The organism is Aeribacillus sp. FSL K6-1305 (assembly GCF_038050115.1).
GTDB lineage: Bacteria > Bacillota > Bacilli > Bacillales > Aeribacillaceae > Aeribacillus > Aeribacillus composti.
Map to the genome: position 1 here is coordinate 832501 of NZ_JBBOQV010000002.1, position 57671 is coordinate 890171.

Sequence of the window (57671 nt, forward strand, 5' to 3'; positions counted from 1 at the left end):
AATGCCGGTATGAGTAGCGAAAGAGGGGTGAGAATCCCCTCCGCCGAAAGCCTAAGGTTTCCTGAGGAAGGCTCGTCCGCTCAGGGTTAGTCGGGACCTAAGCCGAGGCCGAAAGGCGTAGGTGATGGACAACAGGTTGATATTCCTGTACCACCTCCTCACCGTTTGAGCAATGGGGGGACGCAGGAGGATAGGGCAAGCGCGCGGCTGGATGTGCGCGTCCAAGCAGTTAGGGCTGGCAAGCAGGCAAATCCGCTTGCCGTGTGCTTGAGCTGTGATGGCGAGGGAAAGGAAGTACCGAAGTTCCCGATTCCACACTGCCAAGAAAAGCCTCTAGCGAGGTGAGAGGTGCCCGTACCGCAAACCGACACAGGTAGGCGAGGAGAGAATCCTAAGGTGAGCGAGAGAACTCTCGTTAAGGAACTCGGCAAAATGACCCCGTAACTTCGGGAGAAGGGGTGCTCATCAAGGTGATAAGCCATGATGAGCCGCAGTGAAAAGGCCCAGGCGACTGTTTAGCAAAAACACAGGTCTCTGCGAAACCGTAAGGTGAAGTATAGGGGCTGACGCCTGCCCGGTGCTGGAAGGTTAAGGGGAGCGCTTAAGCTGTAGCTGAAGGTGCGAACCGAAGCCCCAGTAAACGGCGGCCGTAACTATAACGGTCCTAAGGTAGCGAAATTCCTTGTCGGGTAAGTTCCGACCCGCACGAAAGGCGTAACGATCTGGGCACTGTCTCAACGAGAGACTCGGTGAAATTATAGTACCTGTGAAGATGCAGGTTACCCGCGACAGGACGGAAAGACCCCGTGGAGCTTTACTGCAGCCTGATATTGAATGTGGGTACAGCTTGTACAGGATAGGTAGGAGCCAGAGACGCGTGAGCGCCAGCTTGCGCTGAGGCGACGGTGGGATACTACCCTGGCTGTACTGACATTCTAACCCGCGCCCCTGATCGGGGCGGGAGACAGTGTCAGGTGGGCAGTTTGACTGGGGCGGTCGCCTCCTAAAAGGTAACGGAGGCGCCCAAAGGTTCCCTCAGAATGGTTGGAAATCATTCGGAGAGTGCAAAGGCAGAAGGGAGCTTGACTGCGAGACCTACAAGTCGAGCAGGGACGAAAGTCGGGCTTAGTGATCCGGTGGTTCCGCATGGAAGGGCCATCGCTCAACGGATAAAAGCTACCCCGGGGATAACAGGCTGATCTCCCCCAAGAGTCCACATCGACGGGGAGGTTTGGCACCTCGATGTCGGCTCATCGCATCCTGGGGCTGTAGTCGGTCCCAAGGGTTGGGCTGTTCGCCCATTAAAGCGGTACGCGAGCTGGGTTCAGAACGTCGTGAGACAGTTCGGTCCCTATCCGTCGCGGGCGCAGGAAATTTGAGAGGAGCTGTCCTTAGTACGAGAGGACCGGGATGGACGCACCGCTGGTGTACCAGTTGTCCCGCCAGGGGCACCGCTGGGTAGCTATGTGCGGAAGGGATAAGCGCTGAAAGCATCTAAGCGTGAAGCCCCCCTCAAGATGAGATTTCCCATCGCGAAAAGCGAGTAAGATCCCTTGAAGATGACGAGGTAGATAGGTCCGAGGTGGAAGCGTGGTGACACGTGGAGCTGACGGATACTAATCGATCGAGGACTTAACCAAGAAAGAGCATCTATTCGTGAAAGAAACGTTATCTAGTTTTGAAAGAATGACATTCCGATGTCATTTGACAACAGGAAGGAAAACAGAAAAGGCTGCTTGGTGGCAATGGCGAAGAGGTCACACCCGTTCCCATCCCGAACACGGAAGTTAAGCTCTTCAGCGCCGATGGTAGTGAGGGTTTGTCCCTTGTGAGAGTAGGACGCTGCCAGGCTGCCTTTAAATTCTTTTTGAAAGCTGGGCTTATTGTAGAGAACCATACAAGAGTACATTCTTTTGAAATCATTTTGATATACTGATTGAGCTGTATGTGAACCAAAATATGGTTTATTAAAATATTCCGCAGTAGCTCAGTGGTAGAGCATTCGGCTGTTAACCGAACGGTCGCAGGTTCGAATCCTGCCTGCGGAGCCATGCTTCCATAGCTCAGTTGGTAGAGCACTTCCATGGTAAGGAAGAGGTCACCGGTTCGAGCCCGGTTGGAAGCTTTTCAAAAGCAAATCTTTTCTTGATTTCTATCTATGCCATGTGCTAAAATGTCGAATGTCGGTTGTCATTAAGTTATGAAAATGAAATGGCCCGTTGGTCAAGTGGTTAAGACACCGCCCTTTCACGGCGGTAACACGGGTTCGAATCCCGTACGGGTCACCATGGAGGATTAGCTCAGCTGGGAGAGCACTTGCCTTACAAGCAAGGGGTCGGCGGTTCGATCCCGTCATCCTCCACCATGTACTAAACAAGCTTTTCTTAAGCAAGTTTAATGAGGCTGGCATAACAATTTAAACAAAGGTAAAAACTGAGTGTGATTTAAAGTATTTATTGCGCCGGTGTAGCTCAATTGGTAGAGCAACTGACTTGTAATCAGTAGGTTGGGGGTTCGATTCCTCTCGCCGGCATTTTTTACAATCGGAGGGGTAGCGAAGTGGCTAAACGCGGCGGACTGTAAATCCGCTCCCTTAGGGTTCGGCGGTTCGAATCCGTCCCCCTCCACCATGCCGAAGAATGTTATGAAACATTGAAATCACATTAAACAACAAATTGTTGTATAAAGTGATTTTTTTATTGGTACAATATAATTAGTCAAGAGATGAATGGTGATATTGGGCTATAGCCAAGCGGTAAGGCAACGGACTTTGACTCCGTGATGCGCTGGTTCGAATCCAGCTAGCCCAGCCATTTATTATAAAAAGACAGTTCATGTCTGTTCTTTTTTTTGTAAAAATATTAGATAGAAAGTAAGATTTAACTAGATTTTACAAAGGGCGAAGCCTCGTCGAATAGGCGACGAGTTGTCCCGACGCATCTAACATCCTCGAAAAATCAGGAAGAGGAAGGGACATCTGACAAATGAAAAATGGATTAGAAGAAAAAAATTTTATGAGCCATTAGCTCAGTCGGTAGAGCAACGAGCAAGGCTTCATCGAATAGGCGACGAGTTGTCCCGACGTATCTAACATCCTCGAAAAGACCGGAAAAGGAAGGGACATCTGACAAATTTTAAAATGGATTAGAAGAAAAAAATTTTATGAGCCATTAGCTCAGTCGGTAGAGCATCTGACTTTTAATCAGAGGGTCGGAGGTTCGAATCCTCCATGGCTCACCATTTGTGCGGAAGTAGTTCAGTGGTAGAACACCACCTTGCCAAGGTGGGGGTCGCGGGTTCGAGTCCCGTCTTCCGCTTTTAAATTCAATAGGGAAAATTTTATAAAATGAGATGAACTTAATTCCTGACAAGAAATTGTCAGGATTTTTTATTTGAAATGTTACTAATTCTTCGATTATATCTAATCCTCGCTTTTGAATCTCAAAATAATGATATGTAGGAGCATTCTCCTTTTTAGTCCCATAACAGCCTTTTAAATTTGGATATACCATTGAAGGCGAATTGTATTTTTCCTTTTAGTATTGGTAATGCGGTTGTTCCGAAATGGAACCATGACCTAAATGATTTTTTGGTTGATTTTAAAAATTAGTCTCTTTTCCAGAAGATTGTTGCTGTAGAGGATGATTTGTGTAAAACATTTTGCATACAATGACTGCCCAGCAAAGGTTTTTACGGGTGTTGTGACGAAGTATATCGACAAACTTCTGTCTTGTTTCATTTTTTGAAATAGCACAGATCCGGATGAGGACGAATAAATTTCGACACCATTTATAAATTCAAACGGCTTAAAGGAGTTGTGATTCGATGCCTTTTATCAACGTAAAGCTGGCTAAAGGAAGAACCGCAGAACAGAAACAGCAGTTTACTGAGGCAATAACAAAAGCAGCAGCGCAAATACTAAACGTGAAAGAAGAATGGGTTACAGTAGTTTTCGATGAATATGAAAGAGATAATTGGGCTTCCGGTGGAACACTTCACTCGATAAAATTTGGGGAAGGTTTCGGGAAAATGGGAGCTGAATGAATATCCATCATCCTGTAATTCAAAGATAAAAAATGACCTCCCCAATTGGAAAAGGGGAGGTGAAGTTTTTTTATTTGCTAAAGTCGGTCAATATTTTCATCTTGGAGAAGCCCAGCTTTCATCGCATAATGTTCCATCACTTGTTGAAGCCACTCCTCTTCCTCCTGTGTAAATGGAGATGGCAATTTATTTTCAATAGTTTTAATTTCAGCTTCATCTAAATTCCCGATAGCACTAATTAATTCTTTTCCGATAAATTCTAATATTGTTTTCATATATTTTTCGACTAACGCTTCTACCTCAGGATCATCGACAGGTCTTCCTGCCAATCTTTTTGTTTCTTGGGATAATTGGATGTATTCTTTGTCAAGGGAGATCATTACCTCTTCAGGCTGATCAAAAAGCTTTTCAGCTACTTCTTTTGACGTATAATGTTCTAACCATTTGCGCTGTTCTTTTTCTGTTTGTATGCTCTGAATAAGACTCATTAAAACATTGCTATCCACTTCTTTTTCTTCTTCTAAAATCGTGAGAATTCGTTTAATGGCTTTGAGCACTTCTTCAATATGTTCCTTTCGTTCTTCAAGCGCTTCTTTTTGGAACTGTAAAGTTTCCTTTAAGTTTAAATCGAAGTTGGTTTCATTAATTAACTCTTTGATTTGTTCTAAACTGTATCCTAAAAATTTAAGACTGACTATTTTTTGAAGTGTCAATACATCATGAGCAGAGTATAATCGGTGTCCAGAACGAGGATTTTTTTTCGGTTTGAGCAGTCCAATTTGATCATAATAATGCAATGTTCGGATTGTTGTTCCCGTCTTTTTAGAAAATTCGCCAATCGTAAAGTAAGACTCTTCCTTCACTTTAACATCGCCCCCAAAACACTTATCTTTATAAACCTATTGTGATCATAATACCTAACGCGGCGTGAGGTGCAACCCCTCTGAAAAAATTTGTAATGTCATTTTTCATTATGACAAGTTGGACGTTTCTTTATAAAAAGCCCAGAAATGGGAATAAGAAAGGTTTTTGCTACAAAAGGAAAAAATTTTTCTTGCAGATGAAAACATAAGTTCCTAAAATTTGCTAGAATAGATTTATAAAAAAATGAAACCTTTGGGGAACGAATTCGTATCATGATGTACCCGCAACTGCGGAGGTAGAAAAATGGAAGAATTTATAAATAAAAAGATCAAACAAATTAAAAAAGGCGACCAAAATGCATTTGCAGAAGTTGTTGAATTATATAAAGATAAAATTTTTCAACTTTGTTATCGAATGCTGGGAAACGTCCATGAAGCTGAGGACATAGCACAGGAAGCATTTATAAGAGTGTATATGAACATCCATTCATTTGATATGAACAAAAAATTTTCTACATGGATTTATCGGATTGCAACCAATTTATCGATTGATCGTATTCGGAAAAAGAAGCCGGACTATTATTTAGATGCAGAAGTTGCGGGGACTGATGGCTTAACAATGTACTCCCAAGTATCATCTGATATTGCAATGCCTGAAAAAGAAGTTGAAGCAATTGAACTGCAAGAAACGATTCAAAAAGAAATTTTAAAACTGCCGGATAAATATCGATCAGTCATCGTATTGAGATATATTGAGGAGCTATCCTTGCAAGAAATCGCAGAGATATTGGAACTTCCAGTCGGAACAGTTAAAACAAGAATACACCGGGGACGGGAGGCTTTACGCAAACAATTAAGGCATTTGTGATTGGGGTGAGTAAGATGAAATGTCCTAAGCATGTAGTGGAGATGATCCATAAGTATTTGGACGGGGATTTGCATGAGGATGAAGGCCGTGAGTTAAAAAAACACTTGCAATCTTGTGAGGATTGTAAAGCACATTATCAAGAATTGGAAAAAGCTGTAGCGTTTGTCAAGAGTATCTCACATGTTGAAGCACCGACAGATTTTACGCAAAAGGTGTTAGAAAAATTGCCGAAAGAAAAGCGTACGGTCTCAACTAGACGCTGGTTCCGAAATCATCCTTTCTTTTCAGCCGCTGCACTATTTGTTATTCTAATGACTGGAAGTTTATTTGCTTCTTATGAAGAAAGCCAATTCAGCGTAACAAAGTATGATAATTTGGTTGTTGACAACCGTACTGTTATTGTGCCTGAAGGAGAAACGGTGAAAGGTGATATTACTGTTAAAAACGGTGATATTAAAATAGAAGGAAAAGTTGAAGGAAATGTAACGGTGATTAACGGAGACCAATATTTGGCTTCTGCCGGTCAAGTTACCGGAGAGGTTGAGGAAATAAACGAATTGTTTGAGTGGCTGTGGTATGAAGTAAAATCGACTCTGTCAGAGGTTTTTAAACAATAGGCCATCTTTAGTAGGATGGTCTATTTTTATGTTTAAGTGCATTTAGGAAAAGTTATGATATAATAAAGTGGAATTTTGATTAGAGAGATTTTCAAACCTAGAAGTTTGATTAGAATAGATCAATCGCGATTTGATGAACTATTGGAGGAAAACAATATGACCTTAGGGGATTTTTCTCTTTTGCATTACCTCATAGATGTCATTGATATTCTCCTCGTTTGGTTCGTTATCTATAAATTGATTATGGTGATTCGTGGAACGAAAGCTGTTCAGCTTTTAAAAGGAATTATCGTAATCATTATCGTTAGAGTGTTAAGCCAATATTTAGGCTTGAATACTTTGCAATGGTTAATGGACCAAGTGTTGATTTGGGGTTTTTTGGCTATCATCATTATTTTCCAGCCGGAGTTTCGCAGAGCCCTTGAGCAATTAGGAAGGGGGCGTCTATTTGCAAGGGCAGCTAGCCAGGAAGATGATGGGCAAACAAACATGACCGAAGCAATAGCAAAAGCTGTTGAGTATATGGCGAAAAGGAGAATCGGTGCTCTCATTTCGATTGAACGAAAAATAGGAATGGAGGATTATGTTGAGACCGGTATACCGCTAAATGCCCATATTTCTGCTGAACTATTAATTAATATTTTTATCCCCAATACCCCTTTACATGATGGTGCAGTTATTATACAAAAAGATCAAGTGTCCGCTGCTGCCTGTTATTTGCCGCTTTCCGAAAGCCCATTTATATCGAAGGAGCTGGGCACACGCCATCGTGCTGCAGTGGGAATTAGTGAAGTAACCGATAGTATAACTATCATTGTTTCTGAAGAAACAGGCGGTATATCGATTGCCAAGGATGGTGAGCTGCATAGACATTTAACTCCAGAAACGTTAAAGGAGATGCTCTTGGCTGAGTTTAACCGTACGAAAGCTGCTTCCTCTAGCCGCTGGCAATGGAGGGTGAAAAAGAATGGATAAATTAATGAATAGCAACTGGTTTATGCGCATCATTGCATTGTTGCTAGCGCTCATGCTATATGCTTCAGTGAATATAGAATCGCCTGCTTCGAATAATGAAGAAAAATACAATATATTTCAGTCGCCATCCACAACCGAAACAGCTACAATTACAGATGTGCCCGTAAACGTATACTATGACGACCGTGCATTTGTTGTCACCGGTATTCCCCAAACCGTCACCGTTACGATTGAAGGGCCCAAAAGTATTGTCACTACGACAAAACAAGTCAAGGACTTTGAAATTTTTGCAGATTTAACGGATTTATCAGTTGGCACGCACAGTGTCCGTTTGAAACATAAAAACTTGTCTGACCAATTGGAGGTTGACATTGATCCGGCTGTCATTACAGTAGGTATTCATGAAAAGGTATCTGAAAATTTTCCGGTTGAAGTGGATGTTATTAATAAAAACAAAATGAAGGAAGGCTACATTGCGGAGCGTCCGATTGTTAAACCGGACAGTGTAAAAATTACAGGCGCAAAAGAGCATATTGATGCTGTAGCTGTTGTGAAAGCAACAGTAAGTTTGGAAGGTGCTGATGGAACAGTTGTACAGAAGTCAAAAGTGGCAGTATACGATGCAAATGGGAACATCCTGCCTGTTACAATCGAACCGTCAGCGGTTACCGTAACAGTGCCGGTAGAAAGCCCAACGAAATCGAAATCTGTACCCTTAAAAATCAAAACAACAGGAAAGCTTTCTGATGGACTGAGCATATCATCGATTCAATCGATCCCTAGCCAAGTGACAATTTATGGTCCAAAGGATGTGCTAGAGCAAATAGAGTCTATTGATGATGTATCTGTCGACTTAAGCAAAATCAAAGAAAATGCGACAGTTGAAGCTGATGTTCCGGCTCCGGATGGAGTGACAAACGTTGTCCCGAATAAAGTTCAAATTAAAATAGATATTGAAAAACGAGAAGAAAAGACGTTTAAACAGGTGCCGATCAAAGTCATCGGTTTAGGAAACAATCAGGAAATTGAATTTATTGATCCGGATACAGGAAAGCTGGATGTTGTTTTGCGAGGAAAAGACAGTGTTTTGAAAAACGTAAAAGAATCTGATATCGAATTGTATGTGAATGTTGCAGGGTTAGATGAAGGAGAACATGAAGTAAATGTGGAGGCCAAAAACCGTTACAACCTCTCGACAGTTTTATCGAGTGAAAAAGTGAAGATTCGCTTATCCAATAAAGAAAACTCGTTGGAAGAAGCAGATAATGAAAGAAGAAATCAAATAGAAGAAAATAACGATTCAGTTGAACCATCTGAACAGAAAAAGTCTGCTGAAGAAGCTTCAAATTAAGTGATATTTTTTAAAAGGAGCGATGATTCATGGGAAAATATTTCGGTACAGACGGAGTAAGAGGAGTTGCCAACAGTGAACTCACTCCTGAATTGGCGTTTAAAATAGGACGCTTTGGCGGGTACGTGTTAACAAAAGATAAAAATAGACCAAAAGTGTTGATTGGCCGGGATACCCGCATTTCAGGTCATATGCTTGAGGGTGCTTTAGTTGCCGGGCTTCTTTCCATTGGCGCCGAGGTAATGAGGCTTGGAGTCATTAGCACACCAGGTGTTGCTTATTTGACAAAGGCATTAGGAGCCGAAGCAGGCATCATGATCTCCGCTTCGCATAATCCTGTTCAAGATAACGGAATAAAATTTTTTGGCCCTGATGGTTTTAAGCTTTCCGATGAACAAGAAGAAGAAATTGAAGCGCTGCTCGATCAAGAAGAAGATAACCTTCCTAGACCGACCGGCTCTGATCTGGGGCAAGTGAGTGATTATTTTGAAGGCGTACAAAAATACTTGCAATATTTAAAACAGACGGTTGACGAAGAGTTCACTGGTTTACATATCGCTTTGGACTGTGCGCACGGAGCCACATCATCACTAGCTACACATCTTTTTGCCGACTTGGATGCAGATGTTTCGACAATCGGTGCATCTCCAAATGGTCTGAATATTAACGATGGGGTTGGGTCTACTCATCCAGAAACGTTAGCGGAATTTGTGAAAGAAAAAGAAGCAGATATAGGTTTAGCGTTTGACGGTGATGGGGACCGTTTGATTGCCATTGATGAGAACGGAAAAATTGTTGATGGGGATCAAATTATGTTTATTTGCGCCAAATATTTAAAAGAGCAGGGAATGCTGAACGGGGACACTGTTGTATCGACAGTTATGAGCAACCTAGGCTTTTATAAAGCTTTGGAGGCAAATGGACTAAAAAGCGTTCAAACCGCTGTCGGCGATCGCTATGTTGTCGAAGCGATGAAGAAAAACAACTACAATTTAGGTGGAGAGCAATCCGGACATATTATTTTTCTTGACTACAATACGACGGGCGACGGTCTTTTAACAGCGATTCAGCTTGTCAACATAATGAAGACAAAAGGCAAAAAGCTCTCTGAACTTGCGAGTGAAATGAAAAAATTCCCGCAGCTTTTGATCAATGTAAAGGTGCAGGACAAGCAGGCTGTCATGGAAAATGAAAAAGTAAAAGCTGTTATAGAAGAAGTAGAAAAAGAAATGAACGGAAATGGAAGAATTCTCGTACGTCCTTCCGGAACAGAACCGCTCGTTCGTGTAATGGCCGAAGCGCCGACGGAAGATGAATGCCAGCGGTACGTGAAAAAAATTGTGGAAGTTATCAAAGCGGAAATGGGCGTTGAATGATGAAGAGACGGGGCTGTCCGGTAAGTCTCTAAAATAAATAAGTGGAGAAAAACAATGCGTTTTTCTCCACTTGCTTGTGCGCCCGGCATGGGTGTAATCTATAGGGTGAAAGTCCCGAGCTGCGAAGGCAGAAGTAGCAGTTAGCTTAACGCAAGGGTGTCCGTGGTGACGCGGAATCTGAAGGAAGCGAGCGGCAAACTTCCGGTCTGAGGAACACGAACTTCATATGAGGCTAGGTATCACTGGGTGAGTTTGCAAGACAAAACAAAGCCCTTTCTGCCGAAGGTGATACAGAGTAAATGAAGCAGATGGATGGAAGGAAAGATTACACTCTTACCCGGGGAGGTCTGGCTGGCACGCCAAGTAACCTTGGTAACCTATCTAGTGATAGATAGCTGAACAGTCAGAAGTCAGCAGAGGTCATAGTATTAGTTGGTCTAGAACAACTAAGAAGGACCGAACAATTAAGAGAGAATAGCCCTTGGCATTCAGTGAGTCATGATGAACACAGAAAACGTAGTACCTCACTTGAGGGAGGAAGCGGTGAATCCCGTGGGAGATCTCTTGGAGGGTGGAGTGACCACTGGCATAAAGAGAACAGCTATTCACGGAAGTTATAAAGACTTGCGTCAATTATCTTAATTGAACCGCCGTATACGGAACCGTACGTACGGTGGTGTGAGAGGACGGGAGTTAATCGCTCCCTCCTACTCGATTTATTTTTCGATTTTTATCTGAAAGTAGCTGGCGGATGCCGGCTACTTTCAGGAGGTTGTGGGGAGGCAAGCTCCCTTTCTTTATTGAATATTCATTGTATCGAGAAAACGCTTGAAATCATATAATACAATATGGAAAGACAGAAATGAATTGACGAACTGCTTTTCCATATTGTAATATATAAATTGTTTTAGCACATTCTAGAATAGAAAGGTGGGCAGTTAGAAAATTTTTTATTGTAAAGCGCCTGGACTAAGCAGGAGCGGACATCTGCTTAGTTGACGAGGAGGAGGTTTATCGAAGTTTCGGCGGATGCCTCCCGGTTGCCTTCCCGTACAGCCGTAAAGTCACGTCTTAAAACAAAGAGGCGACTCTTTGCACAAAAAGACTGTGACATAACGGGATACATTTTACAAAACATGTGTGAGGGGACAGAGAAGCTTTGATGGCTGGAAAGAGATCTGTCCCCAGTTGTTCAGGCTTCTTTTGTCCCCTTTAAATGGGGAGGAAACTAAGACTATGTGCGGAATTGTAGGATATATCGGACAACAAGACTGCAAGGAAATTTTATTGCGCGGTTTGGAAAAATTAGAATACAGAGGCTACGACTCTGCAGGTATTGCAGTATTAAACGGAGAAGGAACATATGTATTTAAAGAAAAAGGACGCATTGCGGAGCTTCGTGAAGGTGTGGACGCAAATGTTTCAGCTTCCATCGGAATTGGCCACACACGGTGGGCTACTCATGGAGCGCCTAGCAAAGAAAATGCGCATCCTCACCAAAGTGCATCCAAACGCTTTACACTTGTGCATAACGGTGTCATTGAAAACTATTTGCAAGTAAAGCGTGAGTATTTACAAAATGTTGAATTAAAAAGTGAAACGGATACGGAAGTTATTGTTCAAACAATTGAACAATTTGTCAACAAAGGTTTAAGTGTCGAAGAAGCATTTCGCCAAACATTATCCTTGTTGAAGGGATCTTATGCGATCGCTCTATTAGATGAAAATAACCGAGACGTGATCTATGTTGCGAAAAACAAAAGCCCTCTTCTTGTGGGACTTGGCGGAGACTTTAATGTTGTTGCTTCAGACGCCATGGCAATGCTGCAAGTAACAAATCAATTTGTCGAATTAATGGATAAAGAAATCGTTATTGTCACTCGTGATCAAGTGACAATCAAAAATTTAAACGGGGACGTAATAGAACGCGCTCCATATACTGCTGAACTTGATGCAAGCGACATTGAAAAAGGAACATACCCTCACTACATGTTGAAAGAAATTGATGAACAACCGCTTGTTATACGTAAAATTATTCAAAAATATCAAGACGAACACGATCAATTAAAAATTGATCAAGAAATTGTTCAAGCTGTTCATGAAGCGGACCGCATTTATATTATAGCGTGCGGAACGAGCTATCACGCAGGGCTTGTAGGAAAGCAATTAATCGAAAAATGGGCAAAAGTACCGACAGAAGTGCACGTTGCCAGTGAATTTTCATACAATATGCCGCTTTTATCAAATAATCCGCTGTTTATTTTCATTTCACAAAGCGGAGAAACGGCAGACAGCCGTGCGGTGCTTGTTCAAGTGAAGGAGCTTGGACATAAAGCATTAACTATAACGAATGTTCCGGGTTCAACTCTTTCCCGTGAGGCGGACTATACGCTGCTACTTCATGCCGGACCTGAAATTGCGGTTGCGTCTACAAAAGCATATACAGCACAAATTGCGGTTCTTGCCATTTTAGCAGCTGTTGCAGCTGAAACAAAAGGAATCAAGCTTGATTTTAACCTATTGCAAGAACTTGCCATTATTTCGAATGCAATGGAAACACTATGCGGCCAAAAGGATGAAATGGAACAAATTGCCCGAGACTATCTTTTGACAGCTCGAAACTGCTTCTTTATCGGCCGTGCCGTTGACTATTACGTCTGCTTAGAAGGCGCGCTCAAATTAAAAGAAATTTCCTACATTCAAGCGGAAGGATTTGCCGGCGGCGAGTTAAAGCATGGAACCATTGCGTTAATTGAGAACGGAACACCGGTCATTGCTTTATCAACCCAAGAGCATGTAAACTTAAGCATTCGCGGAAATGTAAAAGAAGTTGTTGCCCGCGGTGCATATCCATGCGTTATTTCCATGAAAGGACTTGAAGAAGATGATGACCGTTTCATCTTGCCAAAAGTTCATGAAGATCTAACTCCGCTTGTTGCCGTCATTCCAATGCAGCTCATTGCATACTACGCTGCCCTTCACCGCGGCTGCGACGTCGACAAACCACGCAACCTAGCCAAAAGCGTAACAGTCGAATAAAGCAATTGGGCAGTGGATATGTGGCTTTGAATAAAGTCATACCGTTTATAAAAAATTGCACAGTTTTAGGGGCTGTCCAAAAAGTCAGGGTAACTGACTTTTTGGAGCCCCTCATTTTTCACTTTTAAAAAAAATGCACAAAAAAATCGTCCTTTCTAGTAAAATGAAGTTACCACACAACATTACAGAAAGGACGATTTTTTATGAGCAATCAAATGATTACTCGTGAAAATTATAACACACAAATGACACTTCCTCTAGATGGAAAAGAAGAAAAAACTCCTGCCAAAAGAAATTTAGCCCCTACTTTCAAACCATATGACAACCGTCAAGTTCAAATGATTTATGATATTGAATCTCTTATACCCGAACATCACGTGGCACGTGTCGTGGACGAAATGGTGGAGGCGATACCAGATAAACAATTGTTTTCTCATTATAAAGGCGGCGGCAGAAGTTCCTATCATCCCAAAATGATGCTGAAAATCATTCTGTATGCTTATTCTCAAAAGGTTTATTCCTGCCGAGGAATCGAAAAACTCGTTAAAGAAAATATTCCTGCCATGTGGCTTTCAGCGATGCAACAACCAGATTTTCGCACCATTAATGAGTTCCGAGGGGAACGGATGAAAGCTTTCATGGATGAGCTCTTTGAAGTCATGATTCTCAAATTGATAAAAGAACATTACATCACGATGGAAAACTACTTTTTGGATGGCACTAAGATCGAAGCCAATGCCAATAAGTATTCTTTTGTGTGGAAAAAATCCACTTTGAAATTCGAAGAGAAATTAAAAGAAAAAATCCAAGAAACACTAAAGCACATTCATGAATTAACCCAATTAGAAGCCGGAACAGGGCAAAAGGAAAGCGATCAACATACAGAGATCACCGAACAAAACCTGGAGGAAACCGCAAAAGAAATAGAAGAAAAAGTTGAAACGCTAACGGAAGAAATCGAAAAGGAGACCGATACATCCATTCGGAAAGAGAAGCGAAAAAAACGCAGTCAATTAAAGAAATCGGTGAAACAAATTCGGGAAGATTTCCTGCCCCGAATGGCAAGATACAAAGAACAAAAGGAAATGTTCGGTGACCGTAACAGCTACTCGAAAACAGACAAAGACGCAACCTTCATGCGCATGAAAGAAGACCATATGAAAAACGGTCAGCTCAAGCCCGGATACAACGTGCAAATGGGGACAGAGAATCAGTTTATCTTGTTTTATACTATTCATCAACGACCGACCGATACACGTTGCTTTATCCCACATATGGAGAAGCTAGCCTCCAGTTCATTACCGATGCCCCAAACAGTTATTGCGGATGCAGGCTATGGTAGTGAAGAAAACTATGTATATGCAGTTGGTGATGAGAAAGAGCCCCGTTTTGAGTTTCTAATTCCTTATGGGAGCTATGTAAAAGAACAAACACGTACATACAAAAAAGACATTAAAAATGCCAAAAACTGGACCTATTGTGAAGAGGATGATTGTTTTATTTGCCCGAATGGAAGGAGAGTAACGTTTAAAAAATACCAAAACAAAAAGAATCCATCTGGCTATGAACAAAGCTTCAAAATATACGAATGTGAAGATTGTACCGATTGCCCATTGAAAGCGAAATGCACAAAAGCGAAAGGCAACCGACAAGTTCACTGGAATCCCATCTTCGAAGAAATGAAAGCAAAGGCCAAAACAGCCCTTGAATGTGAAGAGAAAGCCGCTATCTACGCTCGACGCAAAGTCGAGGCAGAAAGTGTGTTCGGTCACATCAAGGGCAATCGGTCGTTCCGCAGATTTTCTTTGCGGGGCCTCGACAAGGTACATGTTGAGTTTGGGATTGTGGCATTAGCCCACAACATACTGAAAGTAGCCGGCATCCGCCATCTACTTTCAGATAAAAATCGAAAAAATATAAAAGCAAGTGGAGAGAAACGAATTGTTTTTCTCCACTTGCTTCATTTTAGGGACTTATCGGACAGCCCCGTGTTTTTATGTCCAAAAGAAGAACATCTAAAGCTGATTAAAGTAGATCGTGGCTCAGGTATAGGTTTTGATATTGGCACTGGTTAAACATTCAAGACGACCTTTACTAGATCGCTCTGCTCGTTTAAAGGGAACTAAAACGAATAACAGCACAGATTTAGAACGAAACCACTTTGATTTAACTGAATATTCTGATTTTCATCATTGATATTGGAGAACAGTTTCCTTTATTGCCGTTGGAAGAAACAATTGTCATTTCCAATTGTAGTGCCCGGATTAAGCGATAAACCGTTTCCCATCCAGTAATTCCGTCTTCAGTCACTTCATTAAAACCAGCTCTACCTCCATAGGTTTTATTCAGTCATCTTTGAACCTCTAAAACTCTTTCATCCATTCTCCTTTTCTCCTTTCTTTTCTATGAACTTACAATTCAATCTTATTTTGTTTAGAAAAGAGAAAAATATAGTAAAAATCTTTAAAAAGTCAGGAAAAAGTAAACAATTCATTTAATCTTTTTTACGGTGATTTATAAAATTTTTGTAAAGTTATTACTAGCTCAAAAAGTTTAGTTTGTTTTCTGTAAGAAAAAAATACAGAGTGTTGCAGTATATCTTTATCAAAATTTTGAATAAATATACATATATGTATGTGATCTATCCACAAGGGCTTGACATGGATTCTCTAACGAGAAGCGTGCTTAAATGAAATGTCAGAGAAACAACGTGAAATGTTGATTTATAGGGTGATAACTTCAAAGAAGGATTTTGAATAGTGGAACATATAAAAGATTGATCAAAGATGCAAATATCGAGTATAAGTAAGCAATCCGAAGATTTTTCCGAGGCTTTTCCGTCAGACTTTCTTTTTCTTCTGCCTAAAATCTCTATAATCCCTTTATCGATGAGATCTCAGACTTTGTTGGTCTTTTTCCTGTGGTGTTTCTCACGGTATAGAATCGACATTTGAAAATAAGTATTGCAAAAGAATGTTGAGACTTAAGGATCTAGATGTAACTAATGTTGAAAGCCCTCATTTCAAAAGTGGAACGAATACTTCTTCTATTAATTATTCATGTAAGGTTTCAATTCCTCATAGTTAAGATAAAAACTTGGAGATACGGGAAGAAAGTTTTCTCTACGATCTCGCTTCAATTCCTCATAGTTAAGATAAAAACAATTAGGGCTGCATTCGAATCTATTTTAGACATCGTTTCAATTCCTCATAGTTAAGATAAAAACGGTTTTCCCGGAACTTTCAGTTTCTGACCGACAAAAAGTTTCAATTCCTCATAGTTAAGATAAAAACATACGCAAATATTATTTACGGCAAAGACACTGACGAGTTTCAATTCCTCATAGTTAAGATAAAAACGGCTGCGCTTTTGATTTTCGCGCTTTTGATTTTCCGGTTTCAATTCCTCATAGTTAAGATAAAAACAGATATTAAAGTCCGACGCTGATCGAGAAGTAGTATTGTTTCAATTCCTCATAGTTAAGATAAAAACCTAGCTGTCCATATGTACAGTCAGCTATTAAACTCTAGTTTCAATTCCTCATAGTTAAGATAAAAACCAAGAATTTGATGTCAGCTGTGACAAAAACGTCATGTTTCAATTCCTCATAGTTAAGATAAAAACCCGAGAAATTCCAATTATCGTACTCAACATTACCGAGTTTCAATTCCTCATAGTTAAGATAAAAACATATAGCGTTTTATGGCACGGAATATGATTATGAGCGGTTTCAATTCCTCATAGTTAAGATAAAAACTACATTGAGCTGGCAAAAGCGAAAGTCATCAAACCGGTTTCAATTCCTCATAGTTAAGATAAAAACCCAAAAAAACGTTGTTAAATAAGCATTTCAATTTTTAATGCTTGACTGGTTATTTTTATTTTAACGAAAAGGGGAATTTTTATCAAATCTTTGATTTGCTTGGGCTCAATAAAGATTTGAAAGAGTCGTCGATCCCCGGGGATTTTTGCACGATTGGGGGTCGACGACTCTTTTTTATTTCCGTTTAAAACAGATTTCAAAGTTTGCCTGCCGACAATGAAATCCATGTTGTATCAACCATTTTACCTGACCCATCTGTTTTAATAAAGTAAACATCCGGCTCATTCCCTTCTCATTCAATTTTGGAAAAATTGGTTTAGGTCTATTCGATCGGTTCCTACGATCTAAAATAAGAACATGATCTGAAAAACGAATGGTATTTTTTACTTAAAATTCCCTTTTTTTCTTTCAATTTACCAAAACTTCCATTATTCTCTTATATAATGAAACAGACAGCTATTCCACATATTGGAATCCATTTCGTTTCAATCGGAGGCATAAAGGCAGTGGATGTCAAGTATATCCCTTCTGAATGGGAAAAGACGAAGAAAGGCATTGGCGATCTGGTCGGTCTCGGTATATGGGGCAAAGGCATGATTGATAAATTAAAAGATCTAAACGATCTTCTCGAAGACGTTCAAGCAGACATCGCCAAATATGACACAGATGGTGTCATCTCTTTCACCCACACAGACCGAAAAAAACAATATCAACAATTATATGAAGATTATCTCGTCTTGCACCGCTTTAGCAGCCGTGTCGGAGAGATTGTTGACCGCACCATCGATGATCCGTTTTATCAAGAGATCGATGCTTTTGTGGAAGCGATGCGCAACTTATCCATATCAAAGATCAAAACGAAAAATCACATTGGCGCCAAAAAAACGGTCGTCGCTCCCGGAGCATACGGCACGCAACAAACAATCGACGTGCCGAAAGCGGAAGTTGGACTAGAAGATCTGTTCATTGGCAGCAACTACTATGCTAAGTTGATAGAACGGGAATACGCTTCATGGAAAGAACTGAACCCTAAAGCAAATTTTTCGAAACAGGAATATATACAGAAAGCATTGAATTCCCAAGCTTTCCAGTATGAATCGATCAAAGACGGGCAGATGAACAAAGAGTTTTGGGGGCAAATAACAGCACTTGCTGTCATAGTAGGCACTTCTTTCATTTGTCCGCCAGCAGGGATGGCATTGGGGGCAGCTTATGGTACACTGGAATTAAGTTCAGCCGTTTCCGGAAAAGACTGGATTTCAGGGAGAGAGTTGAAAACAGACGAACGAGTATTTCGTGGTGTCCTTTCTCCATTGGATATCGTCCCTGGCGTAAAGGGGCTTTCCACATTCAGCAGCGCCGCCCGTTTCTCCCATCTAAGAGAAGCCAGTGATCTAAAATTATTAGCGACGAAAACGGGCTTGCAGTCCAAATCATTTGTCCGGGATATGGTGGTTCGTGCGGAAAATGGCATATTCCCCCGCATTAGAAATGCTAAAAGCTTGGCAAAAGAAATCCCGCACCATTTGAAAAACAAAAGCGCAAACAGTGCACTGAAAGCCGGCCGGTTCGTAGACAACGCCCTGACCAATCTGAAAAATTCAATCCCTGGCCGGCAAATGGGATTGGCCATGGAAGGGATTGGGAACGTTAAAGTTCCGCCCGAAAACACCAATGGATTGGAGAATAAAGTTCGAGCTTATCTGAGTGAGAAGACGGGGTTAAATCTTCTAGGCGAAGGTAAAGCAGGCAACGATGGCGTTGAACTTGGCACTAAGGGTACTGTTAATCTTAATTCAGTTCCATCTGTAAAGAATGGTGAATTTAATAGATGGTTTAATTCACTAGCTCCTGATAAGTTTGATAAAGTATGGTCTGACCCTAGGTTAAGAAAAGCCATTGAAAGTAGACTTAGACATCCAGGTGGATTTCATGAGTGGCATTTAGTATCTCGAGCTCCTACTTTTAAACGGTGGGGTATAACAGCAGAACAAATTAAGGAATTAAGAACTGCTATAGAAGATGTGAAGTTTGTTAATCCAAAAGGAGTTCATGGCGGGAAGGGTTCTACGAAAGCTCATAATGAATTGTTAGAGATTATTGATTCTTCACCAGATTATGCAACATTTAAGAGACGACTCCAAAATTGGGCTAATTATAGACTAGAAGGTGGAGTGGAATCTTTACCGGAAAGTCTTAGACCGTAAAAAAGCTAAGGAGGAGTATGAAGTATATGGAAAAGGAAGGATTTGTATCATTATTTATTGGCAACTCTAAGTCATATAAGGATCTTCAAAACTATATTTTGAATAGTTATACAGAAGATGGAGATTTACTACCTTCCGAATTTGAAAAAGACTTTAACATTGATTACTATAATGAAGATTTTAGAGAAGTAGAATTCTATGATGAACCATCGAATGATTTACGTGTTCTACTTGAAGGTTTTTCTTATGATGAGGAGATAATTCCAAAATTTATAGAGCTTTGCGGTGAGCGTTTAAATCAAGAAGCGAACTCAGTTATTTTACTTTATAACTTTCAATATAATGGAAATGTCAATGAAAAAAATCAGTTTAGATTTTTAGGAACCGTACAATATAAGTAATTATAAACACCTTGAATGAGTGTTCGACACTCTTTCAAGGTTTCTTTTTTTATTTTATAAGAGGGGTGAGTGCCAAATAAACCACCATTGATACAGCCTATACTCATAACCTACGGAACTTTGAAAGAAGCATTGATGTTTTATTCAGTAAATTTAATCAAAATTTTTTACAAAACTAGATAATTTTGTACACGAATAATAAAACTGTTTAAAAATATATAATAATTGTTTAAAAATCAGGGCGATATAAAAGTTTTAACGCCTTACCCATTTACATGGCAACGATTATTTGTCTCTTTACAATTTTTCATAAACTGAGTAAGATAATTTCTGTAAAATTGAATATGATTAAATCGCTGAATCCTTTTAAGGAGCGGGGGAACCATTTTGTAACGTTTTGTTACTTGGGGTGAATCCTTGAAAAAGGAGGGGCTACTCTCATAGTCCTAATCCGACAGCTAACCTCGTAAGCGTTTTGGGAGGGATGTAAGTTGAATGATGTCTTTTTGGCCACTGAGTACATCCTCAGTGGTTTTTTATGTTTATGAAGATGCACATAAAAGTCCATACAGTTCATCAAGCTATAAGAGAGGAAAAAGCCTAATACTTTTAAGAAAGAAGGATTCTTGAAAATGGCTTATTTGAAACGGTTATTCATCGGTTCGCCAATGGAAACGAAACGATTGAAACATGAAAAATTACCAAAATGGAAAGCATTGGCAGTATTTTCTTCGGATGCATTGTCTTCCGTAGCGTATGCAACAGAAGAAATATTATTAGTATTGATGATATTAGGAACCAGCGTGTTTTTTTATTCCTTACCCATAGCTTTGGCGATTGTAGGGCTTTTAGTCATTGTGACTTTATCCTATAGACAAATCATTTATGCCTTCCCATCAGGAGGCGGAGCTTATGTAGTGGCAAGAGACCACATCAATACCACCACAAGCCTAGTAGCAGGCGCAGCATTAATGATTGATTATGTTCTTACGGTTGCGGTTAGTATTAGCTCAGCCGTTGCGGCTCTTACTTCTGCTTTTCCAGCCTTGCTTACTTGGAAGGTGGAAATAGCCATCGCTCTTGTATTATTGCTCATGATTTTAAATTTGCGGGGAATTACCGAATCAGCCACTGTATTTGCCTATCCAACCTATTTATTTATTATTTCAGTACTAGTTCTCATTATTGCAGGAGGATGGAAATTATATAATGAAGGATGGCATGGTTTTAATTATGCAAATCACGCTACACCTGAACATTTCTTCGCTAGTGGATACGGAGTGTTTATTTTATTAAGGGCTTTTTCATCCGGTTGTTCAGCAATGACAGGAGTGGAAGCCATTAGCAACGGTGTGCCATCGTTTAGACCTAACAGTTCCAAAAATGCTGCAATTACAATGGGATGGATGTCTTTACTGTTAGGCTTCATGTTTCTAGGTATTACAATTTTAAGTGCCGGCTTCGGAGTGACCCCAGCCGAACATAAGACTGTCATTTCTCAAATTGGAAGTCACGTCTTTGGCAATAGCATATTATTTTATATTTTTCAGATGATCACCATGTTAATTTTAGTATTAGCTGCGAATACAAGTTTTGCCGGATTTCCGCAGCTTGTTTCGATTATAGCTACTGACCGTTATTTGCCGAGAAGTTTAGCAGCGCGCGGAGATCGTTTGGTGTTTTCCAATGGAATTATTCTCTTGAGTATTTTAGCGATCATTTTAATTATCATATTCCATGGTAAAACACATTCTCTGATCCCGCTGTATGCAGTCGGAGTATTTCTTTCCTTTACGATCGGTCAATACGGTATGATTAAAAAAATATGGAAAGAAAAATCGAAAAGCAATATGGCCACATTGTCGATCATTATCACTGGAACAATTGCTACAGGATTAGTAACGATCATTACCGTTATAGCGAAATTTACACACGGTGCATGGTTAGTGATTGTAGCCATTCCATTGATCGTTGTCTTGTTTAACAAAATTCATGCTCATTATGAAACATTAGCTCAGCAATTAAAATTGGATAAAAGTGATCGGACTGAAACAAAAGAAATTGTGACTCCGAAGGTGATCATCCCGATTTCAGGCATTAGTAAAGTCGTTGATCAATCTGTACAATATGCAAAAAGTATTTCAGACGATATTACAGCCATTACAATTGTTTTTGCCGAAGAAGAAGAACAGAAAATACGCGACAAATGGTATAAGTTGTATCCAGATATCGAGCTGAAAATTATTTATTCACCTTATCGGACAATCCTTTCTCCATTATTGGATTACATTAATAAAGTAGAAAAAGAAACAAAAGGAGCAACCATAACTATTTTAATGCCGCAATTTATTGTGAAAAAATGGTGGCATACTTTACTTCATAACCAAACAGCGATCTTTTTAAGATTCTTTTTGATCCTGAAAAAAGACATCGTCATTGCAACGCTTCCGTACCATTTAAAAGAATAACATCTGGCTTTTGGCACTTGCTTAGGCGTTGTAAGTGTATATGAATCCGAGGATATATGTTCGAATTTCAAGAGCATATATCCTCTTTTTTTCATACGTACATCTATCCGAATCGATTCTGTATGCGGATATTAATAATGCGGCTCTTAATAACAGTTTTGATCATTAATTAAATGAAAACCATACGCACAGCGGTGTATGGTTTTCGGAAAGCTTTAAGCGAGGTATAAAAAAGCCCCTCCTAGTATTTTGGCTCGCCAACCAAATTTTATCTAGCTAGAAGGGAACTTTTTATGTCTTCTGACTTAAATAGTTAGTCACATACAAAATGTAATTGTAAGTAATCATATCATCTTTGCTGATGAGTTATAATAAATTGAAGAAGATAGAACAGCCAAAGCCGAAATCACAACTGAAACATGATGGAAAGCCCTTTTAAAAAGTTTAAGTTGGTGTATTTTTCGGATCCCAAAAATGCTGAACGATTAGCCCAAGAACCTTATCTTTCCATGACATGATCGTTAACCATATTTTCTTTTTCGATACAATAAAGTCTATTGATTCTCTTCGTTTCCGTAAAAGATAGGACTCTTTATTTCTTCTGCTTTTATCAAAGTCTGTAATTGTTCATCTGTAATTTTATTTTTTTATTTTCGTCATTATTTTTTTCAATAAACCCCAATATATCCAAGTATCGGGTTCTCCAATTTACAAAGGTAATGAAGTGATGAAGCCAAAGAACATTGAAATAACCCATTAAAATTGGTTTTTAGTCCTGGGAAAGATATTTACATTTTGAAATATCAGCTCTATCAATCCCATATGTTTCTAATACCTCTCGAATATAATCATCTGGATTCATGTTAAATAAAAAATCTAAGTTTCAACTACAATATGCTTGTGCTACATGACCTAATAAATTTTCGGTTAACGCTGCTATTTCACTATGTTCTATGTTTAATTCCTCTATATTTTTATTTGAAATAAATTGAACCTTTATATAGTTTTCTCTCGGCTCAAAAAATTGCTTATCTGTTTCACTAAGCCAAGAATAGTCCTTCAATGTACTTGGCCTCTTTTTATCTTCAATAATCAAAAAATTTGTACTTTCTATGTCGGGTATTTCAATTTTCCAAATTTCAAGTGAATTAGATTTTAGTTCTCTACTAATTATCATTTTTTTGATTCCACTCCTTTATATTATTTCATAGTAATTGTCAATCTAGTAAATTTTAAAAATATATATCCCGAAGATAAGTATAAAATTAAGCGCTTTGAGCAACCTTAGGATAATATAATTATAAAACAAATATTTACAATAGAATTATGTCGGCGGAATGGACACGTTAAACTGAGAGAAATAGCTGAACTTAGGCAAATATTTTTCTATCTTTGGCGTAATAAGCAGCCTCAAATTCACATGGCGATACATAGCGAAGGGCGGAATGTGTAAAAGCATTCAATATACTCGACAATGGCTTGTGTCGCTTTTTTCGCGTTCAGATAAATGTACTTTTCTTTGAGGAGGCTATGAAGGGTACCTTCAAGAATTTTGTGTAATGTAAGTCTGATCAGAAGAATAATTGTATAAAAATTTACAATTTTGTGAAGGTCAAAGTATAACGTTTGACTGTACAGTTTGATTATAATATGATCTTATTAGAAGGGTAAAAAGGGGGTATAGATGGATGGGGTCGTCTATAAAATTGGTGAACTAGCAAGTATAGCAAATGTTTCTAAAAGAACAATCGATTATTATACAAAACTAGGCTTGCTTAAAGCAGAACGGTCCAAATCGAATTATCGATATTATGATTCATCTGCTCTTGAGGATTTAAAATTAATTGACCATTACAAAAAACTGAATTATTCATTAGACATGATAAAAGAGAGGCTAGAGTTGCATAGAAAAAAAACAGCAGCAGAGGAAGAACTTATTCTTAAACAAGCCAAAACAATTGCTGAACATATGAAATTATTGGAGGATGAAATTAAAGAAATTCATGATCTTTTAGGCAAATTGGATGATGAATGTAAGAAAAAGATTTCGAATCAATTGTCTCCACAGACGATGGCATTATTACAATCATTAATCATGTTTTTAGGATGATAAAGAGAGATCTATACAAGGGAATAGTGAAAAAAGCATAATTACTGTTGACATTTCGTTATTAGGAGGTGTAAGTCGTTCCTTTTTCTAGGGGAACGGCCGTAGTTTGGAAATATTTAATTTATTTATGGTTGCTGTATTAATTGGTTTCACAGCATTTTTCGTCGCTTCTGAATTCGCCATTGTAAAAGTCCGATCTTCAAGAATTGATCAGCTTATCTCGGAAGGAAATAAAAATGCTGTTGTAGCTAAAAAAATCATTTCCAATTTGGACGAATATTTATCAGCGTGCCAGCTTGGAATCACCATAACAGCATTAGGTTTAGGCTGGCTAGGAGAACCGACTGTTGAGCATCTTCTTCACCCCGTTTTTGAAAAAATGGATTTTTCCCCATATGTGTCTAATATACTGTCATTTGGAATTGCTTTCGCTGCGATTACATTTTTACATGTCGTTATTGGAGAATTGGCTCCGAAAACGGTAGCCATTCAAAAGGCAGAAGCTATTACATTATTAACAGCAAGACCCTTAATTTTGTTTTATAAAATCATGTATCCATTTATTTGGGCATTAAACGGTTCTGCAAGGGGCATTATCCGTTTATTTGGCTTAAAACCAGCTTCCGAACATGAGCTTGCACACTCAGAGGAAGAGCTGCGGCTTATTTTATCTGAAAGCTACAAAAGCGGCGAGATTAACCAAACGGAATACAAATATGTGAATAACATCTTCACGTTTGATGACCGGATCGCAAAAGAAATCATGGTTCCCCGAACAGAAATTGTTGCACTTGATAAAAATAAAACCATTAAAGAAAACTTGGAAATCATCAAAAAAGAAAAATTTACAAGATATCCGGTAATTGACGGAGATAAAGATCATGTTATTGGCCTTATCAACATCAAAGAGGTATTTACAGAAATCTCCTCTTACGATAACTTAAATACCGAAAAATCCATAGATGATTTTGTCCGTCCAATTATTCAAGTCATTGAATCCATTCCAATCCATGATCTGTTGCTGAAAATGCAAAAAGAACGAATACACATGGCGATTTTATATGATGAATATGGCGGTACATCCGGTTTGGTCACAGTTGAAGATATTCTTGAAGAAATTGTCGGTGAGATTCAAGATGAATTTGATGAAGATAAAAAACCCATCATCCAACAAATAAATCATGATCGAGCCTTAGTTGATGGCCGCATCTTAATTAGCGAGATAAATGATTGGTTAGGGTTGAAAATTGAAGAAACGGATGTAGATACACTTGGCGGATGGATGTTAACTGAGCGTTATGATATTAAACAAGGGGAAAGTATTGAATTTGGACCGTACACCTTTCACGTAGTGGAAATGGCCGGGAACCATATTAAAACGATTGAGATTACTAAAATTGATAAAGGCTCGCCAGTTCTAGTAGAAGATTAATCATAACTGTAGTTGAGCAATTTTCATTACAATAATTACCATGTAAAAAGAGACAAACGGAGTACCCCTTATGCCACATGAAGCTGTTTTTTAACGACATCAATGGGAATATCTTGTTTCGCTGCATCGTAAATAAACTCCACGAGGCTATGTCCTTTCTTCTTTCGAAGGAAGTCAAGCCCGGTAGAGAAATCGCTGTTGGATTCGACCATACTGTACACATAAGCGAGTTGCACCAAGATCCAATACCGTTTCACCGCCCGACGTTGACGAACGCGGTACCCATCGAGCTTCAGCTGGTCTTTCGCTTGTCGAAAAAAGCATTCGATCGACCAACGCTGGGCATAGTAGCGCAAGATCTCTTCATCGCTTAGCTCCCGGTCGGTGCTCAAGACGCAGTGAAGATGTTCAGGTGTCATCGGCTGATCGGCTTTCCAAGCCAACAACACAACGGCATCATCGAGACCTTTCAGCGCTCCCTCGTAGCGATACACGCGATAACGCTCTTCTCCCACCGTGACGAGATGGGTGTCGTTCGGTTCGATATAGCGGGCAAACTGTTTGGCTTGGATGGCGATGCCTTTTGGATAAAGAACCCGATTCGTCTTGAGCATCGCAATGACGTGGAATCCTTTTTTCAGGCAGGCTTCCACGAGTGTTTTCGATGGGTACCAAGAATCCATCAGCACATAAACAGAACCGTGCACATCCAAAGAAGAAAGCATCTCGATGGCCCATTGACCCTTGCTTTTCCCATCCGCCTTGTCGTAGAGGCGAAACGCAAAGGGAAAGGCTTGCGTCATCGTATGAACCATGAGCCAGACGAGAGAGTGTCCCCAAATCGACTTTTTGTCCGCGTGAGAATAATGCCAATTACACCCTTCAATAGCGTGTTTCGCCTGTGACGAAGGCTTCGTTTTTCGGCAGATCGTATCATCGATCGAAACAAAAATGGGGTGATTCTTTCGCTTGGCCGTTCGTTCCACATGACGAAGCATCCACTGCTGGAGTTTGCGAAGCAAGATTTCTTCATCCCAAGGGCTTTTCGTGAAAAAATGGCTCAGTGTCGTTCGATGGTTGGGATGAAAGCTCTCATGATGCAGATCGGTCAAGGTTCCCACAAATCCTTTCGTTGTCAGCGCATCGATAATATGAACGAGATGCTTCATGACCGGCTTAGAGAAATTTTTTATACTTTTATCCAAAAAATCTAATTTTGCAAAATGCTCAATGCAAATAAAAATGATAAAAATTTAGGAAAGTTTTGAATAAACGTTATCAGTAAAACATCGAATGTTATACTCCCTTATAAAAATTACGAAACGATATGCTTCTTCTTCGAGGATACAATGGATTTTTACTAAGACATAGGTGCTGACGACAATTTATAGTTGAGCTCTATTGTTCAACTAGAACAAGGGGCATTAAACATTTTGTTTTTTAATTTTTAGGGGTTGATGCATTTAAGTATGTAATGGCTGCACTCTGTGGTTTAGGTCTTCTAATAGGGATGGCTGTTATATTTACTACTATTTTATTTATATTTACTTCTACAACTAGTATGATTTTATATGCTTTATTATGTCTTTCCGTTTTATATATTATGTCAAATATAATTTGGATTTTTATTACCTTTTCAACTAGTAATAAAAGCAAAAACACAATTCTTCAATAGGCCTTATTATGCAAATGAGAAGTACAGGAACGGTCCGATAAATTCTAAAATGAAGCCAGTAGAGAAAAATAGTTGTTTTTCTCCGCTGGCTTTTGTAATTTTTCGATTCTTGTCTGAGTTGAAAATGCGGACCCATATTTTCAGGATGCTGTGAACTATTGCCACAATTCCAAACTCGCCCTCCTGCAAGGATCATCTGCAGATCACCCTTGATGTGTCTGAACATTTTTTTACTTCGACTTTGAGTCGAATGTAAAAAAATCACATCTTTCTTCCTGCGTTTTAGGAACTGCTATTTCTTTCATTTTTCTTTGAACCAACTGGTCAAGTAAGTTCCAGAGAAAGGTGCAATCGTGGAACGACTTGAATATTATGGACTTTTCAAGCAGGGGTCGGAATGTGCATTATACGACCAATGCGATCGAAAGAAATTCGGAAATAGTTGAAACCGATGGGCATTTGAGCAGTTTAGAAATCGTGGGGAAAAGTTGTATATTTGATGATATAAGACTTTCATGAAAAATGGGCAGAGCAAAAGTAGAGAGGAGTACCGAAGCAAAGGAAGTCTTTCAGCAAATGTTTGGTAAATGTTGCAATGAACCATTATTGCAAAAAGGCCATACAGGAGACTTAAAATTTAGCCGCATTGTGTGAAGAAAACAGCCCTCTATTCTAAATTTCCATCAGAGGTACTTTATTTATCTTGCATTATACAAAATTATTGACGTTACCGAGTCAGTATCATTACAATAAAAAGGTTAACTTTTCCATTTGTCCTGCCTGACATATTTATTTTTTAAAAACTGTTCCTTATAAACAAAAAATTATTTTCAAAATAAGTTAGGAGGCTATATAAATGGAAATATATTTGAAATACTTTTTAATGGGGTTAACGATTGCTTTACCGATAGGAACCATCACAATTGAAATGACTAAACAAGGGATTAAACATGGTTTTTTACATGGTTGGGCGGTGGGGTTAGGCGGGATGACAGTTGATTTTCTTTTAATTATTGCCATTTATTTAGGATTGGCTCCCCTATTATCGGCCCCTTTAATACAAATTCCATTATGGCTGCTAGGCGCTGGTTTTTTATTTTATTTAGCTTATGATTCGATAAAAAATGCAAATCACGATATGACAATGATTGGCGAACCAACTTATAAATCGATTGGAAAAACATATCGAAATGGTATATTTGTTGCAATCTCGCCAAGTAATTTAATTTTTTGGATATCAATTTTTGGTGTAGTGTTGACAGATTCATTTTCTCAAGCGAATACAGCTGATTTTTTTATTACTGCATTAGGAATCTTATCAGGAATATTGGTACATGACATTATACTTCTTACTATCATTTCGGTTACACGAAAAGCAATGAATAAAAAAGCAATAATGACTGTTTCGATTATTGCCGGAATTTTGTTGTTTGGTTTCGGTTGTACTTTTCTCTATAAATTTTTCATAACATTACAAGCGAACTATCCGTTTTGGTAGGTGCAAATAAATAATGACATTAGTGTAACAGGTTCGAATTGGATCGAAATTGAAAAAACTGCATCTTCCATTTTAGTCCTTCCTTCTATCACGGAACGATATTTTTATTTGAAAAATACGCTTTCCTCGTGGTAATGAAACGTTGAATCATAAAGGAGTTTCAGTTTCATTCGATAAAACATCATTAACACTTGAATCTAAAAAATCGGTGATACGGCAGTAGCTCTATTTCCCATTAGCTCAAGGAAGAGCAATAGAAACACAGGAGAATCTCCTGAAGCGATGAAAGGATCAAGTTGAACAATTGAGAAAGAGTCATAAGTGTTTAACTCTTTGAGTCTCATACATTGCTTCCGGCAAAACAAACTTTAATACGATTCGCCAAGTATTTTTGGAGAAGTGCATTTTCTCCCTTAAAAAACACGTATTGATTATTCGGCTTGTTGCGTTTTGCTTGTGCAACATTAAAAAAACACGTATTGGTTATTGACAAAACAAAAATCCAAGCTATATAATATCTAGTAATCAACTAGGAATACTATGTTTCGGTTGCATAATTTTCGGAAATACATTCAGACGTTCCGCTCCCTTTGAAATGGAATATCTCATTCATGTCGAACAGCGAATTTACAAAGCTATCTGGATTTAATTTGTTTATCAATTGGGCGATTCTTTAACCTTAGAGCATACCAGCAAAAGAAGCAAAATAATCACTGATTGGAAATCTGAGCATATCTTGCATGGATACATGATAAAGTCCAATAGCAAGCTGATGAAGTGATGACAATCATTTGTCCACCAGACCACTGGAGACTTCCTTTCATTTTTAAGGGAGTCTCCTTTTTTATTTTAAGCACCTCAAGACATATTTAATCGTCCATATTCAAGGAGGAATTATAAATGGAAATCTTTTGGTTTATTCCCACAAATGGCGACTTTCGTCAATTAAATCATCAAGAAGGTTCACGTCCTGCAACCTATAACTATTGCAGACAAATTGCACAGGCTGTCGATGATTTAGGCTATAGCGGCGTGTTAATTCCAACAGGAAAAACATGTGAAGAAGGCTTTATTGTCGCTTCAACGCTTGCACCCGTAACAAAAAATTTAAAGTATCTTGTAGCGGTGCGGCCAGGATTAATGTCACCGAGCTTTGTAGCACGCATGTCGGCGACATTGGATCGATTTTCTGACGGTCGGTTATTAATTAATGTGGTGGCTGGCGGAGATCCGGTCGAGCTTGCAGGAGAAGGTGTGTTTTTAGATCACGATGAACGATATGAGTTAACAGATGAATTTTTAACCATTTGGCGTCAATTATTTACAGAAGAAGAAGTTGATTTAGAAGGAGACTATTTACGAATTCGAGGTGGGCAATTGCCATACCCGACAGTTCAAAAACCATATCCGCCGCTATATTTTGGAGGATCTTCACCTGCTGCGATGAAGGTGGCGGCAAAGCATATCGATGTCTATTTAACATGGGGAGAACCACCGGCACAAGTGGAGAAAAAAATCAATAAAATGCGGGCGTACGCTGCTGCCCAAGGAAGAACAGTAAAATTCGGCATCCGGCTGCACGTCATTGTCCGTCCAACAGAAGAGGAAGCATGGGAAGCTGCCAATAAGCTCATTGAACATGTGGATGAGGAAACTATTGCGCAGGCGTTGAAAGTATTTAAGCGGATGGATTCTGAAGGCCAGCGCTTAATGACGAGTTTGCATGAAGGTGATCGTACAAGATTAGAAGTGAGTCCAAATCTTTGGGCCGGTGTTGGATTGGTACGGACCGGTGCAGGCACGGCGCTAGTAGGAGATCCTGATACGGTTGCTGCCCGTATGAAAGAATACGCTGATTTAGGCATTGAGACCTTTATTCTTTCAGGCTATCCGCATTTAGAAGAAGCCTATAGAACAGCGGAATTATTGTTCCCGAAACTTCCAATTGATAAAAAGGATACTTCTCATCAGAAGACATTCCTTAGCCCATTCGGAGGAGATATCAAATCGGCTGTTGCGAAATAACAGGTTCATTAAACAATTTGAGGTGACAACAAGAGGATTGTGAAAATGCTTGATTTTAATTGGTGATAACCATCATGTCTCTTATAGGATGATGCAGAAAGATTTTCATCTGTCACATAGAGAACAGCGGCTCTTTTTGGTTAAAACCAAAGTAAATAAATATGTTTAATTTGAAATAAGACAGTATGAAAGCGGGCAGCTCATCAGCAAGGAAAGGTTTGGCTTTACAGAAAACAGCAGCTCCAAAGTGGATCAATTAGTGAAAATTACGGGATTTAGTATGAGTTGACCAGACGACTGGAGACTTCCTTCATTTTATGGAAGTCTCTTTTCATTTTTTATGGGAATTCAGTTTAAAAAAGTAAAAATGATTTTAAATGATGAAAAGGGGATGGATAAAATGGCATTCAATCATTCTGAAAAATTAATCAATCAAATATATGATGTAAGTTTTAAAGCAGATGTTCTTGTTATAGGCGGAGGGCCTGCCGGCGCTTGGGCTGCATTATCAGCCAAAAAAAACGGGGCAACGGTTATCTTGGTGGATAAAGGTTATTGCGGCACAAGCGGGGCGACGGCTCCTTCAGGCAATGGAGTATGGTATATACCGCCTGATAAAGAGAAAAGAGAAGAAGCGATGAGAAGCCGTGAAGCCTTAGGAGGGTTTCTTTCTGAACGGAAATGGATGAAAAGGGTACTAGAACAAACATATGAAAGTGTCAATCAGCTTGCTGAGTGGGGATATCCTTTTCCAGTAGATGAAAATGGCGTAGTACATAAGAGAAGCCTTCAAGGACCTGAATATATGAGATTGATGAGAAGAAAATTGGTGAAATCGAAGGTAAAAATTTTAGATCACAGCCCTGCGCTGGAGCTTTTGTATGACAGCAATGGAGTTGCCGGAGCTGCGGGCGTCAATACACAAACTGGAGAAACCTGGTCTGTTCAAGCCAGTTCTATCGTTATCGCATCAGGCGGATGCGCCTTTTTAAGCAAGGCGTTAGGATGCAATGTATTAACTGGTGATGGGTACTTATTGGCTTCAGAAGCTGGTGCTGAGTTTTCAGGCATGGAATTTTCCAATGCATATGCCATTACTCCAAAATTTTCTTCCATTACAAAAACAGCTTTTTATCAATGGGCTTCTTTCACTTATGAAGATGGAACCATTATTGAAGGGGCGGGTTCACATAAAGGGCGTTCGATCATTGCCAAAACATTGCAGAAAGGAAAAAAAGTGTTTGCACAGCTGGATAAGGCGAAGGATAACACTGAGCTACAAAAGTGGATGAGAATTGCCCAACCGAATTTCTTCCTTCAATTCGATCGAATGGGCATTAATCCTTTTGAGGATCGCTTTGAAGTGACATTACGGTTAGAAGGGACAGTAAGGGGCACCGGCGGCATCCGGATTATTGATGAAACTTGTGCAACATCAGTTCCCGGATTATTTGCCGCAGGTGATGCTGCGACTAGAGAGTTGATTTGCGGCGGATTTACAGGAGGGGGAAGCTACAATGCGGCATGGGCCATTTCCTCTGGCTATTGGTCCGGGGAAGCAGCAGCGAAGTATGCCCTTTCCTTTAATCGAAATAATCTGGATAGAACCTTGTCAAGAAAACAAGTCATTGGAATAAACGAACAGCGCACAAGTCATAATAATGGTCTTGATGCAAATGAGGTGATTCGGCATGTTCAAGCGGAAGTGATGCCTTTTGATATTAATTTGTTTAGAACAGAAGAAAAGTTATCCTCCTCCTTGCAGCGGCTTCATTCAATATGGCATGAAGCAAAAACAAGTCTGAAGGAAAATAAAGGAAATATCGTAAGGGTTCGGGAAGCAGCCGCAATGTTAGCCACCTCCCGTTGGATGTACACAGCAGCACTAGAGCGAAAAGAAACTCGAGGCATGCATAAACGGCTTGATTTTCCTAAGATTGATGAAAACCAGCAGCATCGTCTGATCACGAGCGGTTTAGACGAAATAAAAGTGACTGCTGATACTCATAATTTCCAGACTGTATAAGGAGGAAGAAAATTGATACAGGTTCTGCTTGAGGAACGATGTGTAAAATGCAATCTTTGTGTCAATATTTGCCCCACTAACGTGTTTGAAAAAAGAAAGGGAGAGGTACCCGTTATATCAAGGCAGGATGATTGCCAAACGTGTTATATGTGTGAATTGTATTGCCCTGTTGATGCACTTTATGTAGCTCCAAACGCTGATGAGGCCGTAGAAATTTCTGAGCAGGAATTATTAACAACAGGTTTAGTAGGAAGTTATCGAACAAACATGGGATGGCAGAAGGGACAAAAACCGGTCGCTGCCCAAGACCCAGCTTATAAATTTTATTTGCCTAGCGGAGTGTGACTAGAATGGGAAAATCATCAAAGAAAAAATCTTTCATATTCTTTATAGCAATTTTTGCACTTTTAACAGCGTGCAGTTCCAATAATACTTCTACAAACAAAAATGCGGAAACGGAGAATCATTCTAATGCAGGGGTTGAGGAGAAAGGAAAAACATTAAGGCTCGGATATATTAACTCAACCGGAAACAAAGACAAGGACAAACCTGCCGTTTCAGGAGCTGAAGGGTGGGCGCTTAATAAAGGATTTTTGCAGGAAGAATTAAAGAAAATTGGAATTACAAATATTGAATATTTTTCTTTTCCTAACGGCCCTAACCTAAACGAAGCAATGGCTTCAGGAGAAATTGATGTAGGAATTTTAGGTGATACACCTGCTTTATTGGCGAGAAGCTCAGGACAAAAAACAAGATTAATAGGATTTGCTAATATTTTTCAAGATATTTGGTTAGTTACTAATAAGAAAAATGGAGTATCTTCCTTGGAGGAATTAAAAGGAAAAACAGTTGCAACATCAAATGGATCTTATATGTTTCGCTATTTAACAGGTCTATTGGAAGAAAATAATCTGCTTGAAGATGTAAAAATTGTTCATTTACTTCCGCCAGAAGCAGCTGCTGCTTTGGAGCGCGGCGATATTCAAGCATATGCATTTCCAACATATATGGGTCCAAAACATGTAAAACTTGGTTTTCCTTTGCTTCACCAAGCAAGTAAAACGACACCGCATTTAACCGGAACATCTGTCACCATTGCGTCAGAAAAATTTTTAGAACAGAATCCGGAGTTTTTATCAGTATGGACAGATACCCGTGAAAGGGCAGTAAAAGATTTAAAAGAACATCAAGAAGAATTTTATCAATATGTGGCTGAAGTGACCAAACAGGACTTAGATGTTGTGAAGGAAAGCCTCCCTCTTAACAATATTCGAGAAGAGAACTTCCCGAAAGAGGGGTTGGAATTATTGGAAGGAACGAAAAAGTTTTTAGTAAAACAAGGATTGATTAAAAAAGATTTTGCCATAAAAGATTGGATGCTAAAAGATCAGTAGTTTTTGTAGAAGGCTTTGTCTTAAAAGCCTTCTATCCTGTTTATGCAACTGAGGTGGTTAGATATGAAAAAAACGTATGAGTATTATATTTTGCCGGTTGTTTTGCCGCTCCTGCTTGTTTTTCTTTGGATTTATTTGACGGAACGTGAATTGATTGCACCATACCTAATTCCATCTCCGAAAACGGTTATCCACACAATCGTTCAATTTATAGAGGATGGAACCCTTTTGCAGGATTCATGGGCAAGTGTCAAAAGAATGCTGCAAGGCTTTTCCTTAGCCGTTTTCTTTGGTCTGCTATTCGGGGTATTAATGGGTTTATTTGCTAGAGTCGATCAATTTTTTGCTGGAATTCTGAATGCGATCAGAGTAATTCCGCCATTAGCCTGGATCCCGATCATTATTCTTTGGTTTGGTATCGGTGAAACTTCTAAAGTCATTATTATTTTTAAAAGCGCCTTTTTCCCCATCCTGTTAAATACAATTCAAGGAATCGAAGGAGTGCCTAAAGGATTTCTGGAAGTGTCAAAACTGATGGGAGTAAGCAAAAGAAGAACGTTATTTAACGTGATTTTTCCTGCTGCTTTGCCTTCTATATTTGTTGGGCTTAGATTGGGATTAGGAGCGGCTTGGATGGCTGTGGTCGCTGCGGAATTGATTGCTTCCGATTCAGGACTCGGTTACCGAATCACACAAGGCCGGGAGCTTTCCCAGCCCGATGCCATGATCATTGGAATGATCATGATTGGGATAATTGGAGTCGCAATGGATGCTGTTGTTAAGTTTATCCAGCAGCGCATCCTGTCTTGGCAAGCAGGCATTAAATCTTAGGAGGTTGCTTACATGCCAATAAAGGAAAACGTTCAGTTTCAGGTAGCGAAACCGAAAATAAAGATTACTAATTTGTCAAAATCATTTAATCAAGGAAAGAATACGTTAAACGTATTAGATGATATCAATTTAGAGGTTCAAGAAGGCGAATTTTTGACCATTGTTGGATCCAGCGGATGCGGAAAAAGTACGTTATTGCGAATAATTGCTGGTCTTGACAGCTCTTTTGAAGGAACGATTGCCATTGATAATCAAAATATAAAAGGTATAAGAGCCGACATAGGCATGGTTTTTCAGGATCATCGGCTGTTTCCTTGGATGACTGTTAAGCAAAATATAGCCTTTGGTCTTGAAAAAGTGCCTGCATCTGAACGTGAAAAACTAGTGAATGAATATATTGAATTAGTCGGATTAAAGGGATTCGAAAAAGCAAGGCCCGGAGAGCTTTCAGGCGGTATGTCTCAGCGGGTTGCATTGGCGCGTACATTAGTAAAAAAGCCCAGCATTATTTTGCTCGATGAACCTTTTGGGGCGCTGGATGCACTGACCCGGATTCAAATGCAATATGAAATTTTAAGAATACGAGAACAGGCCAATGTTACTATGATTTTAGTGACTCATGATATTGATGAAGCTGTGTTATTAGGTGACAGGGTGATTGTCATGTCCAAAAAACCAGGCCGCATCCAAAAGACGATTCCAGTTTATTTATCAAGACCGCGAGACAGAAATAGCCGTGATTTTGTAAAAATACGTGAAAAGATTTTAAATTTATTTTTTGACACAAATGTTTCGTTGAATAAATCACAAGAAAAAATTTCATTAAAGGGATAGGTTCCTTCTGCAAACTGCTTATTACTTTGCATGAAAATAGAAATCCTCTATCGCCTTATGCTGATACAACGACATATTAAACTATAAAAATATAATAATCTTGACAACAAAAAGTTGGCATGTTAATTTATTCGCATATGAATAATTGGATTTCCGACCAGAACACTGGAGGCACTTGGTTTACATACTAAGTGCCTTTTTTACATATCTTCAAAGGTGAATATACAGTGTCTTCGTTCAAGTTGGATTGAAACATTCATTCCTAATCTATCTTGTTTAATATTATTTGTACAAAGACTATAAAAAGTCGATGCTGATGAAAAATCGGATCAATAAAAGCAATTATGATAGAAATACAAGAAAAAAATTTCATAAAAGTAACTTGACAGATAGGTTTAATTGGTTTTAAAATCTCATTAAAGATTTTGAAAATTTAAATAAGCTGACTGGAAAACCGGAGGCTCTCAATTCAAGTTGAAACTTATCTTGAAATGGGGTGCCTCCTTCTTTTACATCAAATTATTCTAAAATAGAATAAACATTGAAAAATAAATGATAGTTGACTGGACAACCAGAGACTCTTTTTCAAGTTTAATTTAGCTTGGAAATGGGTCTCTGTTTTGTTTAACAGCAACTTTTTAACACCAATAAAAAATGAGAGTTTGAGGTAAATAACATGAAGAAAAAACGAATCTATTTAAATGCGTTTGATATGAATTGTGTGGCCCATCAATCACCAGGCTTATGGGTACATCCTGAAGATCAGTCGTATCGTTATAAGGATATAGATTATTGGGTTGAATTGGCTCAAACTTTGGAAAGAGGTCGGTTTGACGGCCTGTTTATTGCTGACGTAATCGGGATCTATGATGTGTACGGGGGAGATAAAACTACAACAGTACGTGAAGCGACACAGGTGCCCGTAAATGATCCGATGATGCTTGTCTCGGCGATGGCGAACGCAACGCAACACTTAGGCTTTGGAATTACATGCTCGACAACATTTGAACATCCTTACACGTTTGCACGCAGGATGTCCACATTGGATCATTTAACAAAAGGAAGGATTGCTTGGAACATTGTGACTTCGTACTTAGAAAGCGGGACAAGAAATATTGATATTGGAGATCGATTTATCCATTCGGAAAGATACAATGTTGCGGAAGAGTATATCGAAGTTTGTTATAAATTATGGGAAGGCAGCTGGGAAGATGATGCGGTCATAAAAGATAAAGAAAAAAGAATTTTTACAGATCCGACAAAGGTTCATAAATTCACCATCACGGTAAATATTTTCATGTGCCTGGTATACATTTATGTGAACCGTCGCCGCAAAGAACTCCTGTCTTGTATCAGGCTGGAGGTTCAACTAGAGGCCGCCAATTTGCTGCTAAACATGCAGAATGCACCTTTATTTCTGCTCCTGGAAAGGAAGCGATCACTTCATATGTCAAGGATTTAAGAGCTCAGGCAGCTTTATTGGGAAGAAACCCTCAAAGCATTAAAGTGTTTGCATTAATGACGGTAATTGTTGGCCGGACGGAGGAAGAGGCGCGGGCTAAATATGAGGATTTATCCCAATATATCAGTTATGAAGGAGCGCTTTCCTTGCTGAGCGGCTGGTCGGGAGTGGATTTCTCTAAATATGAACCTGATCAAGAAATTGAGTACATTGAGACAAATGCCGTTAGATCCATGCTTGAATCACTAACAAAGGCAAGCCCAAATAAGAAATGGACCGTTCGCGAGCTGGCAAATTTCGCAGGCATTGGCGGCATGGGACCAGTGATAGTTGGAACACCTGAACAAATTGTTGATACGTTTGAAGAATGGATTGATGAAACTGATATTGATGGATTTAACTTGGCTTATGCAATTACACCAGGAACATTTAAGGATATTGTGGATCTCGTAGTGCCTGAACTTCAGAAACGAGGTTTGTTGAAAAAAGATTATGAAGAAGGAACTCTTCGAGAGAAATTATTTGGAAAAGGAAATTCTCGTTTATCAGAAAATCATATAGGTGCAAAATATCGAAACCTCGGGTGCCTGTTGCAGAAAAAATAATTACACTGAGAAGTATAGATTTTACCGAGATTTTTACTCAAAAATTCGACTAAATATATATGAATAATTATATTTCAGGAAGGAGAAATGAATAAAATGCTTCATCAAGTCAAACTTCATTCAAGTAAGCTTGGAACAACGCATCTCTGTTGCTAGAAAAGATGCTGAAATGAAAGATATGCTGGTTAAGAAGCCCAGCGATTTTATGCAATGGAGATGCAAGCTCTGAGAAGAAGCTCGGAAAACGATCTTGGATAAAATTGAAAGCCAATTTAACGGCGCTTATAGGTACACAAAAGCAAGTGTCCGATCGAATTTTACATTATTTCGACGGAAGGGGGATTCCATTTCCCTTTCGTACGGGATAAGGAAAAAATGACGCAGCCTATTGAGGCGCAAGTTTGAAACCCTATTAAAAACTACTTTTGAATAAAAACTATGAGGAGGTGGAGAAATGGAAGAAAATTTAAAAATCCAGCTGAAACCAAAGAAAAAACTAACTGCTTTTGATGCCATAAGTTCTACGCTGGCGCAAATGGCTCCAGCAGCAGCAATATATTATGGATTCCCAGTTATATTTGCGGCTTCGGGAATTGGATCTCCGTTAACACTCTTACTTGCTACAGTAGCGATCACAATGGTTGGGCTCAGCTTAACAAATTTTTCAAAAATTCATCCTAGCAGCGGATCGCTCATCAAGTATATTAGTATGACTTTTGGTGATATTGTCGGCACTACAGCTTCACTTGTTTTTTTAATCGGTACTATCTTTTTAGCCGGCTCAGCTTTTATTGAGCTTGGGGGATGGACATCTGATTCACTAGCCTTATATAACATTCACATTCATTGGATCGTCCCTACTATTATTTTAGGTTTAATCGTTTGGGCCATTACAGTGGTGGGAATTTATAGTTCGACTAAAATTGCTGCGGTGGCATTATTCATTGAGGTTGCAGTCCTTGTTTTCGTTTCAGTGTTAGTTTTATTGCATCCGCCAGCGCCGTTATCTTTAAAGCCTTTTGCATTTTCTTCAATTCAGAATGGCATAGCAGGACTTAGCTTAGCCTTTCCGCTTGCGATCTATTTGTTTATTGGCTTTGAAAACTCAGCTGCTTTGGCAGAAGAAACGGATAATCCAAAACGAAATACTGCTCGTGCAGTTCTCGTAAGCATTGCGATCATGTCGGTCTTCTATATATTTGTCAATTATAGTATTATTCAAGGATTTTCGAATCATATTGACGATTTAGTTAAAAGTACTAATCCGTTTATTGATCTTTCTAATCAGTATTTAGGCAGCTTTTCTGTATTAGCTATTATTGCAGGATTCACTAGCATACTTGGAATGACCATCGCCTGCTTGAACGGCTTCTCCCGAATTGCGTTTAACTCAGCTCGAGAAGGATTAATTTATAGAAAATTATCAAGGGTTTCAAAATGGGGGACGCCTATCGGCACACTGACACTTCTTTTTATCTTAGGAATGTTGGCTGCGATTTTAATTGGTTTGCTTAGTAAAGGATGGGTAACTGCATTCGGTTATCTCAGTACAATTGGCACGATCCCGCTCTTGCTCATTTATTCTTTATTAAATCTTGCAGTTATATTTTATAAAAAAGAAAAATGGCCTTTTCATAAAAAATATTTGTTTCCATCATTAGGCTTGATCAGTATTCTTATCCCTATTTGGGCGATGGTGCAGCCCGGTCAGCCGGAACCGGTAAGCTATTTTCCTTGGATTGTTCTTGCTTTATGTGTGGTCAGTTTCATTTACTCATGGTTTACCGTGAAAAAGAAGTCGCCAATTTCTGCAAACTTCAGACCGTTGTTAAAAAAAGAAGAATTATAGGAAAAAGGAGGACAGGGTTGGAAACGAAATCGTGAAAATGAAGTGCGGTTTGGCGGGGCAAACTGACTGCGGAATTCAAAGGCCGAAAACGAAATTGTGAAAGTGAAGCTGTTTGTAAAATTGGTTAGTTAGCAGTTAAAGGAAGGGATCAAAGAACAATCAGTAATTTTAAAATTTAAAATCAACTGAGGGAGTGGATCAAAAATGGCAATGGTTCTTAATCGTAGCGCAGAGCAAAAGGAAATCGCAGACCAAAATAAAATTGAAGTTAAATCCATTTATTTTGAGTACGACGGCTTAGAAATCCTGCAAGATATTAATTTAACGATAAAAGAAGGAGAATTTATCGTCTTTATGGGACCGAGCGGCTCGGGAAAAAGTACACTTCTACGATTGCTAATCGGATTGTCCCGGCCTAATAAAGGAGAAATTTTGGTCAATAATCAATTACTTACTGACTCTATACCAGATTGCTCTGTTGTTTTTCAGGACTACTCGCTATTTCCTTGGCTGACAGCGAAAGAAAATGTCATTCTGGCATTAAGGCAAAAGCTGAAAAAATCAAAAACAAAAAAGGAATTAGAACACTTGGCCCAAAGTTATTTGGAATTAGTTCAGCTTAGTCATGCTGTTGATAAATATCCAGGGGAAATGTCCGGCGGGATGCGCCAGCGAGCGGCGATTGCGAGAGCATTATCAATAGGGTCAGATTTGATGTTCATGGATGAACCATTCGGGGCACTCGACCCGTTGACAAGAATACATTTGCAAAATTTAATCCTTCAAGTGAATAGGGAACAGCAGAGAACCATTGTGTTTGTCACACATGATGCAGAAGAAGCGATTTTCTTAGCGGACCGCATTGTCATGTTTACCCCGGGGCCGCCAGGGAGAATTGCGGAAGTGATTGACGTTCCTTTTCCTAAGCCGAGAAATCGGAAACAGCTATATCAAAGCTTAGAATTTGTAAAATTCAGAGATTATGTTTTAGGTGTCATGAACCAAGGCATTTTCGACAAATTAGAGGAAAGTAAGGAAGCTCTTGTGGATGGTTCAGGAATTTAAACCATTCAAAATAATGTCTTAAAATCTGTAAAAAAAATTATACCGTATTCATTACAAAGACACATGAATTTTTAGAGTATATAGTTGGAGTGTATTAGAGGAGGAAAAAAATGAAAAAGAAAAATTGGCTAATCGGGATTGGTTTATCAGCTATTTTAGTTTTATCCGCTTGCGGCGGCAAAGAAACTGCAAATGAAGCAGCATCAAAACAAAATGCATCATCAAGTGAAAAAGCTGAAGAGAAGGATAACGAAAAAACATATGAGTTAAAAGTTGGTTATGGTTCAATATATGGTGCACCTCTTGCGGATATTGCCATCGATCAAGGATTTTTTGAAGAAGAGAATTTAAAAGTGGAAATGGTGCCATTTCAAAGTTCAGCAGACGGATTAAATGCATTGCAGGCAGGAAAAATTGATATCGGCTTAACTTTCGGTTCAACTGCTCCGCTGAATTTTATTGCCCAAGGTTCAAATTTTGAGCTGATTGGCGGTCATATGGAAGGTGGACATCCGATTGTTGTAAAAGAAGAACATAAGGACGAATATAAAACGTTACAAGATTTTAAAGGAAAAACAATAGGTTCTATACCTTTGCATACGAATGATGTTTACTTTAAATCGGAGCTTCAGAAAGCAGGCATTGATATCCATAAGGATGTAAAATTTGTAGAATTTAAAACGTTGTCTGCCATACTTGAGGCTGTAAAAACAGGAAAAATTGATGTCGGGGTATCGGGTACAGCTCATTTAACAAAAACATTGAAATTAGGTTTAGCTCCTATTCTATGGATTAATGATCTGGATAAAAATGCTGCCTGCTGCCGTGTGACGGTAAGAGGCGAGATTTCAGATGATCAAGCAATTGCTTATAAAAAATTTATGAAGGCTCTCATTAAAGCTGAACGTGTGAAATTGGAAAGCCCTGAAAAAAATCTAGAAGCTTCATTAGACAGATTTAAAAATTTACCTAAAGAGCAGATTAATGAAATTGTTAATGAGCCGCATTTAATTAACTCAGCTGATCCGAATAAAAAAGAAACTTTAGAAGTGTGGGAAAGAATGATAAAAATTGGATATGTGAAAGAAGAGGATACAAAGAAAATCGATGTTAATTCTCATTTGAATCTGACTTTTTATGAACAGGCATTAGACGAACTAATTAAAGAAAATCCAAATGATGAATATTACAAAAAGGTATTAGAAAGATTTAAAAAACAAAATTTATAGGGGAGGAGAGATACTGTGAAAAAGTTTTTACATGTTTATATTTATTCAACTCTGATCGCCGTAGCCCTTCTTGGGCTATGGATTTACATTACAAATTTCACTGAATTGCTTGATCCAGTTATTTTTCCATCTCCTGAAATTGTTGCCATGGCGTTTGTGAAAGCCATTAAGGAATTGTTGCAAGGGTTTGTCAGTTCAATGGGGTTATTAGTTCCTGGTTTTGTGTTATCGCTCGTATTAGGGATTGGCGGCGGTTTATACTTTGGTTTGAATCATCGATTCCGTGCCATTTTAGAGCCGTTTTTCCAGACTTTCAGCCCGCTTCCGCCGACATTGTTTGTTCCGTATGCAATTGCATTGTTTCCATCTTTTAAATCGGCTTCGATTTTTATCTTATTCATTGCAACGTTTTGGCCTATTTTTCTCGGCACGATTCAAGGGGTGCTTTTAATAGACAAACCATACTGGGACAATGCAAAAACAATCGGATTGAAGGGAAAAGACTTGTTTTTGAAAATGATTCTTCCAGCAAGCTCGCCGTTAATTTTGAATGGAGTCGGGACATCTCTCGCATTCGCGTTTATTGTCTTAATAATGGTAGAGATGTTTGGTGCTGAATCAGGAATGGGTCGCTTTATACAGTATTACACCGATTTTACTCAATATGATTTAGTTCTGGCAGGAATTATTTTTAATAGTATTGTCATTCTGATTACCATGATCGTTTTTGAAAAAATCAAAAAGCGTCTGCTGTTCTGGACAAATTTAAAAAATGAAGCCAATTAAAAAAATAATAATTGTAAGACTCTTCTTTTTCCCGGCAATGCGCTGATGAGAAAAGGAAGAGTCTTCGTTCCATAAAGGAGTAGTATGATGCGATTAATAGTTACGGTTCTTGTTCTGTTCATGTTATTGCTGGCTGGATGTTCCAATTCAGCTAATCAACAAAAAAATAGTGAAGAGCCAGAATTAAAAGTGACATTAGAAAGTGATCCAAAACAGATTCAGCTGAATGAAAAAGTGACATTTACTTCAAAAGTGACATACGGGACTGAAAATGTGAGCGAAGAAGCCAAAGTTACGTTTGAAGTGATCGAAAATGGAGTATCTTTCGGCAGATTGCCTGTTGAGCCAAACGCAGATGGAATCTATCAATTAGATGTGAAATTTGTTGAGCCAGGTGAACATCAAGTGATTGCTCATGTCGATTATCAAGGCCTTCATGAAATGCCCATTCTCTCATTTCATTTAACGGAGTGAAAGGAGTCAGACTATTTAAATGAATAATAAAAGAAAACAGGTGGTGCTATTCATAAGGGGGTTCATCACTTCCATATTAGTTTTAGGAATTGGTTACGCAATTTATAGTAATTTTATTAAGGACAAAGGAGCAACTGCTTCAACTGGAACAAACCTTGCTCCTAATTTTATTTTAATTGATTTAAAAGGGAATGAAGTCAATTTAGAAGATTATCGAGGAAAAGGGGTTCTGCTTAACTTTTGGGCAACCTATTGTCCTCCTTGTGAAAAAGAAATGCCGTATTTGGAATCGGCTTATAAAGATTATAAAGATAAAGGAATTGAAATTCTGGCCGTTGATGTAGGTGAACCAAGAATATTAGTGGATCAATTCGTATCTAAAAAAGGATTGAGTTTTCCCGTTTTGTTGGATTGGAAAGGAGATACAGCCGATCTATACAAAGTTCAAACCCTTCCGATTACTTTTCTCATTAATGAAAAGGGAGAAATCGTGGATAAAATTACCGGCGAAATGACCGAAGAGGCTGTTCGTCAACATTTAGACAGTATCGTTCCGAAATGATGGAATTAAGTGTTGCAGGTATTGAATAATTTGTTCCAAGTGTCATCGCTTCCTCGGCTTTATTATGGCTAATAGCCTGTAAACCTAATAAATGTAATTGAACTATTCAAAAATTTGCAGTCCCCCTTAAAAAGTTTTAAATGCAGCTTGAAAGATCGTTTGAAAATATAGACTCCTTTTCGAAAGATACCAGATCAAAACGAAAAGAGAACCCCTATCAGAGATGGGGGCCTCTTAACGATTGATCAGGCGGTTAGAAAATTGTAAACCGCATTTTTAAAAGTAAGACATTCGATAGCGAACCGCTGTCCAAAACGATCAAGTCTCTTTCACTTCAGCTTCGTTTTGTCTTTTATTCAAGTTGGCAGCGTAATATGCAATGACTAAAATGGCAACCCAAATCGGACCGACTATTAAGGCGATTCTTGTGTCTGGATAGTAGCCGAGCAGAATTGCGACAAATATGAGAAACGCCCCTGCAATGAAAGTGGATAACGGGTATAGCGGGGTTTTAAATTTGATATTTTTTTGTTGTTCAGGTGTAATCGATTTTCGGAATCGCCATTGTGCTAATAAAATAATAAACCAAGTCAATAAAGCGCCAAATGTTGAGATAGATGCAATCCAAGTAAATACTTGAGCCGGTACTAAATAGTTAAGCAGAACTCCTAATAATAAAACGGCTGATGTAACCATAACCCCTCTAAAAGGAACGCCTTTTTTGTTTAATGTGCCAAATGCCTTCGGAGCTTGTCCATTATGGGAAAGGTTGTATAACATACGTCCCGAACTGAAAATTCCTGTATTACAGGAGGAAAGGGCTGCGGTTAAAACGACAAAGTTGATAATGCCTGCTGCAGCCGGGATGCCAATTTTGTCGAAGGTTAAAACGAAGGGGCTTCCGCTTGTCCCGATTTCATTCCACGGATAGATGGACAAAATAACAAACAGCGCACCCACGTAAAAAATTAAAATGCGAAGTAAAGTAGAATTAATAGCTTTCGGCAGCGTTTTTTCAGGATCCTTTGCTTCACCGGCTGTTACGCCGATCATTTCGATTCCCAGAAAGGCAAACATAACCATTTGGAATGACATTAAGACGCCTTCAAGACCGTTAGGAAGAAAGCCGCCGTGCTCCCACAAATTGCTGATTCCTGTAGGAACTCCGTTATTGCCGAATCCGAAAAAAATCATGCCAAGGCCAATAATGATCATAAAGATAATCGCAATAATTTTGATTAGGGCAAACCAGAATTCCAACTCACCGTAAGCACTGACTTGAAGAAAGTTAAAGCTCATCATGATGATTAATGCTGCCAGAATCCAAATCCATCGCGGAACCTCCGGAAACCAAAATTCCATATAGATTCCAACGGCTGTCAGCTCGGTCATACAAGTAATGACCCATACAAACCAATAATTCCACCCTGTAATATATCCTGCCAGATTACCAAGATAATCATTGGCGTATTGGCTGAATGAACCGGCAACGGGATGATGGACAGCCATTTCTCCTAACGCTCTTAAAATGAAAAATAAAATGATTCCGCAGAAAAGGTAGGATAACATTATACCGGGACCTGCCAGCTTGATTGAGCTTGAAGATCCTAAAAACAGCCCGACTCCGATTGCAGAACCTAATGCAATCAGTGTAATATGTCTTTCTTTTAAACCTCTTTGCAGCTGATTTTCCATGATCGTTCCTCCTTAAGTTTATAAATGAAATCCCTTTCAATGTTCTGTTGCGAAGGTCATCATATGTCAGATTTCATAATCGAAAAATTTAAGTTATTATTCCCCGCAACTCCTCTTGATAATCAAATTGTGACGCTTACATTTAGATTTGAATAAATTTTATCATACTATATTTCAATTTCTTTTTGTATAAAACGACAAATTTAGACGTTCAATTTGTTGAATGATACAAAGGAAAAATGTTCAAATCATTTTCCTTACTTCCGTTATTATGAATCAAATAAACCTATAGATAAACTATTTAATTCAAGTTTTCCTGCACTACTGGTTACAAACATGTAAGGCAAAATCGCGAATAAATACTCCGAGAAATCTGCCAATTCCTATTACAACCGGCTGGGAAATTGACAGATGTAATAAAGGCACGGTTTGTTTAAGAACAGAAAAAATAACAAAGTTCAAGTATTACAAGCAAGGCACAGTTGAAAAAGTGTAAAAAATATGAGTGAAACCTTGCTTCAAAAATTAATGTAACAAGTCAAACTGAATTTATTTGTGAAAATGTGCACAAAAAACGAGACAAGCACCTCAATTTTTGATAATACAAAAATAGCGGCAAGTCTAGACTTCAACCGCTTGCCATCCATCGAGAAAAATGCCAAAGATTCATTGACAAGGTGTTATATAGAGTACAAGCCATGTTTTTAAAATGTTTCGCTATTGGATGAGCATCACGATTTTGCTGTGACTATGAGAAAAGTGAAACAAACCTTTTATTGTCTATTTATTGCTTCTTGATTTTCGTTTACTCTAATTAGAGTGGCAGTATCCTGCCTCTTATTGCGATAAATAGTGCAGTAGCTAAAATGTAAAATAAACATGCTGCAATATTCAATATATTACCATAAATTTTGTTCAGAGTGGTGATTATATTTGGAAATAGGAAATTCGTGGCAGTTTCCTTTCAAGATTAGAAAATGAAGCTGCATTTCACAAATACTGATTTAGGTAAAAATTGGTACAAAAGGAGAGGCAAAATTAAAGTTGTGTTGATCACACACGTAAAGAATTGACAGCTTATTCAATCAAGTTTAATTTAGCAGCGAATTTACACATATGATAGAAACCTCAAGCATAGTGTCCGCTACCCCCTAGCGAAAGTTAATGAGTAAATGGTTTTTGCCAGTTTTGTGTTTTCGTTAAGTTGAGATTCTCCATTTTTAAGATTACTTTTAGTTTCTTGCATTTCATTTTTTATGCCTTTGATTTCCTTCATTAATATTTGAACGTTTTTTCAGGCTCCTCCTTAATTCTTGTGTTCTCTCAATTAGTCTTCATATTAGCAATTGATCTTTACCAAAAGGGTTTTTTGCTCGGGATCCGTGAGATAATCATGGACAAGAGCGGGGGTTTTTATAATTCTTCTGAGAAATCAATTAAATTTCTTGTTAATTGCTATGAGACTATTAAAAAATCTGAAGAGGTTTCAGTATAATGCGGTTCGTTAGACTAATTCCATATTGTATCATACTAAGCATCATTGCCAGAGAAGCTATGATTCTTATTAACATTGAACTATTTCCTTAATGATAATTTAACTGCATTTGACTTCTCAACTATCCAGATCATGTACAATGCCCTTATGTTGTTTCGCTTTCATTCCACTAGAAAACTCTCACTTTTATCATTTTTTTCCGCAGCTAACATTCAGGCTTGTTAACCATTTTACCTGTTGCAGTTCTTTTATTTAAAACAGATCTTTCAGATTGGTTTTAAAAACAACGTTATTAAACGTTTTTTGCGAGATTAATAGATTTTTTTTTGGTAAACAAAAATTCTTTCTATCATGGAATATGTTGCTACTCAAAGGATTTGATGATAGGATAAGTCTAAAAATCGACTAAAACAAATTATTCGTACCTGAAAAATAGGAATAATTTTTGTAAAAGGAGATGAGGATCCGTAAAAAAATAATCATCAAGGTGATCCAAATGTTATCCATTACAAGAACAAAGGAGGATACAAATGAATGTAGAAGCAGTTGAAAAAATTTCCTTGAAAACAGAGGATAAAAAACCTTTATCCATTAGGGAAAAAACGAAAGTCGCTTTACTACCAGTTGTTATCATCATCACGCTTATTCAACATCAATTTTTGCCTGATAAACAGATCATCTCTGTGCAGCCTCAATATAGCTGGCTTTTATTAATTGTTTTATTTTTCTCTATTGTTTTGATTGCCGTTGGTTTTTCTAATAAATCAGTTTTTAACTGGCTGGAGAACAAATCGCCATTTCTAACTTTTGTGTTTGTGATTTTAATTGTTTGGGAGATCATTACGCAAAAATTGAATCTCTTGCCGATGCCCTTTTTTCCATCACCGGTTAAGATTTTTGAAGCAATCATTAAAGATAAAGGTTTACTAGCTATTAGTACTCTTCATTCCTTGAGACTTTTATTTATCGGGTATTTGATCGGGGCATTGGTCGGTTTCATAACAGGTATTCTGCTGGCTTGGTATCAAAAATTCCGTTATTGGGTAAATCCTTTTTTGCGTTTAATCGGACCGGTACCAGCAACTGCATGGATTCCTGTTGTGTTGGTTGTTTTTCCAAACAGTTTTTCGGCAAGTACATTCTTGATTGCGCTAAGTACATGGTTTTCTGTTTCTATTATGACATGGACTGGTGTTGCAAGCGTAAGCAATTCCTATTTTGAAGTTGCAAAAACACTTGGGGCAAATGAAAGATACTTAATTCTTCGGGTAGCTATTCCATCGGCCTTCCCATCTATTTTTGTAGGGCTGTTTATGGGACTTGGAGTTTCATTCGTCACCTTAATTGTTGCTGAAATGCTTGGGGTTAAGGCAGGACTGGGCTGGTATATACAATGGGCACAAGGATGGGCGGAATATTACAAGGTGTACGCAGCATTGTTGATTATGGCAGTTTTATTTTCCTGTATTATTGCAATATTCTTTAAAATCAGAGATCGCATCTTGATTTATCAGAAGGGGATGATGAAATGGTAAGATCGGAAAAAGGTGGACATATTTCTATTCACAATGTGTCACGAATATTTGAAGACAATGCTAAACAAAAAATCGTTACGTTAAATCAAGTGAATTTAGAAATTGAACCAGGGGAATTTATTTCCCTTATCGGTCCAAGCGGATGTGGGAAATCTACATTATTACGCCTTATCACAGGTTTAGATTACCCTACAACGGGGAGCATAGCCTTAGATGGTGAAGAAATTAAGGGTCCTCATTATTCCCGCGGCCTTGTATTTCAGGATCCTACCCTGTTTCCATGGAAAACAGTGTGGGATAATGTGGCAACAGGCCTTCAGGCAAGGGGACTTCTGAAGAACAAAAAAGAAGAAGTAGATACATTTATTGATTTGGTTGGATTAAAAGGATTTGAAAAAGTTTATCCTCATCAGCTCTCGGGAGGGATGGCACAACGGGTGGCATTAGCAAGAGCCCTTGTTAATCATCCTAAGGTCCTCCTTCTTGATGAGCCCCTTGGTGCATTGGATGCATTTACAAGAATGAATTTGCAGGATGAAATCTTGCGCATTTGGAAAGAGCGGGGAACAACGATGGTTTTCGTCACCCATGATATTGACGAGGCAGTCTATTTAAGCGACCGTGTTATCGTCATGACGCCAAGACCGGCTAAAATCAAAGAAATTATCAAAATTGATTTGCCCCGCCCAAGATTGAGAAACAGTGTTGAGTTTTTTGAGTATAGATCAAGAATATTGGAAACTTTGCATATTGTCCCTGACATACCGCAACCGGAATATACCATTTAATCGAAAATTGAAGAGGTTTCACCCATGAAAAAAATAAAATTAATTTTCACTTTTTTCGTTATATGTTCGTTAAGTGTCCTTTTGATTTGTTGTTCTGAAAATAAAGCATCGGGTGATTTACAAAAAAAAGATAAGTCTACAGAGCCTATTGAGAGCGGGATGGCCGAAACCGGAACAGATCTAACAATGGAATTCTCAACGAATCCAAAAGAGCTTCAGGTTAATGAGGCTGCTGCGTTATCAGTAAAAGTAACATCTAAGGGGAAATCTGTTACAGATGCAGAGGTTGTGTTTGAAATTTGGAAGGAAGGACTAAATGAACCACTTTTTATGAATACAAAATCGGATTCTAAGGGAACGTATACTCTTAAAGGACAATTTTCAGAGGCTGGAACTTACAGTCTCATTGCCCATGTAAGTACTTTGTATTCGCACCAAATGCAAACATTCCAATTTACAATCCAATAATAAAAAGACAGCCGTAAAGGCTATCTATGCAGAAGAATCCGTTTGGATTAATTCTTTGGTTCGGGATTCTAAATCGGACCAGGTAAGTCCGCCATATGCTCCGTCGACAATGGTTCCTTCTTGATTAATGAAGAATGTAGCTGGAATGGGCTTGATGTGGTATCGTTTTGCCACACTTCCATCTTCATCAAGAAGCACTGGAAAAACAAATCCAAACTCCTCCGCAAAGATTTTTGCAGCTTGTAAATCATCTATAGAGGTCAAGTTGACAGTCAAAATATGGACATTCTTGCCGTATTCATTGTGCAACTTGACAAAATTGGGTGCTTCCTCGATACAAGGCGGACACCAGGAGGCCCAAAAGTTAAGAACAACGGGCTTGTCAAGATAGTCCTTGAGCTCATGGGTTTTACCGTCAAGTCCTTTTAAGGAAAAGGAAGGAGCTAAGTATCCTATATCCGGGTATTCCTTTTGTTCTGTTTGTCCCGATGCTCTTTTTTCATCGTTCTGATTTGAAAAGAGCTGAGAGTATATTGTGAAGCCAATGAGCAGGAAAAATATGCTAAACAAAAAGATTTGAATGGATTTTTTCATCAATTATCCACTTCCTTGTCTAAATTATATTATTCAGATATGTTTACTATAAATTTAGTTTGAGAGGATGTCAACATAGTTATTTGATTCTTTCGAATTTTCCGATTAGTTTGCAAAGACCGAACTTCGGTCTTTGATATAAAAATTCTTGAATCTTATGTAAGGCAGGGGGCGATTCGATTCTATCAGGGCTAATCTATCATTTTAGCGAAAAAATTTAGAATGGGAGGATAGGAGAGGAAAATGAAAAACACATTATCAAAAAAGACAAAATTGATTTTTGCAGCAGGACTGATTGTTGGAATAAGTGTATTTTCAGGATGTCAATCTGAACAACAAAGCAGCGGGGGGAATGTTGGACAAACCACTGCACAAGGTGATCAGCAACAAGGGGATAAAAAAATCAAGAAAATAACCTTAGCCCACGCAGGTACTTCTCCATGTGAAGCACCGATATTCTCAGCAGAAACAAAAGGTTTCTTCGAGAAAGAAGGATTGGATGTAGAGCTTGTAAAAATGGATTTTGAAACGCTGAAAAATGGAATTGCTTCCGGAAAAGTGGACGCGACTGTCGGGAATTTCGCCTGGTTTAAACCAATTGAACAAGGACTGGATGTGAAGCTGACCGGCGGTTTGCATGCGGGATGTATTCAAGCTGCAACCTTGAAAAGTTCAGGTATTAAAGAAATTAAAGACTTGAAAGGGAAAAGAATCGGGATCGACTTAATAGGGGGAGGACCGCAAATTACTCTAACTATTCAGTTAAAGAAAGCGGGCATTGATCCAAAAAAAGATGTTGAGTGGAAAGTATATCCTGGTCCGCAGCTAGCCACAGCAGCAGAAAAAGGGGAAATTGATGCATTTATTACATGGGATCCGGCTGCCCAAAAGGCACTTGACACAGGAAAATTTCACCGCTTGCTGAGCAATGCTCATGACGAACCATTTAAATCTGGATATTGCTGCTACTCTGTCATCAACGGACGACTGGCAAAAGAAGATCCTGAAACAGCAGCTGCTTTAACACGAGCACTTTTGAAAGCTGCAGACTGGGTAGGTCACAATACAGGTGAAGCAGGACATATCGTAGCAGATGCAAAACATGTTCCTGTAGATGCTCAAGAAGCAGGAAAACTGATTGGCGGATATCATTGGAAACCTGGTGTGCTAACAGCAGAGGAAAGTGTAAAATTCTTCATTAAAGAACAAAAAGAGCAGGGAATTCTTGAACCGACTACTGATGAGAAAGAACTATTTGAAAGAATGTTCTTCAAGGCAATCCCTGACTATAACGGTCATTAATTATGGCATAGACCTAAATCCCCCGTCAGACCATCACAGATGGGGGATTAAGTATGTAGTAAAAAATTGTTTTCATTAAAATTTTCTATCAATATATTATATTTTTTCTATCATGGAAACTATTGCAGATGGATGGATTTAGGTGATAGGATTAATCCTAATTAATGTGAACTATTCATACTGAAAAAGTATGAAATGAAAATAGGAGGAAGAAAAATGAGTTATGAGCTTAGCATTTTAGATCAAAGCCCTATCTTTCCGGAAACCTCTGCGGCGGAAGCTTTACAAGAAACAGTAAATTTGGCCAAAAATGCTGAAAAATGGGGGTATTTACGTTTTTGGCTGTCTGAACATCATTACACGGATCAACTAGCAGGGGCTTCACCTGAAATACTCATATCCTATTTACTGGCACATACGAAGACGATTCGGGTCGGATCTGGAGGTGTTCTGCTTCAGCACTACAGTCCGTACAAAGTGGCAGAAAATTTCCATGTGTTATCTAATTTAGCGCCAGGGAGAGTAGATTTAGGAATTGGAAAAGCACCTGGAGGACTTCCGCTGTCAACAAGGGCGCTCCAGTATGGAACATTAAACGATGGAAGTGATTTCGAAAGCCGTTTTTCCTTTTTGAAAAAATTAATTGAAGATTCAGTCGAAGAATCCCATCCACTTGCGGGTATTCAAGCAACCCCTCTTCCTCCGATAAAGCCGGAATTAATTTTACTTGGTGCAAGTGCATCGAGCGCCAAGCTGGCTGCTGAATACGAAACACCGTTTGTTTATGGGCTCTTTTTTAACAGTGACCATAACGAACTGGAAAGGGCTGCAAATATATACCATGAACTTTTTCCTAAAGGAAGGTTTATGGTGGGAATTGGCGTCGTAGCTGCTCCTGAACAGCAAGAAGCTGAATTACTAGCAAGGGACTACGGCAAAATTGTGAAAGTTACTTTGCAGAGTGGAAGAACGGTTAGAGTTTTAACAATGGAGCAAGGAGAATTGTTTGGCAAGCAGTCTGGAGAACCTTACAAACTAGAAGAACAGGATTCCAATATTGTATCGGGGACTCCTTCATATGTATTTAAGATTTTAAATGAACTTCACCTTAAATTGGGAATAGATGAGTTTATTTTACACACCCCAATTTTAAAAAAAGAAGAACGATTTAGGTCATTTGAATTGTTGAGCCCTCAACAATTAGAAAAAGGTAATTCGTCAGATAACAACAATGCCGAAAATGGGGAATATGTTTTTTAACTTTATCAAAGGGAGGGTCTATCATGTCGAAGGAAAGAAAATTGAAATTTGGTGTACTTATTCATGGAGTTGGAGGACATATTGCCGCCTGGAGGCATCCGGACGTTCAGCCTGATGCAAGTATCAGTTTTGACTTTTATAAGAGACAGGCACAAAAAGCAGAGGAAGGAAAGTTCGATTTAGTGTTTATTGCAGATGGCTTATATATCAACGAAAAATCAATTCCACATTTTTTAAACAGGTTTGAACCGATTACTATTTTGTCTGCACTTGCTGCGGTTACTTCCCATATCGGTCTGATAGGAACCGTTTCCACTTCCTACAGTGAGCCATTTACAGTAGCCCGGCAATTTGCTTCCCTCGATCATATCAGCCATGGACGTGCAGGATGGAATGTAGTCACGACCCCTCTTGAAAAGACAGCTTTAAATTATAACAAAACGGTTGAAGAACATCCTGATCATCCTACACGTTACCGCATTGCTGCTGAATTTTTACAGGTGGTCAAGGGCCTGTGGGATTCTTGGGAAGATGATGCATTTATAAGAGACAAAGAATCAGGCGTATTTTTTGATCCTTCCAAAATGCACCGATTAAATCATAAAGGGGAATTTTTCTCTGTTCAAGGTCCCCTTAACATTTCCAGGTCTAAGCAAGGCCACCCGGTTATTTTTCAGGCAGGCTCTTCGGAAGCAGGAAAAGACTTGGCTGCTAAAGAGGCCGATGCAATTTTTACGGGACATCCAACATTAGAGGAAGCGAAGGAATTTTATCGCGATGTGAAAAACAGAGCAAGGGCTTACGGAAGAAATCCAGATGATATTGTTATTTTGCCAGGCTTCTCTCCGATAATTGGCTCAACGGAGGAAGAAGCAGAACGGAAGTACGAGGAAATTGCCAATTTAGTATCGATTGACAAAGCACTTGATTACTTAGGACGATATTTTGATCATCATGACTTTTCCCAATATGACTTGGATGCACCTTTCCCTGACATTGGCGATATAGGTAAAAACAGCTTCCAAAGTACAACAGATCGAATCAAGAGGGAAGCAAAAGAGCAAAATTTAACGCTTCGTCAAGTGGCCTTAAGGGAAACTACACCTAGATCCCCTTTCATTGGAACTCCGGAAAAAATAGCAGACTTAGTGCAGCAATGGTTTGAGGAAAGAGGGGCTGATGGGTTTAACTTAACTGTGACCGTACCAAATACGCTGGAGGATTTTGTAGATCATGTTGTTCCGATCCTTCAGAAACGAGGAATCTTCCGTACTGAATACGAGGCAGATACCTTACGGGGCAATTTAGGGCTTCCCTTCCCTGTAAATAGATATACAATTGAAGCATTAAAACAATAAGATTTATAGAAGAAACTCGGATAGAAAAAGTTCCGTCTAGTAAAATACATTTAAGGAGGCATAACCGTTGAGTAAAGAATTATCCGTTATTGTCTGGTCAAAGCAAAGCTGCAAGTATTGTGCAGAGGTCAAAAATTATTTAGAGAATAAAGGTATTCCTTATCAAACAGTGGATGTAACCAATCATGATGAATATCGGGATATTTTGGAGATCAAATACGGTGTTCGTCATGTGCCTGTTGTAGAAATTGGAGAAGGATCCGTATATAAAGGGATAACAGAATTGGGCTTAGAATATCTGGAAAAAGCACTTGAAAGAACTTAATAACAATATGGTTGTTAAAATCCTAGTAAATAGCCAATCAAGCAGCATTCCATGATGGCAATTTTCCAGCAAATTGATCATATTTTAAATATGAAATGCTAGAAAATTGTCTTTAAGATCTGCCGTATCACACTCCATAAATCTTGGAGGTTTATCATGAAATTCGTTTTATTTAATGAATAAACATTCAAATAGTGTAACAGACAAGACTTTGACAGAGCAGCAAGTATTTCAAAAAGGTATTAAACATCTTTTCCTAAAAATTTGGTTTTGCGGTAATGGTGTTGATGAGAGACATTGTATTTTCCCAACAGCGGTTCTTGAGTGGGCCATTGTGCCAAAAAAATTCAAAAATCCGGCTTCTGACAACTGTTGCCGTTATCATTCTTAATACCGTCCGTGTTATAGAAACAATTTCACGTTGGACAATCTTTCAGCAGGTCGGTTAATATGATCATCGGACAAAGAAATGATCCCAGCCACAATCCGCTTTTGGCATAAGAGAGGATGAGCGTTGGAAATCATCCATTGCGGAGCGATATTACCTTCTTAAAAAGTTATGAAATGAAGAGAACATGTTACGAGGTCCGATAAATACAGACCTCCATTGAAAAAGTGACGATTCTGCCGCAATCGTTTCAAAACAGATGCGAATTTGGCTAAGCAGTGCTTCAAGTAAGCTTTCTAGTGAACCTAACCGAAAAATAGAGACCCGATTTTTTCATCAAATACTTTCATCCTATGGATAAGTTGATTGAACATACCGCGAGAGGCTTGGTTATTACGGCAATGAACCTAAAAAGCCTGATTGGACCGGTGGCAAGAGTGTTGCATATTTCGAATACAACGGAGGAAGCATTAAACGATGCCGTCTTTACGATGATGCATAAAAATTCAGAACCTCCAAAGTACAATCATTCGTTTTTTCTCAATCTCGAGGACAATAACAAGAATTGTATAGCTTTAATAGCATATCTGAAAAATGGAAAAAGGCTGTAAAAATTGTGTTTTAGAGGACTATAAAAAATCTAATTTTTACGAAAAGTCTTAATTTTTTGTTGACAATAAAAGTAAATAAGGTTTATATTAGTAGATAAACAAAATTATTCCCATTGATTTTATAGGTTTTGTCGAAAAATCGGGAGGAATGGAAATGTCAGATGAAAGAAGAATTCACAGAGATTTCATAGCGATTTATTTTTCAGCATGTTGTGATCAATTATCTTTCTTAGTATTAAACGAGAGTACATGCTGAAAGGTTGTTGATTTTAAAATCCATATGGCCAACCGGAAAACTGGAGGCTCTCAATTCAAGATGATTCTTGGACTGGGTTCCTCCTTTTTAGTTATGAAAAAAGGTTAAATCTGTAACTGATCCAGGCGGGGGAAAACAGGGATTAAGATGGTCTGAAAAGATATCGTTTTTTAGTCTTTATAGTTAATTCATAATTTCTAAAGTGGGGATGAAAGATATGAATATTGAATATCTTGAAGCATTTATGTATGTCGTTCATTTGGAGAGCATCCATAAGGCGGCAGACGCATTGTACCTATCCCAGCCGACTATTACAGCAAGGATTAAAACATTAGAACGCGACCTTGGAACACAACTGTTTTTACGAAAAGGCAGAAGTATGATTTTAACGGAAGAAGGGAAAGCATTTATCCCTTATGCAGAACGAATCATCCGCACATACCGCCAAGGGAAAAATTTATTTAAAAAAGAAAACAGAAAAAATGAAATTGTGATCGGGGCCAATATCATTACTTCACAATATTTTCTTCCTTTTGCCCTTCCTCTGTTAAAAAAAGCAAATCCGGAGTTGCGTTTTAAACTTATTTCGGCTTCAAACGAGATCTTGCTCGAAAAACTTCTTCAAAATCAAATTGATATTGCCTTTATGAGAGATACACCCCATCGCGGCATTCACAAGCAGGAGCTTCTTGACAATTCTGTTCGATTAGTTGTTTTTCCAGGTCATCCTTTTGAGCGGCAAAATGGTGTAACGGTTCAGCAGTTAGCCGCAGAGCCATTAGTATTCTTTGAATGTGGTGCCTTTGACTGGAACCGTGTTTACAAACTATTTGAGGTATCGAAGCTGGAGCCCCGTATTGAATTTTTGGTTGATCATCTTGCAGTGGCTAAGTCGTTCATTAGAAGCGGAAACGGCATCGGCTTTTTGCCCTACTTAAGCATTAAACAAGAACTAGAAAGAGGAGAACTTATTGAAATTGATATCTCTAATATTATTCAAATTAACCAGCCGATTATTGCTGCCTATTTAGAAAATAGTTTTGATTATTCTAAGATTTGGAATGACATTCTCATAACAGTAGAAATGTTTAATGAAGGAAGACAAAGAGAAAAACAGCTGGCTAGATGATTAAATTTCTTAATGAAAACAATATTTTTTTCTATCAGTAAAAGTATTGATGTTTTTGCTTTTTCAATGTTAGCATACTTGAAAACAATTTAATTAATCTCATCGGAAAACTTAAAATTTAGAATTGAAAGGAAAAGCAAGTCCAAATCTTTATTTGGTCGGAGGTGAAAAATAAGCATTTTGTTGCTATCACAATCCCGATGAAAGGGTGGAGAGAAAGTAAAAAAATTAGAAAAGGGGGGTTTACATTGTCAGATCCCAAACTTGCAGAGCAAATTGTTGTATCAGAACTAGCGGAGGAAGATAAAGAAGAGGTGCGTCGTATTTTAGTAGAAAGTTATTTAGAGTACGAAACAGAATATACGGATCCGCAAGTATGGAAGGATTATTTGGAGGAAATTAAGGCTTCGGTTGATAATCCTAAAGTAGATAAAATTTTGGTTGCAAAGAGCGGCAAGGAAGTACTTGGTTCACTGCAGCTGTTTCGTTCATCGGAGCAAGCTTATGGTATACCGGAACTTGACATTCAAGCACCAATCGTGAGGCTGCTTGGTGTTCATCCTAAAGCAAGAGGACGC

General features: G+C 38.7%; 39 protein-coding genes, 9 tRNA genes, 2 rRNA genes, 3 pseudogenes, 1 CRISPR repeat array and 1 riboswitch (2 of these 55 only partly in view). Of the genes and pseudogenes, 48 read left to right on the plus strand and 5 right to left on the minus strand.

The window, feature by feature from the left end; all coding sequences use genetic code 11:
* The 12 genes from NST97_RS13915 to NST97_RS13970 form a co-directional block, all read left to right on the plus strand.
* Nucleotides 1–1640 (plus strand): 23S ribosomal RNA (locus tag NST97_RS13915) (it extends 1294 nt beyond the left edge of the window).
* A gap of 95 nt (nucleotides 1641–1735) precedes the next feature.
* Nucleotides 1736–1851: ribosomal RNA gene (gene rrf / locus NST97_RS13920) — 5S ribosomal RNA — on the plus strand.
* Between the two features lie 125 nt (nucleotides 1852–1976).
* Nucleotides 1977–2051: transfer RNA gene (locus NST97_RS13925), tRNA-Asn, on the plus strand.
* A 1-nt stretch (nucleotide 2052) separates the two neighbouring features.
* Nucleotides 2053–2125: transfer RNA gene (locus tag NST97_RS13930), tRNA-Thr, on the plus strand.
* An 88-nt stretch (nucleotides 2126–2213) separates the two neighbouring features.
* Nucleotides 2214–2288 (plus strand) — tRNA-Glu (locus tag NST97_RS13935).
* Between the two features lies 1 nt (nucleotide 2289).
* Nucleotides 2290–2365 (plus strand) — tRNA-Val (locus NST97_RS13940).
* A gap of 95 nt (nucleotides 2366–2460) precedes the next feature.
* A tRNA-Thr gene (locus tag NST97_RS13945) sits at nucleotides 2461–2533 on the plus strand.
* A 12-nt stretch (nucleotides 2534–2545) separates the two neighbouring features.
* Nucleotides 2546–2630: transfer RNA gene (locus NST97_RS13950), tRNA-Tyr, on the plus strand.
* A 108-nt stretch (nucleotides 2631–2738) separates the two neighbouring features.
* Nucleotides 2739–2813 (plus strand) — tRNA-Gln (locus NST97_RS13955).
* Between the two features lie 351 nt (nucleotides 2814–3164).
* Nucleotides 3165–3240 (plus strand) — tRNA-Lys (locus NST97_RS13960).
* Between the two features lie 5 nt (nucleotides 3241–3245).
* Nucleotides 3246–3317 (plus strand) — tRNA-Gly (locus NST97_RS13965).
* Nucleotides 3318–3825: 508 nt separating this feature from the next.
* On the plus strand, nucleotides 3826–4044 hold the full coding sequence (locus tag NST97_RS13970) for a tautomerase family protein (protein ID WP_066251730.1): 219 nt from the start codon (nucleotides 3826–3828) through the stop codon (nucleotides 4042–4044).
* A gap of 77 nt (nucleotides 4045–4121) precedes the next feature.
* On the opposite strand, the gene NST97_RS13975 is transcribed toward NST97_RS13970, so the two are convergent.
* Nucleotides 4122–4907: a MerR family transcriptional regulator gene (locus NST97_RS13975; protein ID WP_130158666.1), complete on the minus strand. Its 786-nt coding sequence runs from the start codon at nucleotides 4905–4907 to the stop codon at nucleotides 4122–4124.
* Between the two features lie 304 nt (nucleotides 4908–5211).
* Here NST97_RS13975 and sigW point away from each other — a divergent pair, with 304 nt between their 5' ends.
* The 10 genes from sigW to NST97_RS14025 all read left to right on the plus strand — a co-directional run bounded on the left by sigW (nucleotide 5212) and on the right by NST97_RS14025 (nucleotide 22032).
* Complete coding sequence (sigW, locus tag NST97_RS13980) at nucleotides 5212–5775, plus strand: RNA polymerase sigma factor SigW (protein ID WP_063388712.1); 564 nt, start codon at nucleotides 5212–5214, stop codon at nucleotides 5773–5775.
* 14 nt (nucleotides 5776–5789) lie between these two features.
* The gene (locus NST97_RS13985) at nucleotides 5790–6392 is read left to right on the plus strand and encodes an anti-sigma factor family protein (RefSeq protein WP_327848511.1); all 603 of its coding nucleotides are present in this window, start codon (nucleotides 5790–5792) and stop codon (nucleotides 6390–6392) included.
* 156 nt (nucleotides 6393–6548) lie between these two features.
* Entirely contained in the window at nucleotides 6549–7367 is an 819-nt protein-coding gene (gene cdaA, locus NST97_RS13990) for a diadenylate cyclase CdaA (protein WP_063388714.1), read from the plus strand.
* On the plus strand, nucleotides 7360–8718 hold the full coding sequence (locus NST97_RS13995) for a CdaR family protein (protein WP_341343351.1): 1359 nt from the start codon (nucleotides 7360–7362) through the stop codon (nucleotides 8716–8718). The genes cdaA and NST97_RS13995 overlap by 8 nt, the downstream gene beginning before the upstream one ends.
* Nucleotides 8719–8747: 29 nt before the next feature.
* Nucleotides 8748–10094: a phosphoglucosamine mutase gene (gene glmM / locus NST97_RS14000; RefSeq protein WP_063388716.1), complete on the plus strand. Its 1347-nt coding sequence runs from the start codon at nucleotides 8748–8750 to the stop codon at nucleotides 10092–10094.
* Nucleotides 10095–11330: 1236 nt separating this feature from the next.
* The gene (gene glmS, locus NST97_RS14005) at nucleotides 11331–13133 is read left to right on the plus strand and encodes a glutamine--fructose-6-phosphate transaminase (isomerizing) (RefSeq protein ID WP_130158663.1); all 1803 of its coding nucleotides are present in this window, start codon (nucleotides 11331–11333) and stop codon (nucleotides 13131–13133) included.
* A gap of 245 nt (nucleotides 13134–13378) precedes the next feature.
* The gene (locus tag NST97_RS14010; protein ID WP_445684617.1) at nucleotides 13379–15208 is read left to right on the plus strand and encodes an IS1182 family transposase; all 1830 of its coding nucleotides are present in this window, start codon (nucleotides 13379–13381) and stop codon (nucleotides 15206–15208) included.
* A gap of 991 nt (nucleotides 15209–16199) precedes the next feature.
* Nucleotides 16200–16956: a CRISPR direct-repeat array (repeat unit 30 nt; unit sequence GTTTCAATTCCTCATAGTTAAGATAAAAAC).
* 506 nt (nucleotides 16957–17462) lie between these two features.
* Nucleotides 17463–19163: a hypothetical protein gene (locus NST97_RS14015; protein WP_341343353.1), complete on the plus strand. Its 1701-nt coding sequence runs from the start codon at nucleotides 17463–17465 to the stop codon at nucleotides 19161–19163.
* Nucleotides 19164–19189: 26 nt separating this feature from the next.
* Complete coding sequence (locus tag NST97_RS14020) at nucleotides 19190–19564, plus strand: immunity 22 family protein (protein WP_063386469.1); 375 nt, start codon at nucleotides 19190–19192, stop codon at nucleotides 19562–19564.
* A 344-nt stretch (nucleotides 19565–19908) separates the two neighbouring features.
* A riboswitch (cyclic di-AMP (ydaO/yuaA leader) is annotated at nucleotides 19909–20052 on the plus strand.
* Nucleotides 20053–20196: 144 nt separating this feature from the next.
* On the plus strand, nucleotides 20197–22032 hold the full coding sequence (locus NST97_RS14025; RefSeq protein WP_340880803.1) for an APC family permease: 1836 nt from the start codon (nucleotides 20197–20199) through the stop codon (nucleotides 22030–22032).
* Between the two features lie 883 nt (nucleotides 22033–22915).
* On the opposite strand, the gene NST97_RS14030 is transcribed toward NST97_RS14025, so the two are convergent.
* The gene (locus tag NST97_RS14030) at nucleotides 22916–23209 is read right to left on the minus strand and encodes a hypothetical protein (protein WP_339198343.1); all 294 of its coding nucleotides are present in this window, start codon (nucleotides 23207–23209) and stop codon (nucleotides 22916–22918) included.
* Between the two features lie 507 nt (nucleotides 23210–23716).
* On the opposite strand from NST97_RS14030, the gene NST97_RS14035 reads away from it, so the two are divergent.
* On the plus strand, nucleotides 23717–24142 hold the full coding sequence (locus tag NST97_RS14035; RefSeq protein ID WP_063386472.1) for a MerR family transcriptional regulator: 426 nt from the start codon (nucleotides 23717–23719) through the stop codon (nucleotides 24140–24142).
* A 106-nt stretch (nucleotides 24143–24248) separates the two neighbouring features.
* Nucleotides 24249–25574 (plus strand): hemolysin family protein, encoded by a 1326-nt coding sequence (locus NST97_RS14040; protein ID WP_341343354.1) that lies wholly within the window; start codon nucleotides 24249–24251, stop codon nucleotides 25572–25574.
* Nucleotides 25575–25642: 68 nt separating this feature from the next.
* Here the strand turns inward: NST97_RS14040 and NST97_RS14045 are convergent.
* Nucleotides 25643–26758 (minus strand): annotated as a pseudogene (locus tag NST97_RS14045) (IS701 family transposase); the annotation flags it as partial.
* 275 nt (nucleotides 26759–27033) lie between these two features.
* On the opposite strand from NST97_RS14045, the pseudogene NST97_RS19315 reads away from it, so the two are divergent.
* From NST97_RS19315 to resA, 15 genes and pseudogenes are all read left to right on the plus strand, one after another.
* Nucleotides 27034–27249 (plus strand): annotated as a pseudogene (locus NST97_RS19315) (DUF5391 family protein); the annotation flags it as partial.
* Nucleotides 27250–28105: 856 nt separating this feature from the next.
* A complete protein-coding gene (locus NST97_RS14050; RefSeq protein WP_341343355.1) occupies nucleotides 28106–28747 on the plus strand; it encodes a LysE family transporter in 642 nt (213 codons plus the stop codon).
* A gap of 900 nt (nucleotides 28748–29647) precedes the next feature.
* Entirely contained in the window at nucleotides 29648–30772 is a 1125-nt protein-coding gene (ssuD, locus tag NST97_RS14055) for an FMNH2-dependent alkanesulfonate monooxygenase (RefSeq protein WP_341343356.1), read from the plus strand.
* A gap of 400 nt (nucleotides 30773–31172) precedes the next feature.
* A complete protein-coding gene (locus tag NST97_RS14060) occupies nucleotides 31173–32798 on the plus strand; it encodes an FAD-binding protein (RefSeq protein WP_341343357.1) in 1626 nt (541 codons plus the stop codon).
* A 12-nt stretch (nucleotides 32799–32810) separates the two neighbouring features.
* On the plus strand, nucleotides 32811–33143 hold the full coding sequence (locus NST97_RS14065; RefSeq protein WP_063386477.1) for a 4Fe-4S binding protein: 333 nt from the start codon (nucleotides 32811–32813) through the stop codon (nucleotides 33141–33143).
* 5 nt (nucleotides 33144–33148) lie between these two features.
* Nucleotides 33149–34192, plus strand: a complete 1044-nt coding sequence (locus NST97_RS14070) for an ABC transporter substrate-binding protein (protein WP_327856017.1) — start codon at nucleotides 33149–33151, stop codon at nucleotides 34190–34192.
* Between the two features lie 63 nt (nucleotides 34193–34255).
* Entirely contained in the window at nucleotides 34256–35023 is a 768-nt protein-coding gene (locus NST97_RS14075) for an ABC transporter permease (RefSeq protein WP_165381914.1), read from the plus strand.
* Between the two features lie 12 nt (nucleotides 35024–35035).
* On the plus strand, nucleotides 35036–35857 hold the full coding sequence (locus tag NST97_RS14080; RefSeq protein WP_341343358.1) for an ABC transporter ATP-binding protein: 822 nt from the start codon (nucleotides 35036–35038) through the stop codon (nucleotides 35855–35857).
* Between the two features lie 676 nt (nucleotides 35858–36533).
* Nucleotides 36534–37924: pseudogene (locus NST97_RS14085) on the plus strand (LLM class flavin-dependent oxidoreductase).
* Nucleotides 37925–38378: 454 nt separating this feature from the next.
* The gene (locus NST97_RS14090; protein ID WP_341343359.1) at nucleotides 38379–39773 is read left to right on the plus strand and encodes an APC family permease; all 1395 of its coding nucleotides are present in this window, start codon (nucleotides 38379–38381) and stop codon (nucleotides 39771–39773) included.
* A 204-nt stretch (nucleotides 39774–39977) separates the two neighbouring features.
* A complete protein-coding gene (locus tag NST97_RS14095) occupies nucleotides 39978–40838 on the plus strand; it encodes an ABC transporter ATP-binding protein (protein ID WP_339193900.1) in 861 nt (286 codons plus the stop codon).
* Between the two features lie 110 nt (nucleotides 40839–40948).
* The gene (locus NST97_RS14100) at nucleotides 40949–42067 is read left to right on the plus strand and encodes an ABC transporter substrate-binding protein (RefSeq protein WP_341343360.1); all 1119 of its coding nucleotides are present in this window, start codon (nucleotides 40949–40951) and stop codon (nucleotides 42065–42067) included.
* A 15-nt stretch (nucleotides 42068–42082) separates the two neighbouring features.
* A complete protein-coding gene (locus NST97_RS14105; RefSeq protein ID WP_341343361.1) occupies nucleotides 42083–42853 on the plus strand; it encodes an ABC transporter permease in 771 nt (256 codons plus the stop codon).
* 87 nt (nucleotides 42854–42940) lie between these two features.
* Nucleotides 42941–43327 (plus strand): FixH family protein, encoded by a 387-nt coding sequence (locus NST97_RS14110; RefSeq protein WP_341343362.1) that lies wholly within the window; start codon nucleotides 42941–42943, stop codon nucleotides 43325–43327.
* Nucleotides 43328–43346: 19 nt separating this feature from the next.
* On the plus strand, nucleotides 43347–43889 hold the full coding sequence (resA, locus tag NST97_RS14115; protein WP_341343363.1) for a thiol-disulfide oxidoreductase ResA: 543 nt from the start codon (nucleotides 43347–43349) through the stop codon (nucleotides 43887–43889).
* Between the two features lie 318 nt (nucleotides 43890–44207).
* On the opposite strand, the gene NST97_RS14120 is transcribed toward resA, so the two are convergent.
* Entirely contained in the window at nucleotides 44208–45584 is a 1377-nt protein-coding gene (locus tag NST97_RS14120) for an amino acid permease (protein WP_341343364.1), read from the minus strand.
* Nucleotides 45585–47609: 2025 nt separating this feature from the next.
* On the opposite strand from NST97_RS14120, the gene NST97_RS14125 reads away from it, so the two are divergent.
* Genes NST97_RS14125 through NST97_RS14135 form a run of 3 tightly spaced genes read left to right on the plus strand, consistent with a single transcriptional unit; the run spans nucleotide 47610 to nucleotide 49870 of the window.
* Nucleotides 47610–48614 (plus strand): ABC transporter permease, encoded by a 1005-nt coding sequence (locus NST97_RS14125; protein WP_327856025.1) that lies wholly within the window; start codon nucleotides 47610–47612, stop codon nucleotides 48612–48614.
* Nucleotides 48608–49402 carry an ABC transporter ATP-binding protein gene (locus tag NST97_RS14130; RefSeq protein ID WP_327856026.1) on the plus strand — a complete coding sequence of 265 codons (795 nt, stop codon included), beginning with the start codon at nucleotides 48608–48610 and terminating at the stop codon, nucleotides 49400–49402. The genes NST97_RS14125 and NST97_RS14130 overlap by 7 nt, the downstream gene beginning before the upstream one ends.
* A 24-nt stretch (nucleotides 49403–49426) precedes the next feature.
* On the plus strand, nucleotides 49427–49870 hold the full coding sequence (locus NST97_RS14135) for a FixH family protein (protein ID WP_341343365.1): 444 nt from the start codon (nucleotides 49427–49429) through the stop codon (nucleotides 49868–49870).
* A 24-nt stretch (nucleotides 49871–49894) separates the two neighbouring features.
* Here the strand turns inward: NST97_RS14135 and NST97_RS14140 are convergent, their stop codons facing one another.
* The gene (locus NST97_RS14140) at nucleotides 49895–50464 is read right to left on the minus strand and encodes a peroxiredoxin family protein (protein WP_339193918.1); all 570 of its coding nucleotides are present in this window, start codon (nucleotides 50462–50464) and stop codon (nucleotides 49895–49897) included.
* Nucleotides 50465–50707: 243 nt separating this feature from the next.
* Here NST97_RS14140 and NST97_RS14145 point away from each other — a divergent pair, with 243 nt between their 5' ends.
* The 6 genes from NST97_RS14145 to NST97_RS14170 all read left to right on the plus strand — a co-directional run.
* On the plus strand, nucleotides 50708–51766 hold the full coding sequence (locus NST97_RS14145) for an ABC transporter substrate-binding protein (RefSeq protein ID WP_341343366.1): 1059 nt from the start codon (nucleotides 50708–50710) through the stop codon (nucleotides 51764–51766).
* Nucleotides 51767–51982: 216 nt separating this feature from the next.
* Nucleotides 51983–53026, plus strand: coding sequence for an MsnO8 family LLM class oxidoreductase (locus NST97_RS14150; RefSeq protein ID WP_327856030.1), 1044 nt, complete (start codon nucleotides 51983–51985; stop codon nucleotides 53024–53026).
* Between the two features lie 23 nt (nucleotides 53027–53049).
* Complete coding sequence (locus NST97_RS14155; RefSeq protein WP_327856031.1) at nucleotides 53050–54384, plus strand: LLM class flavin-dependent oxidoreductase; 1335 nt, start codon at nucleotides 53050–53052, stop codon at nucleotides 54382–54384.
* 67 nt (nucleotides 54385–54451) lie between these two features.
* Nucleotides 54452–54709 carry a glutaredoxin family protein gene (locus NST97_RS14160; protein WP_327856032.1) on the plus strand — a complete coding sequence of 86 codons (258 nt, stop codon included), beginning with the start codon at nucleotides 54452–54454 and terminating at the stop codon, nucleotides 54707–54709.
* A 1472-nt stretch (nucleotides 54710–56181) separates the two neighbouring features.
* Nucleotides 56182–57093, plus strand: a complete 912-nt coding sequence (locus NST97_RS14165) for a LysR family transcriptional regulator (RefSeq protein WP_327856033.1) — start codon at nucleotides 56182–56184, stop codon at nucleotides 57091–57093.
* A gap of 248 nt (nucleotides 57094–57341) precedes the next feature.
* Nucleotides 57342–57671: the 5' portion of a GNAT family N-acetyltransferase gene (locus tag NST97_RS14170; RefSeq protein WP_327856034.1), read on the plus strand. It continues 195 nt past the right edge of the window; the window shows 330 of its 525 coding nt (coding positions 1–330); it begins with the start codon at nucleotides 57342–57344; its stop codon lies beyond the right edge, outside the window.

Coding starts and splice junctions, on each gene's coding strand:
- NST97_RS14125 (WP_327856025.1), top strand. CDS start 47,610: ATGAATGTAGAAGCAGTTGAAAAAATTTCCTTGAAAACAGAGGATAAA.
- NST97_RS14165 (WP_327856033.1), top strand. CDS start 56,182: ATGAATATTGAATATCTTGAAGCATTTATGTATGTCGTTCATTTGGAG.
- NST97_RS14155 (WP_327856031.1), top strand. CDS start 53,050: ATGTCGAAGGAAAGAAAATTGAAATTTGGTGTACTTATTCATGGAGTT.
- NST97_RS14130 (WP_327856026.1), top strand. CDS start 48,608: ATGGTAAGATCGGAAAAAGGTGGACATATTTCTATTCACAATGTGTCA.
- ssuD (WP_341343356.1), top strand. CDS start 29,648: ATGGAAATCTTTTGGTTTATTCCCACAAATGGCGACTTTCGTCAATTA.
- NST97_RS14035 (WP_063386472.1), top strand. CDS start 23,717: ATGGATGGGGTCGTCTATAAAATTGGTGAACTAGCAAGTATAGCAAAT.
- NST97_RS14075 (WP_165381914.1), top strand. CDS start 34,256: ATGAAAAAAACGTATGAGTATTATATTTTGCCGGTTGTTTTGCCGCTC.
- NST97_RS14150 (WP_327856030.1), top strand. CDS start 51,983: ATGAGTTATGAGCTTAGCATTTTAGATCAAAGCCCTATCTTTCCGGAA.
- NST97_RS14100 (WP_341343360.1), top strand. CDS start 40,949: ATGAAAAAGAAAAATTGGCTAATCGGGATTGGTTTATCAGCTATTTTA.
- NST97_RS14095 (WP_339193900.1), top strand. CDS start 39,978: ATGGCAATGGTTCTTAATCGTAGCGCAGAGCAAAAGGAAATCGCAGAC.
- NST97_RS14025 (WP_340880803.1), top strand. CDS start 20,197: ATGGCTTATTTGAAACGGTTATTCATCGGTTCGCCAATGGAAACGAAA.
- NST97_RS14145 (WP_341343366.1), top strand. CDS start 50,708: ATGAAAAACACATTATCAAAAAAGACAAAATTGATTTTTGCAGCAGGA.
- NST97_RS14070 (WP_327856017.1), top strand. CDS start 33,149: ATGGGAAAATCATCAAAGAAAAAATCTTTCATATTCTTTATAGCAATT.
- NST97_RS14140 (WP_339193918.1), bottom strand. CDS start 50,464: ATGAAAAAATCCATTCAAATCTTTTTGTTTAGCATATTTTTCCTGCTC.
- resA (WP_341343363.1), top strand. CDS start 43,347: ATGAATAATAAAAGAAAACAGGTGGTGCTATTCATAAGGGGGTTCATC.
- NST97_RS14135 (WP_341343365.1), top strand. CDS start 49,427: ATGAAAAAAATAAAATTAATTTTCACTTTTTTCGTTATATGTTCGTTA.
- NST97_RS14010 (WP_445684617.1), top strand. CDS start 13,379: ATGACACTTCCTCTAGATGGAAAAGAAGAAAAAACTCCTGCCAAAAGA.
- NST97_RS13995 (WP_341343351.1), top strand. CDS start 7,360: ATGGATAAATTAATGAATAGCAACTGGTTTATGCGCATCATTGCATTG.
- NST97_RS14120 (WP_341343364.1), bottom strand. CDS start 45,584: ATGGAAAATCAGCTGCAAAGAGGTTTAAAAGAAAGACATATTACACTG.
- NST97_RS13970 (WP_066251730.1), top strand. CDS start 3,826: ATGCCTTTTATCAACGTAAAGCTGGCTAAAGGAAGAACCGCAGAACAG.
- glmS (WP_130158663.1), top strand. CDS start 11,331: ATGTGCGGAATTGTAGGATATATCGGACAACAAGACTGCAAGGAAATT.
- sigW (WP_063388712.1), top strand. CDS start 5,212: ATGGAAGAATTTATAAATAAAAAGATCAAACAAATTAAAAAAGGCGAC.
- NST97_RS14060 (WP_341343357.1), top strand. CDS start 31,173: ATGGCATTCAATCATTCTGAAAAATTAATCAATCAAATATATGATGTA.
- NST97_RS14020 (WP_063386469.1), top strand. CDS start 19,190: ATGGAAAAGGAAGGATTTGTATCATTATTTATTGGCAACTCTAAGTCA.
- NST97_RS14090 (WP_341343359.1), top strand. CDS start 38,379: ATGGAAGAAAATTTAAAAATCCAGCTGAAACCAAAGAAAAAACTAACT.
- NST97_RS14050 (WP_341343355.1), top strand. CDS start 28,106: ATGGAAATATATTTGAAATACTTTTTAATGGGGTTAACGATTGCTTTA.
- cdaA (WP_063388714.1), top strand. CDS start 6,549: ATGACCTTAGGGGATTTTTCTCTTTTGCATTACCTCATAGATGTCATT.
- NST97_RS13985 (WP_327848511.1), top strand. CDS start 5,790: ATGAAATGTCCTAAGCATGTAGTGGAGATGATCCATAAGTATTTGGAC.
- NST97_RS14030 (WP_339198343.1), bottom strand. CDS start 23,209: ATGATAATTAGTAGAGAACTAAAATCTAATTCACTTGAAATTTGGAAA.
- NST97_RS14080 (WP_341343358.1), top strand. CDS start 35,036: ATGCCAATAAAGGAAAACGTTCAGTTTCAGGTAGCGAAACCGAAAATA.
- glmM (WP_063388716.1), top strand. CDS start 8,748: ATGGGAAAATATTTCGGTACAGACGGAGTAAGAGGAGTTGCCAACAGT.
- NST97_RS14110 (WP_341343362.1), top strand. CDS start 42,941: ATGCGATTAATAGTTACGGTTCTTGTTCTGTTCATGTTATTGCTGGCT.